At 59.1% G+C, this 57,671-nt stretch carries 45 protein-coding genes (2 of these 45 running past the window's edge); 24 read left to right on the top strand and 21 right to left on the bottom strand.

Annotated features, from left to right (window positions below):
* The 3 genes in view from KEHDKFFH_RS13175 to KEHDKFFH_RS13165 are tightly spaced (each overlapping or abutting the next) and all read right to left on the bottom strand, a layout consistent with a single transcriptional unit that may run on beyond the window.
* A protein-coding gene (locus KEHDKFFH_RS13175) for an ArnT family glycosyltransferase (RefSeq protein ID WP_104322349.1) crosses the window boundary here: on the bottom strand, window positions 1-520 show its start. It extends 1,028 nt beyond the left edge of the window; the window shows 520 of its 1,548 coding nt (coding positions 1-520); it begins with the start codon at window positions 518-520; the stop codon falls past the left edge of the window.
* Window positions 504-1,511: a glycosyltransferase family 2 protein gene (locus tag KEHDKFFH_RS13170; RefSeq protein ID WP_104322348.1), complete on the bottom strand. Its 1,008-nt coding sequence runs from the start codon at window positions 1,509-1,511 to the stop codon at window positions 504-506. The genes KEHDKFFH_RS13175 and KEHDKFFH_RS13170 overlap by 17 nt, the downstream gene beginning before the upstream one ends.
* The gene (locus KEHDKFFH_RS13165) at window positions 1,483-1,896 is read right to left on the bottom strand and encodes a GtrA family protein (RefSeq protein WP_104322347.1); all 414 of its coding nucleotides are present in this window, start codon (window positions 1,894-1,896) and stop codon (window positions 1,483-1,485) included. Before KEHDKFFH_RS13165 ends, KEHDKFFH_RS13170 begins: the two co-directional genes overlap by 29 nt.
* Before the next feature lie 218 nt (window positions 1,897-2,114).
* Here KEHDKFFH_RS13165 and KEHDKFFH_RS13160 point away from each other — a divergent pair, with 218 nt between their 5' ends.
* From KEHDKFFH_RS13160 to KEHDKFFH_RS13125, 8 genes are all read left to right on the top strand, one after another.
* Window positions 2,115-2,825: a thermostable hemolysin gene (locus tag KEHDKFFH_RS13160; RefSeq protein WP_192875786.1), complete on the top strand. Its 711-nt coding sequence runs from the start codon at window positions 2,115-2,117 to the stop codon at window positions 2,823-2,825.
* Window positions 2,809-5,016 carry an AMP-binding protein gene (locus KEHDKFFH_RS13155; protein ID WP_104322346.1) on the top strand — a complete coding sequence of 736 codons (2,208 nt, stop codon included), beginning with the start codon at window positions 2,809-2,811 and terminating at the stop codon, window positions 5,014-5,016. Before KEHDKFFH_RS13160 ends, KEHDKFFH_RS13155 begins: the two co-directional genes overlap by 17 nt.
* Window positions 5,003-5,785, top strand: coding sequence for an SDR family oxidoreductase (locus KEHDKFFH_RS13150; protein ID WP_104322345.1), 783 nt, complete (start codon window positions 5,003-5,005; stop codon window positions 5,783-5,785). The genes KEHDKFFH_RS13155 and KEHDKFFH_RS13150 overlap by 14 nt, the downstream gene beginning before the upstream one ends.
* Window positions 5,782-6,402 carry a tetratricopeptide repeat protein gene (locus tag KEHDKFFH_RS13145; RefSeq protein ID WP_104322344.1) on the top strand — a complete coding sequence of 207 codons (621 nt, stop codon included), beginning with the start codon at window positions 5,782-5,784 and terminating at the stop codon, window positions 6,400-6,402. The genes KEHDKFFH_RS13150 and KEHDKFFH_RS13145 overlap by 4 nt, the downstream gene beginning before the upstream one ends.
* A gap of 86 nt (window positions 6,403-6,488) precedes the next feature.
* Window positions 6,489-8,012, top strand: a complete 1,524-nt coding sequence (locus KEHDKFFH_RS13140; RefSeq protein ID WP_104322343.1) for a sensor domain-containing diguanylate cyclase — start codon at window positions 6,489-6,491, stop codon at window positions 8,010-8,012.
* 81 nt (window positions 8,013-8,093) lie between these two features.
* On the top strand, window positions 8,094-8,960 hold the full coding sequence (locus tag KEHDKFFH_RS13135; RefSeq protein ID WP_104322342.1) for an MBL fold metallo-hydrolase: 867 nt from the start codon (window positions 8,094-8,096) through the stop codon (window positions 8,958-8,960).
* Window positions 8,961-8,968: 8 nt separating this feature from the next.
* Entirely contained in the window at window positions 8,969-10,702 is a 1,734-nt protein-coding gene (locus KEHDKFFH_RS13130; RefSeq protein WP_104322341.1) for a SulP family inorganic anion transporter, read from the top strand.
* Window positions 10,703-10,783: 81 nt separating this feature from the next.
* Window positions 10,784-11,443: an energy-coupling factor ABC transporter permease gene (locus KEHDKFFH_RS13125; protein ID WP_104322340.1), complete on the top strand. Its 660-nt coding sequence runs from the start codon at window positions 10,784-10,786 to the stop codon at window positions 11,441-11,443.
* Window positions 11,444-11,464: 21 nt separating this feature from the next.
* On the opposite strand, the gene KEHDKFFH_RS13120 is transcribed toward KEHDKFFH_RS13125, so the two are convergent.
* The 3 genes from KEHDKFFH_RS13120 to KEHDKFFH_RS13110 form a co-directional block, all read right to left on the bottom strand.
* A complete protein-coding gene (locus KEHDKFFH_RS13120; RefSeq protein WP_104322339.1) occupies window positions 11,465-13,588 on the bottom strand; it encodes a GGDEF and EAL domain-containing protein in 2,124 nt (707 codons plus the stop codon).
* 260 nt (window positions 13,589-13,848) lie between these two features.
* A complete protein-coding gene (locus KEHDKFFH_RS13115) occupies window positions 13,849-14,379 on the bottom strand; it encodes a response regulator transcription factor (RefSeq protein WP_064229218.1) in 531 nt (176 codons plus the stop codon).
* Window positions 14,376-15,647, bottom strand: coding sequence for a sensor histidine kinase (locus KEHDKFFH_RS13110; protein ID WP_104322367.1), 1,272 nt, complete (start codon window positions 15,645-15,647; stop codon window positions 14,376-14,378). Before KEHDKFFH_RS13110 ends, KEHDKFFH_RS13115 begins: the two co-directional genes overlap by 4 nt.
* 234 nt (window positions 15,648-15,881) lie before the next feature.
* Here KEHDKFFH_RS13110 and KEHDKFFH_RS13105 point away from each other — a divergent pair, with 234 nt between their 5' ends.
* The 7 genes from KEHDKFFH_RS13105 to KEHDKFFH_RS13075 all read left to right on the top strand — a co-directional run bounded on the left by KEHDKFFH_RS13105 (window position 15,882) and on the right by KEHDKFFH_RS13075 (window position 27,069).
* On the top strand, window positions 15,882-17,795 hold the full coding sequence (locus KEHDKFFH_RS13105) for a TonB-dependent receptor domain-containing protein (protein WP_241956500.1): 1,914 nt from the start codon (window positions 15,882-15,884) through the stop codon (window positions 17,793-17,795).
* 258 nt (window positions 17,796-18,053) lie between these two features.
* A complete protein-coding gene (locus tag KEHDKFFH_RS13100) occupies window positions 18,054-19,502 on the top strand; it encodes a YfcC family protein (RefSeq protein WP_104322338.1) in 1,449 nt (482 codons plus the stop codon).
* Between the two features lie 24 nt (window positions 19,503-19,526).
* Entirely contained in the window at window positions 19,527-20,756 is a 1,230-nt protein-coding gene (locus KEHDKFFH_RS13095) for an arginine deiminase (RefSeq protein WP_104322337.1), read from the top strand.
* Between the two features lie 18 nt (window positions 20,757-20,774).
* Window positions 20,775-21,776: an ornithine carbamoyltransferase gene (locus KEHDKFFH_RS13090; protein WP_104322336.1), complete on the top strand. Its 1,002-nt coding sequence runs from the start codon at window positions 20,775-20,777 to the stop codon at window positions 21,774-21,776.
* Between the two features lies 1 nt (window position 21,777).
* Complete coding sequence (gene arcC, locus KEHDKFFH_RS13085; RefSeq protein WP_104322335.1) at window positions 21,778-22,686, top strand: carbamate kinase; 909 nt, start codon at window positions 21,778-21,780, stop codon at window positions 22,684-22,686.
* Between the two features lie 82 nt (window positions 22,687-22,768).
* A complete protein-coding gene (locus KEHDKFFH_RS13080; RefSeq protein WP_104322334.1) occupies window positions 22,769-23,842 on the top strand; it encodes an efflux RND transporter periplasmic adaptor subunit in 1,074 nt (357 codons plus the stop codon).
* Window positions 23,839-27,069, top strand: a complete 3,231-nt coding sequence (locus KEHDKFFH_RS13075) for an efflux RND transporter permease subunit (RefSeq protein ID WP_104322333.1) — start codon at window positions 23,839-23,841, stop codon at window positions 27,067-27,069. Before KEHDKFFH_RS13080 ends, KEHDKFFH_RS13075 begins: the two co-directional genes overlap by 4 nt.
* 9 nt (window positions 27,070-27,078) lie before the next feature.
* On the opposite strand, the gene KEHDKFFH_RS13070 is transcribed toward KEHDKFFH_RS13075, so the two are convergent.
* Together KEHDKFFH_RS13070 and KEHDKFFH_RS13065 are read right to left on the bottom strand one after the other, a co-directional pair.
* Complete coding sequence (locus tag KEHDKFFH_RS13070) at window positions 27,079-28,134, bottom strand: GGDEF domain-containing protein (protein ID WP_104322332.1); 1,056 nt, start codon at window positions 28,132-28,134, stop codon at window positions 27,079-27,081.
* Window positions 28,135-28,277: 143 nt separating this feature from the next.
* Window positions 28,278-28,727, bottom strand: coding sequence for a potassium channel family protein (locus KEHDKFFH_RS13065; protein ID WP_104322331.1), 450 nt, complete (start codon window positions 28,725-28,727; stop codon window positions 28,278-28,280).
* 153 nt (window positions 28,728-28,880) lie between these two features.
* Here KEHDKFFH_RS13065 and KEHDKFFH_RS13060 point away from each other — a divergent pair, with 153 nt between their 5' ends.
* Genes KEHDKFFH_RS13060 through KEHDKFFH_RS13040 form a run of 5 tightly spaced genes read left to right on the top strand, consistent with a single transcriptional unit; the run spans window position 28,881 to window position 37,383 of the window.
* Window positions 28,881-30,119, top strand: a complete 1,239-nt coding sequence (locus KEHDKFFH_RS13060; RefSeq protein ID WP_104322330.1) for an efflux RND transporter periplasmic adaptor subunit — start codon at window positions 28,881-28,883, stop codon at window positions 30,117-30,119.
* On the top strand, window positions 30,116-33,283 hold the full coding sequence (locus KEHDKFFH_RS13055) for an efflux RND transporter permease subunit (protein WP_104322329.1): 3,168 nt from the start codon (window positions 30,116-30,118) through the stop codon (window positions 33,281-33,283). Before KEHDKFFH_RS13060 ends, KEHDKFFH_RS13055 begins: the two co-directional genes overlap by 4 nt.
* A 59-nt stretch (window positions 33,284-33,342) precedes the next feature.
* Window positions 33,343-34,026 carry an ABC transporter ATP-binding protein gene (locus KEHDKFFH_RS13050; protein WP_104322328.1) on the top strand — a complete coding sequence of 228 codons (684 nt, stop codon included), beginning with the start codon at window positions 33,343-33,345 and terminating at the stop codon, window positions 34,024-34,026.
* A gap of 7 nt (window positions 34,027-34,033) precedes the next feature.
* The gene (locus KEHDKFFH_RS13045; RefSeq protein ID WP_104322327.1) at window positions 34,034-36,304 is read left to right on the top strand and encodes an FtsX-like permease family protein; all 2,271 of its coding nucleotides are present in this window, start codon (window positions 34,034-34,036) and stop codon (window positions 36,302-36,304) included.
* A complete protein-coding gene (locus KEHDKFFH_RS13040) occupies window positions 36,301-37,383 on the top strand; it encodes a lipocalin-like domain-containing protein (RefSeq protein ID WP_104322326.1) in 1,083 nt (360 codons plus the stop codon). The genes KEHDKFFH_RS13045 and KEHDKFFH_RS13040 overlap by 4 nt, the downstream gene beginning before the upstream one ends.
* An 11-nt stretch (window positions 37,384-37,394) precedes the next feature.
* Here the strand turns inward: KEHDKFFH_RS13040 and KEHDKFFH_RS13035 are convergent, their stop codons facing one another.
* From KEHDKFFH_RS13035 to KEHDKFFH_RS13000, 8 genes are all read right to left on the bottom strand, one after another.
* Window positions 37,395-38,603 carry an ammonium transporter gene (locus tag KEHDKFFH_RS13035; RefSeq protein WP_104322325.1) on the bottom strand — a complete coding sequence of 403 codons (1,209 nt, stop codon included), beginning with the start codon at window positions 38,601-38,603 and terminating at the stop codon, window positions 37,395-37,397.
* 223 nt (window positions 38,604-38,826) lie between these two features.
* Window positions 38,827-39,744 carry a flagellar motor protein MotB gene (locus tag KEHDKFFH_RS13030; protein ID WP_104322324.1) on the bottom strand — a complete coding sequence of 306 codons (918 nt, stop codon included), beginning with the start codon at window positions 39,742-39,744 and terminating at the stop codon, window positions 38,827-38,829.
* Between the two features lie 2 nt (window positions 39,745-39,746).
* Window positions 39,747-40,517 (bottom strand): flagellar motor protein PomA, encoded by a 771-nt coding sequence (pomA, locus tag KEHDKFFH_RS13025; RefSeq protein ID WP_104322323.1) that lies wholly within the window; start codon window positions 40,515-40,517, stop codon window positions 39,747-39,749.
* Window positions 40,518-40,585: 68 nt separating this feature from the next.
* Complete coding sequence (locus KEHDKFFH_RS13020; protein ID WP_104322322.1) at window positions 40,586-41,005, bottom strand: YkvA family protein; 420 nt, start codon at window positions 41,003-41,005, stop codon at window positions 40,586-40,588.
* A gap of 74 nt (window positions 41,006-41,079) precedes the next feature.
* Window positions 41,080-41,346: a TIGR03643 family protein gene (locus KEHDKFFH_RS13015; protein WP_104322321.1), complete on the bottom strand. Its 267-nt coding sequence runs from the start codon at window positions 41,344-41,346 to the stop codon at window positions 41,080-41,082.
* Window positions 41,347-41,357: 11 nt separating this feature from the next.
* Window positions 41,358-43,019 carry a phytoene desaturase family protein gene (locus KEHDKFFH_RS13010; RefSeq protein WP_104322320.1) on the bottom strand — a complete coding sequence of 554 codons (1,662 nt, stop codon included), beginning with the start codon at window positions 43,017-43,019 and terminating at the stop codon, window positions 41,358-41,360.
* Window positions 43,010-43,516: a DUF6231 family protein gene (locus tag KEHDKFFH_RS13005; RefSeq protein ID WP_104322319.1), complete on the bottom strand. Its 507-nt coding sequence runs from the start codon at window positions 43,514-43,516 to the stop codon at window positions 43,010-43,012. Before KEHDKFFH_RS13005 ends, KEHDKFFH_RS13010 begins: the two co-directional genes overlap by 10 nt.
* A gap of 16 nt (window positions 43,517-43,532) precedes the next feature.
* Entirely contained in the window at window positions 43,533-44,855 is a 1,323-nt protein-coding gene (locus KEHDKFFH_RS13000; protein ID WP_104322318.1) for a DASH family cryptochrome, read from the bottom strand.
* A gap of 176 nt (window positions 44,856-45,031) precedes the next feature.
* Between KEHDKFFH_RS13000 and KEHDKFFH_RS12995 the strand changes: the two genes are divergently transcribed.
* From KEHDKFFH_RS12995 to KEHDKFFH_RS12985, 3 genes are all read left to right on the top strand, one after another.
* On the top strand, window positions 45,032-46,144 hold the full coding sequence (locus KEHDKFFH_RS12995; RefSeq protein WP_104322317.1) for an S-(hydroxymethyl)glutathione dehydrogenase/class III alcohol dehydrogenase: 1,113 nt from the start codon (window positions 45,032-45,034) through the stop codon (window positions 46,142-46,144).
* A 201-nt stretch (window positions 46,145-46,345) separates the two neighbouring features.
* A complete protein-coding gene (locus tag KEHDKFFH_RS12990; RefSeq protein WP_104322316.1) occupies window positions 46,346-48,034 on the top strand; it encodes an arylsulfatase in 1,689 nt (562 codons plus the stop codon).
* A 33-nt stretch (window positions 48,035-48,067) separates the two neighbouring features.
* Complete coding sequence (locus tag KEHDKFFH_RS12985; protein WP_104322315.1) at window positions 48,068-49,093, top strand: porin; 1,026 nt, start codon at window positions 48,068-48,070, stop codon at window positions 49,091-49,093.
* Window positions 49,094-49,140: 47 nt separating this feature from the next.
* Here the strand turns inward: KEHDKFFH_RS12985 and KEHDKFFH_RS12980 are convergent, their stop codons facing one another.
* Entirely contained in the window at window positions 49,141-50,106 is a 966-nt protein-coding gene (locus tag KEHDKFFH_RS12980; RefSeq protein WP_158253199.1) for a helix-turn-helix domain-containing protein, read from the bottom strand.
* A 202-nt stretch (window positions 50,107-50,308) separates the two neighbouring features.
* Between KEHDKFFH_RS12980 and KEHDKFFH_RS12975 the strand changes: the two genes are divergently transcribed.
* On the top strand, window positions 50,309-52,387 hold the full coding sequence (locus tag KEHDKFFH_RS12975) for a tetratricopeptide repeat protein (RefSeq protein WP_158253198.1): 2,079 nt from the start codon (window positions 50,309-50,311) through the stop codon (window positions 52,385-52,387).
* 20 nt (window positions 52,388-52,407) lie between these two features.
* Here the strand turns inward: KEHDKFFH_RS12975 and KEHDKFFH_RS12970 are convergent, their stop codons facing one another.
* From KEHDKFFH_RS12970 to KEHDKFFH_RS12955, 4 genes are all read right to left on the bottom strand, one after another.
* Complete coding sequence (locus tag KEHDKFFH_RS12970) at window positions 52,408-53,007, bottom strand: antibiotic biosynthesis monooxygenase (protein ID WP_104322312.1); 600 nt, start codon at window positions 53,005-53,007, stop codon at window positions 52,408-52,410.
* 72 nt (window positions 53,008-53,079) lie between these two features.
* A complete protein-coding gene (locus tag KEHDKFFH_RS12965; protein WP_241956499.1) occupies window positions 53,080-54,396 on the bottom strand; it encodes a DUF1329 domain-containing protein in 1,317 nt (438 codons plus the stop codon).
* 27 nt (window positions 54,397-54,423) lie between these two features.
* Window positions 54,424-56,340: a DUF1302 family protein gene (locus tag KEHDKFFH_RS12960; RefSeq protein ID WP_104322310.1), complete on the bottom strand. Its 1,917-nt coding sequence runs from the start codon at window positions 56,338-56,340 to the stop codon at window positions 54,424-54,426.
* A 39-nt stretch (window positions 56,341-56,379) separates the two neighbouring features.
* On the bottom strand, window positions 56,380-57,671 hold the 3' portion of the coding sequence (locus KEHDKFFH_RS12955) for an efflux RND transporter permease subunit (RefSeq protein WP_104322309.1). Its footprint extends 1,174 nt past the window's final position; 1,292 of the gene's 2,466 nt are visible here — the last part of the coding sequence; the start codon falls outside the window, past its right edge — the gene reads right to left on this strand; its stop codon occupies window positions 56,380-56,382.

Raw genomic sequence — 57,671 nt, 5'->3', positions numbered from 1 at the left:
TAAAGAAGAGCCAGCCCCACACCATCGGGCCGCCCTGAAGACGAATCACAAGACTGGTCAGCACCAGCGTCGAACCCAGGGCAAGAAACGAATCGGTCATCACCGTTCCCGCCGTCAGAAAGCCCAGGGCCGTTGTGGCATAGATCAGGGCCGCCCAGAGACCGGCCGACGTGGCCGCTTCGCTGTTGCGTTCAGGGTGCAGGTAACGACGCAGAGTGAAGACCAGATAAACGATGACTGCATTTGCCAGCCAGGAGGGCAGTCTGCCCGCGAACTCAGACACACCCAGCAATTTGAACGACAGTGCCTGCGCCCAGAAAGACAGTGGAGGCTTGCCCCAGAACGGTACTCCGTAGTCGAACCAGGGGGTTATCCAGTCGCCGGTCTCCGCCATAATCCGGGCAATCTCTGCATAGCGTGGTTCCGTGGTGTCTGCCAGAGGCAGTATCGCCGCCAGTCCAAGCCGGGCCGCCAGCACTGCAAACAATAGCCACAGCAGAGTGTTAATGTTTCTGGTCATTTCCGGCTACTCGCAATTGGGTTAGAAGCGGCTGGGCAATATCGTCGCTGTCTTCGGCAACAATAAAGACCGGGCGCTGTTTGGTCTCCATGTAGATGCGGCCGACATACTCCCCCAACAGGCCAACACACAGCAGCTGAACCCCGGAGAGGAACGTGATCACGGCAATCATGGAGGCGTAACCCGGGGTGGATATGCCGAAAACCAGTGCCCGGATAACTTCCCAGGTGCCGAAAAAGCCCCCAGCGCCGGCCGCAAGCAGGCCGAGAATCAGGGCAATCCGCAGGGGGCGGGTGGAAAAAGAGGTGATCCCTTCCATCGCTAGGTGCAGGAGTTTCAGGTAGTTCCACTTGGTTTTGCCTGCCAGGCGTGGGTCACGATCAAATTCGAGAGTCACAGTTGGCATACCAACCCACGCGAACATGCCTTTCAGGTAGCGGTTGCGCTCGGGTAACCGGTTGAGGGCATCCACGGTGCGCCGGCTCATCAGTCGGAAGTCTCCGGTATCGACCGGTATCGATGCGTCACTTATGTGGTTGATCAGGCGATAGAAAATGCTCGCAGTGGTACGTTTCAGCCAGCTTTCACCAGCCCTGGACCGTCGTTTCATCAGCACGACGTCTGCACCCTTTTGCCATGCCTGAACCATCCTCGGGATCAACTCCGGCGGATCCTGGAGATCGGCGTCCATCAGCACCACGGCATCGCCACGTGCGCTCTCGAGGCCCGCGGTAACGGCAGCTTCCTTACCAAAGTTCCGGGAGAGCTGAACCACCCTGATTCCGGAGTAACGGTCCCTGGCCCGAAGCAGCTGGGCAACAGAGTTGTCCCGGCTGCCATCGTCCACGAACAGCAGCTCAACCTGGCCCGGCAGTTGGCGGCACACGAAATCCAGCCGTTTCAACAGTGTCGGAATAACATCGGCTTCGTTATGAACCGGAATAATGATGCTCAGCACCGGGTTACTGAACGTTGATTGTCTGTTCTTCATGGAAAACAAACCTCTGTGCAAAGAGATAATTGGCAAAGGCAATCAGGGCGGTCGTGATTATTTGTGAGGGAGCGACGCTGAGGCCCGCAATCAGGAGTAGCGAAAAACCCGCGAGATTGAGAACCCAGCCCAATGCAGCCCCGGTGAGATATCGCGGCAAGGCAACTCTGTGGGGCAGATCGGAACAAAAAGCGTAGCGATGTTGGCCAAAATAATTTGCCAGCAATCCAACCGCAGCGCCTGTGGCGGTTGCGAAAACGGCGTTCAGTCCCCAACCGATCAAGACCAGCATGGTCAGCCAATGGAAAAGGGTGGCAACGCCACCGGCCAGCAGGAAACGTGGCAATCTGCCCCAGCGGGTTGACCGAAATAACGGGAATCTCATACAGCCTCACTTCAGAACCCGGGCGTTATCGAAAGAATCCGAATGATGGTCGGCACCTTACCGGGCCATTCTTAAGCAAGCCTTAACCGCGCCCTCTGAAAAACCTTAAGCCCGCCTTAAGGTTTCTCCTCGCCCTCCTTAAGCCTGGTTTAAGGCTTTGCTCTTAATCTGGCAGTCGTGATCAAAGCGCCCACGGGGAGCGAAACTGGAGAGCCCATATGACAGACCCGCTGATGATGTCCACATGTTGTCCCCCGGATTCCGGGGAGGTGGTTCCGGTCATCCGTTGTGCCGGTCGCTGGTTTAATGAGATCCGTCCTGACACGGCAATGGCCGAGACGGTTGCGGGTTTTATTCGCCGCCGCTTCCTGCACGCCTATGGCGCCGAGCCTTCTCTGCGCATACCGGCGCTCCTGGCCCTGACCACGGCTCAGGGCAGCCTTCTGGCAGCGGTAGGCGTCCGCAACGCCGCGCTGGAAAGACTGTTTCTGGAGGACTACCTGTCGGTACCGGTGGAATCGGTGATGCCGGTTGCGGGTGTCGAACGTCACCGAATTGCTGAGATTGCCCATCTGGCCGGCGTCGAGGCCGGCGTCAGCCGCTTTCTGTTTGCCTCGCTGTCGGTGTGGCTGGATGGGGCCGGCTACGACTGGGTCGTCTGCACCGGCACGGATCAGCTGCGCAACAGTTTTCATCGCCTGGGTATTGCCACCGAGGTTCTGGCCACGGCTGACCCTTCCCGGTTGCCCGATGGCGGTGCCGGCTGGGGGCGCTACTACGATCATCATCCGGTGGTGATGGCCATTCGTGTCGCCGACGGCATGGCTGCCCTCCGAAGCGCGGGTCTGCTCAGGCTGGTTCAGTCCGTTGAGGCGGAGGCCCCTCAGGGAGAAACGATGGCAGGAGGTTCCTATGGCCACATTGCCTGAACTCCTGGCGCACCGCGCGAGCAGCCATCCTTCCCGTACGGCTCTCCAGGGGCCGGAGTCGGCTTTCAGTTATGGCCAGATGATGCAGGCGGCAAGCGCCCTGGCTGACCAGCTGACCCGACTGGGTGTCCGCCGGGTCGGTTTGTGCGGAGACAATACCGTTGCCTGGATTCTCGCGGATCTGGCCTGTTTGCTGGCCGGTGTGGTGTGTGTGCCTGTGCCGGTGTTTTTCTCGCGGTCCCAGACGGAACACCTGACTGAGCGGGCAGGCCTGGATTGTCTGTTGTCTGCGGCCGCAACCGACGGCGGTGAGCACATTGGCCATGGCGTCTGGTTGAAGCATCTGCCGGTGTCTGTTGCCGGAGCCTGGATGCCGGAGCAGACCGCGAAAATCACCTTCACCTCTGGCAGTACCGGCACCCCCAAGGGCGTTTGCCTGTCGGTGGCGCAGATGACAGCCACTACGCTGGCATTGAAGGAGCGGCTGGCAGGTATCGAGCTTGAACGGCACCTTTGTATCCTGCCGCTGGCCACACTACTTGAGAATATCGCCGGGGTTTATCTTCCGTTGCTGATGGGCAGCACGGTGGTCGTCGCGCCCCTGCATGACCTTGGGATGACCGGCAGTAGTGGACTGGATATCGGGCAGCTGGTGCAGGGCATCAACGAGCACCGGCCCCAATCCCTGATTCTGGTGCCGGAACTGGCCATGGCCCTGGTAGCTGCGGCCGAACAACATCATTTGAATAGCGATTCCTTTCGGTTCCTGGCGGTTGGTGGCGGACGGGTTTCATCTGATTTGCTGGCCCGGGGCCGTGTTGCCGGCCTGCCACTGTACGAGGGTTATGGCCTTTCGGAGTGCAGTTCGGTGGTCGCACTGAACGTACCCAACAGCGAACGCGAGGGGTCGGTGGGCAAACCGCTTTCCCATATTCGGGTCCGGGTGGATGAACGTGGCCACATTCTGGTGGGTGGCAACACCCACCTGGGCTATCTGGGCGATGAACCTGCTGGCGATGAGTGGCTGGATACCGGTGATCTGGGTGCCAGGGAGCCAGAGGGTTTCCTGTCGGTGAGCGGTCGTGCCAAGAACCTGCTGATTACCAGCTTTGGTCGCAATATCAGCCCGGAGTGGCTGGAGAGTGAGCTGATTCAGGCGCTCGGTGCGCGTCAGGCGGTGGTGTTTGGCGATGGCGATCCCCGCCCCTCGGCCCTGCTGGTAGTCCAGGACGGCCGCTCGCCCGAAGCGCTGCGCACACAACTGGACTCGCTGAATGACACCTTGCCGGACTATGCCCGGCTGTCCGGGGTTTATATCCGCCGGCAGCCTCTGAGCCAGGCTGAAGGTCATGTAACTGCAAACGGACGGCCTGTACGCCAGCAGATTCAGGCCGACCTGCCGACGCTGCTTGCAGGCGCATTTCCGGTTTTCATGAATCTTTCCGACTCAAAATCCGATTTCTCAAACACGCCAGGAGGATCTTTCATGGCATTTTTCGATCGACTGCAGTCCGAGACTGCGCAAGCCCGAGCCCACGTGACGGGCGCACCCGTGATTGAGGCTATCCGCGAAGGCCGTTTCGACCTGACCGGCTACACCTGGTTTCTGACCCAGGCCTATCATCACGTGAAGCACACCGTACCGTTGATGATGGCCTGCGGTGGCCGCCTGCCTGAGCGTCTGGAATTCGTGCGCAAGGCGCTGGTGGAATACATTGACGAGGAATACGGCCACCATGAATGGATCCTCAACGACCTCGCGGCCTGTGGGGAAGATAAGGATGCCATCCGTCATGGCACCCCCGATACCTCCATCGAACTGATGGTCGCTTACCTTTATGACCGCATTAACCGCGGTAACCCGGCGGCGTTCTTCGGTATGGTTCAGGTGCTTGAAGGCACGTCGATTGAGCTGGCCACGCCGCTCGGTGAGGCGATCCAGAAACAGCTCGGACTGCCGGATGAGGCCTTCAGCTATCTGTACTCCCATGGTGCCCTGGATCAGGAGCATTTCGAATTTTTCCGCAACCTGATGAACGAGATCACCGATCCCGATGACCAGCAGGCGATCATCGAAGCCGCGCGCATGGTCTATCGGCTCTATGGCGATATGCTGCACAGCATTCCTGTCGTTCCTGTTTCCGTTTCTGGGCCAACGAACCGCAAGGGGCAGCGCCATGAGGCTGCATGATCGGGCGTTTCTTCTGCTGGGTGGCACCGGCGGTATTGGCAAGGCGCTGGTTGAACCCCTGGTGAGAGCCGGCGCCCGGGTGATTGTCGCCTCCCGGCATCCGGAAAAGCTTGAGCACCGTGAAGGTGTCTCGCTCGTTCACCTGGATCTGGCGGCGTCCGACCTCGACCAACAGCTGGTTCGTCTCAGTGACGCCTATCCAGGCATCGATGGGGTGATCCACTGCGCCGGCCAGAATCGCTTTGCCAGCCTGGAGAATATGGCAGTCAGCGAACTGGACGCCCAGATCGCCGTCAATCTCCGGTCAGCGATGATCGTGGCCAGGCACTTTACACCCAGGTTTGAAAAAGCCGGCCAGGGTGCCCTGGTATTCGTGGGGTCCACCTTTGGCAGCATCGGTTTCCCCGGTTACACCGCCTATTGCGCCAGCAAGTTCGGGCTGCGTGGCTTCACCGAAGCGCTTCGACGGGAACTGGCCGATACCCCGGTCCAGGTCATCTATGTGGCGCCCCGGGCTACCGCCACGGACATGAATCCAGAGGCAGTAAACGAACTTAACCGGGCCCTCGGCAATACCATGGACGCGCCTGAAGCCGTGGCTTCGCAGATTCTTGCCGCCATGGAAAATGACGATCGCCGGCGCTTCCTGGGCTGGCCGGAAAAGCTGTTTGTGGTGATCAACGGCATCCTGCCCAGACTTGTCGATAAGGCCATGCTGAAGCAATTGCCGGTCATCCGGCGGTTTTTGAATTCGGGAGTGTTGTCATGAAACGATTGCTATTGGTGATCCTGTGTCTGGCGGCCCAGCCACTCTGGGCGGCGGCTCTTGAGACCGAACTGGCCGATATCCAGCATCGCTGGGCGGAGATCCAGTATCAGGTACCGGAGGACGAGAAGGAGAAAGCCTTTGAAAGACTGGCCAGCGAGGCAGAACAGTTCGTCGCCCACTATCCGGACCGGGCAGAGCCATTGATCTGGCAAGGTATTGTGCTCAGCACTTACGCCGGCGCCAAGGGCGGCCTTGGGGCATTGGGGCTGGTCAAGGATGCCCGTAAATCACTGGAGGCGGCATTGGCTATTGATCCCGGTGCACTGGATGGCTCGGCCTACACATCGCTGGGTAGCCTCTATTATCAGGTGCCCGGCTGGCCTTTGGGCTTCGGGGACGACGACAAGGCCCGACAGTATCTGCAGAAAGCGTTAGCCATCAATCCCGATGGCATGGATGCCAATTTCTTCTTTGGTGATTTTCTGCTGGACCAGGGCGAGCCGGAACGGGCCCGAAGCTATCTGCAAAAAGTTCTGGAAGCGCCCGGCAGGGCCGGACGGGACGTCGCCGATGCCGGTCGGCGGGAAGAAGCCAGAAGTCGGCTGGACGCACTCTGAACCATCGCTTGCGGAAGGATGCTTGCTTCCTGTCAGCGTGGGCTACACTCTCTTATGAGCAGGGGTGATTCGTCCGTTGGGAGGACATGGTGTCCAAGGCGTCAAGGTCCGGTAACGGGCAGCAAACCGGTTTGTCTGCCCGTTTTTTCCAGAAACTGACCTCAGGGGTTCCTGGAGTCCTCTTCGTTTATTGGGTGAGTTCGGAACGAGATTCCCACCGCTGTCCCTTCATTAGCGAACATGTGCAGTCGCTTTTTGGCATTGAACCCTCGGATCTGAGCGATAACGCGGATCCGATTTTTGCAATGATCCATCCTGAGGATGTTGATGCCGTCATGGAAAGTATTCGCGCCTCGGCGGATACTTTGAAGACCTGGAGCTATCGGGCCCGGCTGATGTTGAAGCATGGCGGTTACGAGTGGTTTGAGGTTAACGCGGAGCCCGAGCGCCAGCCCGATGGCAGCACTCTCTGGTTCGGCCAATTCCATAACATTCAACACTACAAGGACCTGGAGCAGAGCCTGCGCGAGAGTGAGGCGGAGTTTTCCTTCCAGGCCGGTTTCCAGCGGCTGATTGCCCGCCTGTCCACCGAATTCATCAACCTTGGTTTTGGCACCATTGATCAGTGCATTGATGAACTGCTGCGATCCATTGGACTGTTTTTCAAGGTAGACCGGGCCTACCTGTACTGTTTTACCGAAGACTATTCCGTGATGACCAATACCCATGAGTGGTGCAGGGATGGTGTGCCCGCCCTGATCGACACCCAGCAGCAGGTGTCGATCGAGAATTTTCACTGGTGGCAGGAACAGATTGAGGGGATGGTCAGTGGCAGCCGGGTGGTGTTTATTGAAGATGTCGACCGGCTGCCCCGGGAAGCTGCACCCGAGCGGGCGCTGCTTCAGGAACAGGGAGTGTCCTCCATGTTCTGCGTGCCTATTCGGGTACGCGGACGGGTGACGGGCTTTTTTGGCGTCGACTCCCTTCGCCGAAGAACCTGGCGTCTGGATCAGGCCGATCTGTTGATTATCGTCTCCGGTCTGTTGTCGGGTGCCCTGGAGCGCAATCGTCTGGAAGAAGAGCTGCTGAACCAGTCGATTCGTGATCCCCTGACCGGCCTGCACAATCGCCGTTACCTGATGCCAAGGCTGGATGAAATGCTGGGTCGGAGCAACCGTCGGGGAGAGCGTTTCGCCCTGGCGATCTTCGACATTGATCACTTCAAAAAGATCAACGACTCCATCGGACACCTCGGCGGTGACTATATCCTGCAACGGTTTGCCGACATTCTGGTGAGCCAGACCCGTTCCATGGATGTGGTGGCCCGCTTCGGAGGGGAAGAATTCATTGTTGTCTTCAGCGCTGTGGAGCACGGCGATGTGCGGCAGCTTGTGCAGCGAATTCTCGAAGCCGTGCATGAGGAGAGCTTTATTTTTGATGACGAGGAGATACCCGTGACGGTCAGTGCGGGTGTGGCCGGAATAGAAGAGTTTGTTGACCGCCCTGCAACGCCGGATGCCCTGATCGCAGGGGCGGATTACCGACTTTATCTGGCCAAGCAGGCAGGGCGGGACTGTCTTGTTGATGTATCAGGAACATTGCGCATATAAAAAAAGATCATTTCACCTCATATTACCAAATAGTATATCCTTAGATTAAAAGTGATATTTGGATCATCCAGAGGTGACGTCATGAGCAACCCGATCGTTCAGCATTTTTTTGATGAACCCACCAATACATTCAGTTATGTGGTGCGTGACCCGGACAGCCAGGCCTGCGCCATTCTCGATTCGGTCCTGGATTTTGACTACGCCGCAGGACGCACCGATGTGCGCTCGGCTGATGAGATTATTGAGTACATCCGCAGCAACGACCTGAAGGTCGAGTGGATTCTGGAAACCCACGTACACGCGGATCACCTGTCTGCGGCGCCCTATCTGCATGAGAAGCTCGGCGGCAAAACCGGTATCGGTGCGCACATTCGCGACGTTCAGGAAATATTTGGCAAGGCGTTTAATGCCGGCACCGAGTTCCAGCGTGATGGCAGTCAATTCGATCAGCTGTTCCGGGAAGGCGACACCTTCGCCATTGGCGGCCTTGAGGGGCGTGTTCTGCATACGCCTGGCCATACGCCTGCCTGTCTCACCTATGTGATCGGTGATGCAGCCTTTGTCGGTGACACTCTGTTTATGCCGGACTTCGGCACGGCCCGCTGTGATTTCCCGGGCGGTGATGCCCGCACCCTTTACCAGTCTATCCAGAAGGTTCTGAGTCTGCCGGCCGAAACCCGTATTTTCCTGTGTCACGACTATAAGGCGCCCGGCCGTGATGAGTACCAGCATATGACCACGGTGGCGGAGCAGCGGGAAGCAAACATTCATGTCCATGAAGGCGTTTCCGAAGAAGAGTTTGTGAAAATGCGGACCGAACGGGATGCCACCCTGGATATGCCCCGGCTGATTCTGCCTTCGGTACAGGTGAACATGCGCGCAGGCCATATGCCGCCGGCCGAAGACAATGGTCAGGTGTACCTGAAAGTGCCGGTTAATCTGTTCTGAGATTCCCGATGAATCTTAAACGCTATCTGCCAATCCTCCAGTGGGCGCCGAAATACGGCCGGGATCAGGCCACCAGTGACCTGGTGGCCGCGATCATCGTTACCGTCATGCTCATTCCCCAGTCACTGGCCTACGCCCTGCTGGCCGGGTTGCCCGCCCAGGTGGGTTTGTACGCCAGTATCCTGCCGCTGGTGATCTACGCCGTCTTCGGCACCAGCCGGACCTTGTCCGTTGGGCCTGTGGCCGTGGCCTCGCTGATGACCGCGGCGGCCCTGGCACCGCTGGCGGAGGCCGGTACCCCGGAATACGTGGCCGGTGCCGTTCTGCTGGCGGTTATGTCCGGGTTGATGCTGACCCTGATGGGAGTGCTCAAACTCGGATTTCTGGCCAACTTTCTCAGCCATCCGGTGATTTCCGGCTTTATCACGGCCTCCGGCATTGTGATCGCCGCCAGTCAGCTGAAGCATATTTTCGGAATCCAGGCCTCTGGCCATAACCTGTTGGAAATCGGTCAGTCATTGTTCCAGTCGATTGGTGATACCAACCTGGCCACCCTGTCTGTTGGCGCCGGAGCGTTGTTATTTCTGGTGCTGGCCCGCAAGCGCCTGAAACCACTTCTTATGGCGATGGGGCTGGCCCCGAGAATGGCGGACATTCTGACCAAAACAGCGCCGATTCTGGCGGTTCTGGTGACCACTCTGGTGGCCTGGCTCTTCCAGCTTGATGGCCAGGGTGTGCGTCTGGTAGGGGATGTACCCCGGGGGCTCCCGGAGTTCACGATGCCCAGCCTGGACATGGGCTTGTGGCAGCAACTGGCGGTCAGCGCGTTGCTGATCAGCGTTGTGGGCTTTGTGGAGTCGGTGTCCGTGGGCCAGACTCTGGCAGCAAAACGGCGCCAGCGCATTGATCCGGACCAGGAGCTGATTGGGCTGGGTACCGCCAACCTGGGCGCCGGTTTTTCCGGAGGTATGCCGGTCACCGGTGGCTTCTCCCGTTCTGTGGTCAACTTTGATGCCGGGGCCGAAACCCCGGCGGCAGGCGCCTATGCCGCGGTCGGTATCGCCATGGCAACGTTGTTCCTGACACCGGCCATTGCGTATCTGCCCCAGGCAACTCTCGCAGCGACCATCATCGTGGCGGTGGCTACCCTGATTGATTTTCCGGCCCTCGGGCGCACCTGGCGCTATTCCCGCACTGACTTTGGCGCCATGCTTGCCACCATTGTGCTGACCCTGGTGCACAGCGTCGAGGCCGGCATTATCGCCGGGGTTGCGCTGTCCATCGGGCTGTTCCTGTATCGAACCAGCCGCCCCCACAGCGCGGTGGTTGGCCGGGTGCCCGGTACCGAGCATTTCCGCAACGTGCTTCGCCACGATGTTGAACTGTGCCCGAAGGTGACCTTCCTGCGGGTGGACGAGAGCCTGTACTTTGCCAATGCCCGGTTCCTCGAGGAAACAGTGATGGACCTGATGATCCGGGAACCGGAACTGAAAGACCTGGTGCTGGTGTGCCCGGCGGTGAACCTGGTGGACGCCTCTGCCCTGGAGAGTCTGGAGGCGATCAACGAACGTATGAAAGATGCAGGAGTCAGGTTGCATCTGGCGGAAGTGAAAGGGCCGGTGATGGACAAGCTGCAAGGGACAGAACTGCTTTCCCACCTGGGTGGCGAGGTTTTCCTGAGTACTTATGAGGCCTGGCAGCGCCTGACCGACCTTGGCAAACTCGAAAAACAGGTCGCCTGATCTATCTGGGCTCGCTTGCACCGGGGGTGGGGCGAGCCATTAAGATGTCATTCCCGACCCCGTTGCTGCGGTACGTTCACTATGGGCATGACTGAAAACCTGCTATCCACCAGCCAGTGGATCATCACGCTTCTGCTCTTTCTGGTGATTCTTGTGCGGGCGCTGCACTCGATTGACTGGCAGGCGTTTCGCAAGGATAACGCACTCCAGCACTCGTTTTTCGGTGCTGCCGTGGTGCTTGGTTTTGTCTGGCAGTTACGGGCGGGTATTTCTCCCGGCCTGGCCATCCACATTTTCGGCATCACCGTGATAACGCTGATGTTGGGATGGGCGCTGGCGGTGCTGGCTGGCCTGATGGCACTGGTGATCACGGTCATCACCGGCCGCGAGCCTCTAATCATGTTTGCCGCCAACGGGCTGATCACGGTGATGGTGCCTGCCATAGTCAGCCACGGCATCATGCTCTGGGAGCGCCGACGGGATTTCCGGAACTTCTTCGCCTATATCTTCTTCTGCGGGTTCTTCGGGGCGGGTATTTCTGTGGCTGCGGCCGGTGTGGTCATGTGCCTGATGCTATGGACCAGCGGTGTCTACACGTTCGACCAACTGGTGCATGAATACATCCGCTACCTGCCCTTGTTCATGATTCCGGAGGGGTTTGTGAACGGCACCTTTGTAACCGGCCTGATGGTGTTCCATCCAGACCGGCTGACCACGCTGGACCAGAGACGCTACCGATAGCGCCGATCCGGCTTAGATGCCCTAACCGGGGGCAACGGCAGGCTTGAGAAGGTCACCGGTCTTTCCGGACTGTGCCTTTGCCTGCCAGTGCCGTGCCCAATCCAGTACTTCACCTGCTGGCATCGGGCGGGCGATGCCGTAACCCTGCACGAAGTTGCAGCCCATCTGCCGAAGTGCCCGGGCATGCTCCATGGTTTCCACGCCTTCGGCCAGAACCGGGTGGGCAAACCGCTGGGCGAGGAAGATCACGCTCTCCACGATGGCGTGATCGCTGGCATCCTCAAGCATGTTGCGAACAAAACTCTGATCGATCTTGATGATGTCCACCGGCAGAGTACGCAGGTAGGTCAGCGATGAAAAACCGGTACCAAAATCGTCCAGCGCCACCTGCAGACCAAGGCCCTGACACCGCGCCAGAACATTGCTCGCTCGCTGGGTATCCTCCAGGGCCGTTGATTCCAGAACCTCCAGGGTAATTTGTCCTGGCGCAACGTCCGGATGGCTGTGCAGGTAGCTTTCCAGGTAATCGGCAAAGCTGCGGTCCATCAGGTGCGGTGCGCTGATGTTGATGCTGACTGCCAGATCCTCTCCCGCTTCCTTCCAGGCGTTCATCTGGTAAATCGCTTCTTTCAGTACCCACTGGCCCAGTGGTACCTCCAGGTGACTGTTCTCGACGATGGGAAGGAACTCGGCGGGCGAAACCAGGCCTTTGTCCGGATGATTCCAACGGATCAGAGCCTCAAAGCCAAGGAGTGCGCAATCGTTCGTCCGGATCTGGGGCTGGAAAAACAGTTCGAACTCGTCGTTTTCCAGAGCCCGGGAGATTTCCATCAACTGGTTGCGCCGGTTCCGGCGATGCTCGTCCAGCCCGGGGTCAAAAAAGTGGTACTGGTTACGGCCTTTTTCTTTCGCAGAATACATGGCCTGGTCGGCATGGCGAATCAGCCCTTCGGCGTCTGATCCGTCTTCCGGGTAACGGGTAATGCCCAGACTTGCGGTGAGGGTGACGCTCTGGTCCGCTACGGCCAGCGGATCCCCAATGGTGGCCAGAATCCGCTGGTAGACCGCTTCGTGGTTGTCGTCCCCCTGCAGCAGGAGAACGAATTCGTCGCCACCGATCCGTGCCACAGTATCCCCGCTGCGCAGTGCCCGGGTGAGCCGTTCCGCCAGGGTTTTCAGGGTCTGGTCACCGGCCGAGTGGCCCCATTTGTCATTGATCGCCTTGAAACCATCCAGGTCCAGATAGCACACGGACACGCTGCGATGTTGCCGGTCAGCGTGAGCTCGGGCGGTCCGCAGTCGTTCTTCCAGCAACTGGCGGTTGGGCAGGCCGGTCAGGTCGTCGTAGTTGGCAGCCCGGTCCAGTTCTCTGGCGTGGTTTTTCAGGGCAGTGATATCGGAGAACGCCGCCACATGGTAGAACTGTCCGGGTTCCTCCAGGTGCACGCGGCTGATGGAAAGCAGTTCCACGTACTCTTCACCGTTTTTCCGGCGGTTCCAGATTTCGCCCCGCCAGTGGTCGGTTTTCTCGATCGTTCGCCACATGGAGCGATAGTATTCCCCGGAGTGACGGCCAGAGCTGAGGATGGCCGGGTTCAGGCCGAGCACTTCCTGGCGGCTGTAACCGGTAATCCGGGAAAATGAGGGATTAACATCCAGGATCCGGTTGGACCGGTCGGTAATCAGAATGGCTTCGTGGCTGCGATCAAACACGCTCGCAGCGATGCGCAGGCCCCGTTCGCTATTCTTCCTGTCAGAGATGTTGTTCTGAATGGCGATAAAACCGGGTGCAACACCCTGGTCGGCGCCGATTGGCACGCAGTAGGTATGCACCCAGTAAGGCTCACCGGCTTTGGTGTAATGAAGGATGTCTTCTTCAATGACCTCGGCCTTGTGCAGCTTCTGATGAATGCGTTTGATGGTTTCGGGGTCTGTGTCCGGCCCGTACAGCACTTCTTTTGGCAAGCGCCCGCGCACGTCTTCGAGCCGGTAACCGGTATGTTCTTCGAAGCTGGGGTTCACCCATTCAATGCGGCCGGCATCGTCCAGCATCACCAGGAAATTGGGCGTAACCGCCGCAACCATGGCCAGGCGATAGGGATCAATGTCTGAGTAGGGTGTAATCGTCGCGGGGGATTTGGGCATGAGAGTCAGTAATTTGAGTTCCGGTGTGTAAATTTACGAACTCCCATCCCTGTGAAGCTGTCGCGATTATATCAGTCAGCCCCGGGTTCATTACCCTCCGTAATTGTCGTGACGACAAGCAACCTGCCAGGCTTTATCCGAATTCTGCAATCGAGATCAATGGCGGGGCATGCTACCGGAATGCCCCTGTAAATCCATGGGTAATTGGTCGAACTGAATTGATGGATATCATTTTTTTGCCAGATACCCATACGGGCAGGTTAGCGCCAGCGGGAGTGTTTCTGGAGTTTCCGTTGCAGCGTACGGCGGTGCATGTTCAGGGCCCGGGCGGTGGCTGAGACGTTGCCCTCGTTTTCGTTGAGAACTCGCTGGATGTGTTCCCACTCCATCTCCTCTACCGACGGTGGTTCTGCCCGGAGGTCCGGCGGGGCGTCAATGGGTTCGAACCCGGCCAGCAGTTGGTTGACGGTTACCGGCTTGCACAGGTAGTTCACCGCCCCCCGGCGCATGGCCTCTACCGCCGTGGCGATACTGCCGTAACCGGTGAGCACCAGAATTTCCAGATCCGGATGCATGTCGAGCAACTCCGGTAGCAATTGCAGGCCGCTCTCACCGGCCAGGTTCAGATCCAGCACGCACCGGTGAAATGTTCCATTCAGCAGGGCGTTTTTTGCCTCCTGATGCCCGTGGGCAAGCTGGGCTTCAATACCCTGGCGGCCAAGTGAACGCTGAAGTACTTGCAGAAAGGCGTCATCGTCATCAATCAATAGCCACGCCTGTTGTTTGCTCACGCCTGGTCTCCCGATAGGCTGTTGGTCGCTGCCGCTATCGGCAGTTCAATGATGATGGTGGTGCCTTCCGCGCTGCCCCGGGCTTTCAGTGTGCCGCCAAGACGCTGAATGGTGGCGTTGGAGAGGAAAAGGCCAACTCCGAGCCCGTTCTCCGAGCTGACCACCCTGTCTCCGAGCGTACCTTCAGGGGTAGATTCCAGACCATCGCCATGGTCCTCGACAACCAATTCCATCCAGCCGTCGACACTCTCCCTGGCGGCAACGGCGACCCAGGAAGGGCTGGCTGTCACCGCGTTTGCCAACACATTGAGGACGGCCTGATCGAGGGTGGCGTCCACGGCAACGGGGCAGTCCGGTACCGGCTGTCGCCATTGAATGGCGGCGCCCGGCCATAGCAGGGTGGCTGATTCCCGGAGGCGTGCGACCCAGTCCCGGGCGCTCAGGGTTTCCAGTTGTGCGGTTTTGGCCTGTACAGCCGCCGTAGACAGTTGTTGCAGGTGGCCACTGCAAAGACCCAGCTGACTCTCCATCAGCGCAAGATCGTCTGCCATGGGCTCACCCCCCGGTACTGCGGATTTCATTTCCTCCACCAGCAGCGTCATGGTGTTCAGCGGTGTGCCCAAGCGATGGGCGACGGCAGCGGCGGAAAGCCCCAGGGCGATGATCTGCTCATCCCGAAGCCGAGTCTCCCGTATCTGCGCAAGCTGGGCCTGTTGCTGGCGCAGACGTCGGGCCAGCGCGCCGACAACCAGTAGCAGGATGGCGGCGGTGGTGGCGAAGGTGACCCACATGCCGACAAGGTGCAGCTGGGCGAGGTTGGCGCTGTGATGTTCATGGGTTACCGGGGTATGCCAGATCACCAGGGAGGTATAGACCGCCACCCCGGCAACGGTGACGGCAATACTCTGGCTCAGCGGTACCAGCACAATGGCAACGGCGATAGGCAGCAGCAACAGGGAGACCAGAGGATTGGTATAGCCGCCCGTCAGGTAAAGCCAGGCTCCGATCAGCAGCAGATCGACAATCAGCACCAGGCTGACGACCCGGGTCGAGCGAGGCGGGCGTCGGGTAAACCAGAGCCAGGCCAAGGTTGCCAGCACGCCATAGGCGAGGGGCAGGATAACCGCTTCGGCGCGATGGGCCAGAGTCACCATGGTTTCTGCAACGGCGATCGAAATCAGCTGCAGCGCAACAATAGTCAAACGCATGGCCAGCAGATAGCGGGCAGTCTGTTGAAATCCGGTCTGTGAGTGGGTCAGCCATTCCATACCGGGCATTCTAGCGGTTTTTTCCATCCGTATACGCAGTAATACCTCCGAGGGGATGCGGCATTTGGTCTCAGGCGCAAGCGCCGGTTGATCTTTATGATTGGCGCCAACTATCAGAGCTGGTCAGGATAAGGTTGTATGGCGACGGTAATTGGAACGCGTTTCATCGGATTGTGTGCTGCGGGATTGGTTTCACTGCCCGCCGGGGTCTTGGCACAGGAGAGTTCTGCCGATTTGCCTGTAATTCGGGTTACCGAAGGGCAAAGCATTGAAGAGGCGTCGAGTACGTTGGCTTCAGAGCCGGTTGAACGTTTGTCTGCTAATCCTTCCGTTTCGCTTTCCCGAATGGGCGGTCGCGGCCTGGAGCCGATCATTCGGGGCCAGAGCCAGGAGCGGGTGGATGTGCTTCTGGACGGTATTCGCGTTGAAGGGGCCTGCCCGAATCGCATGGATCCGCCCACCAGCCGTCTGAGTTCGGCACTGGCGCCCTTGCTGGAGGTGCGGACCAGCAACCAGACCCTGCGCTGGGGCCCGATTACCGGTGGCCAGATTATTGCCACCACCGCAGCACCCATATTTGATGACTCTGTCACCACTGGACATCTGACTGTAGGCGGCGCTGATAACGGCAATGGCAAGTTGATCAATGGCAGTGCGGCAGTGGGCAGCGACAGTGCCTGGCTTCGGCTCTCAGGTGGCTACGACGAGGCGGATGACTACGAGGACGGTGACGGCAACGAAGTGCGCAGCGCCTACAAGAACTCCGAGGCTCGTCTGGATGCGGCCTGGAAGGCGGACAATGGTTTCTATATCAAGGGGCTGGTGAGCCGGCAGGAAGAACGGGATGTGAAATACGCCGGCTCCGGCATGGATGCACCGAAAACCGATACCGATATCCTGCGCCTGGAACTGGGCTCGCCCGTGGCCAACGGCAACTGGAACCTGCTGGCCTGGCAGGCCGATGTTGATCACATCATGGATAACTTCAGTCTCCGTGAGTCCATGATGAAAATGCTGACCGATTCCGAGACCGAAACCCGGGGTCTGCGCCTGACCCTGGACCAAAGTCCCGATGCCCGAACCGACTGGGCCATTGGTGCGGATGTCGAGACCAATAACTGGCACGCCGAACGGTTCGGCGGAGCCAATCTCGATATGCTTACCTCGGTACTCTGGCCCGACGTGGATCGCGATCGTTTCGGCCTTTTCGCCGAGCGTTTCTATCGGATCATGCCCGAGTTAAAACTTGGCGGTGGCGTGCGCTACGACCGCGTGGAAATGTCGGCATCGGCAGCCGACAAGGTGTATGGCAGTGGCATGATGGTCATGTCGTCCGCAGACGCCTACCAGGCGATCTATGGCACAACGAATACTGACGTTACCGATGACAACTTCAGTGGCTTTGTCAGCAGCGACTGGCGATTCTCCCCGATCCAGTCACTGGTGGTTACCGCCAGCCATAGCGTCCGCAGCCCGGGCGTGACTGAGCGCTACATTGCCAGCTGGAACAACATGGACCCGTCACGGCGTTGGGTGGGCAACCCTGCCCTGGACCCTGAGACCCACCGCAAGCTGGAACTGGCGATGCCCGGCCAGAGCAACGCCTGGCACTGGCGCCCGGCCGTGTGGGTAGATCAGGTGGATGATTTTGTTCTGCGCACCCGGAATGCCGATCAGGTCAGTGTCTACCGCAATATTGATGCACGGTTGATGGGCGTTGAGGCGCAGCTTGGATGGAGCAACGGCACCTGGAGCACCAATAGCAGTCTGGCGTCTGTAAGGGGCGAGAACCGCGACGAGAACAAGCCGCTGCCGCAGATTCCGCCGGTGCAGTTTATTCAGACCCTTGGCTGGCAGCGCATGGGCCATGCTCTTGAGCTGGAGTGGGTGCTGGCCCGTCGCCAGGACCGCGTGGATCTGGAATCCGGGCAGGATCCCGGCCCTTCACCGGGCTACGGTGTGCTGAACCTGTCGGGAAGCCACCCCCTCGCAGACTATCTGAGTGTCAGCTGGGCAGTGGATAACCTGTTTGACAACACCTGGGCGCCCCACGTCAGCCGGGCCAATACTGATCCATTTAACCCCGAAGCCGTAAGAGTTAATGAGCCTGGCCGGACCCTGCGTGCCGCACTGACAGCCAGGTGGTAAGACCTTGCATGGCGGTTACCCGCTTCTCATAGCCGGCGGGTGACATTCTTGCCCCGGGTGGAACCAACTCCTCCACCCGGGGCCTTTTTATGGCTGATCAAAACTTGCTCTATCTCAACTTGCGATCCCACTTCATGAACTATGCTCTAGCCATGCAGATCTGAGCCAGTGGTGCGCAACCGCTGAGGAAGTGTTCAGCCCCTGAGGTTCCCGGAAAGAACCTGTCTGCACAATGCGATTCAGGAAAGGAGACGCATCGTGACTGAAGACGAAAAATTGCCAGAAAACCCCGAAACCGAGCTCGCTTCCCGGTTCCCCACCGCTTATACCATCCTTTTCGGCCTGATTATTCTGGTGGCCGCGCTGACCTGGATTATCCCGGCCGGGCAGTATGAGCGCGCCATGAATGAGGAGGTCGGGCGAGAAGTCGCGGTTCCGGGCACTTACCAGACCGTCGATCCGAATCCGCAGGGGTTCGTTGATGTCCTGCTGGCACCGACGGCCGGTTTCTACGATCCCGACAGTTACGTTGCCAATGCCATTGATGTCGCCATGTTCATATTGTTCCTGGGCGGTTTTCTCGGTGTGATGAACGCCACTGGTGCCATAGATACCGGCATCCGTAGCGCGATGCGGCATCTGAAAGGCCACGAAATCTGGATGATTCCCATCTTGATGACGTTGTTTGCCCTGGGCGGAACGACCTACGGGATGGCGGAGGAAACCCTGGCATTTTACGCCATTCTGATCCCGGTAATACTCGCTGCCGGATACGATGCGGTAACGGGTGTCGCCATCATCCTGGTTGGCGCCGGGATTGGTGTGCTGGGTTCCACCATCAACCCGTTCGCCACTGTGATTGCGGCGAATGCGGCGGGTATCCCGTTTACGGATGGCATTGTACTGCGTTTTATTCTGCTGATCGGCGGTCTGCTGATCTGTATCGGCTACGTGATGCGATATGCCCATCGGGTTAAAGCGGATCCCTCCCGCTCGGTGGTGGCAAAACAATGGCCCGCGCACAAAAAGCTGTTTCTGCAGGACGATGATGGCGAGATCCACAGCGCCAGCCTGACAACCACGCAGATGATTGCCCTGGTCATCTTCGCCCTGACGTTTGCCGTGATGATCTGGGGCGTGTCATCCCAGGGCTGGTGGATGGCCCGGATGGGCTCCCTGTTCTTTGGTGCAGCCATTGTGATCGGCATTATTGCCCGTCTTGGTGAAAAGAAGCTTACCGGCAGTTTTGTCGATGGCGCCCGGGACCTGCTCGGCGTTGCCCTGGTGGTCGGCCTTGCCCGCGGCATCGTGGTGATCATGGAGCAGGGCATGATTGCCGATACCATCCTCCACAGCGCCGAAACCTCTCTGGGTGGTCTGCCGGAACTGGCGTTCATCAACCTGATGTTCTGGATCGAGGTTGGCATGAGTTTCTTCGTGCCCTCGTCCTCCGGGCTTGCCGTCCTCTCCATGCCGATCCTGGCCCCGCTGGCGGACTTTGCCAACGTCGGGCGAGACCTGGTGGTGACTGCTTACCAGTCTGCCAATGGCCTGGTAAATCTGATCAACCCCACCTTTGCGGTCGTGGTTGGCGGGCTTGCCATCGGACGGGTGTCCTACGATCGCTGGCTCGCGTTTATCTGGCCTTTGCTGCTTATTCTGACCGTGTTTATCACCGTGATCATAAGCCTGGGCACCCTGTTGTGAGCATTCGACAAAAGGAGCTTTGTCATGTCTGAACAAACACTTGGAGTGCACTCTGAGACCGGGACCCTGCGCCAGGTCATCATCTGCCGGCCTGGGCTGGCTCATCGGCGGTTGACCCCGTCCAACTGCGATGCCCTGTTGTTCGATGATGTGTTCTGGGTCAAGCAGGCCCAGAAGGATCATGACGTGTTCGCCGCTGTCATGCGTGGCCGCGGTGTCGAGGTTCTCGATGTCAACGAGCTGCTGGCGGAAACGCTGGCGATTCTGGAAGGCCGCGCCTGGATTCTCGATCACCGGATCAACTGGAATCACATCGGCGTGGGCATGGTGTCGGATCTGCGGGCCTGGATGGACGAGCTGCCCGAAAAGGCACTGGCCGAATTCCTGATCGGTGGCCTGGAGGTGGGGGACCTGCCCTTCGACCCGGTCGGTCTGTTCGGCAACCACCTGGGACGTTTCGGGTTCGTATTGCCCCCACTGCCCAATTTCCTGTTCACCCGGGATAACAGCGCCTGGGTCTATGGCGGGGTTACTCTGAATCCCATGTATTGGGCCGCCCGTAAGCCGGAAACCCTTCTGATGGCCGCTATCTACAGGTTCCACCCGAAATTTGCCGGCAAGGTGAACGTGCACTGGGGCGACCCACTGGAAGATCATGGCTTGGCCACTCTGGAGGGTGGGGATGTCATGCCGCTGGGGAACAGAACGGTGCTGGTGGGCATGGGCGAACGATCATCGCCCCAGGCCATCGGCCAGCTGTCAAAAGCCCTGTTTGATGGCGGCATGGTAGATCGGGTGATTGCCTGCCAGTTGCCGAAGTCCCGTTCCGACATGCATCTGGATACCGTGTTTACCTTCTGTGGCGGCAATGTGGTCACTGCCTTCAAAGAGGTGGCCGATGCCGTGGTCTGCTACGACCTGCGTCCCGGTAAGGGGGCCAAAACGCTGTCCTTCAATCAGGACTCCCGGCATCTGTTCGAGGTGGTTGCGGAAATTCTCGGCTACCCGGCCCTGGAAGTTGTGCCAACCGGTGGCGACACGCCGGAAGAACGAGAGCGGGAACAGTGGAACGACGGCAACAATGTGCTGGCATTGAGCCCTGGAGTGGTTGTCGGCTATGACCGCAACGATGATACCAACGCCGCCCTGGCGGCCGCCGGCATCGAAGTTCTGACGATACCCGGTGCCGAGCTGGGCCGGGGTCGGGGCGGCGGTCGCTGCATGAGTTGCCCGACTATCCGGGATGCCGTTTGACAGCCAAGGAGAAACGTTATGGCATTCAATCTCAAGAACCGGCACTTCCTGACGCTTCGGGATTTCACGCCGAGGGAAATCGGTTTTCTGCTGAAGCTGTCCGCGGATCTGAAAACCGCCAAGTACGCCGGCACGGAAGTGCCGAAACTCGAGGGCAAGGACATTGCACTGATCTTCGAGAAAAACTCCACCCGTACCCGGGTCGGGTTCGAAGTTGCTGCCTTTGATCAGGGGGCACGGGTTACCTACCTGGGGCCGACCGGAACCCATATCGGCCACAAGGAATCGGTGAAGGATACGGCGCGGGTTCTTGGCAGGGTCTACGATGCCATCGAGTACCGGGGGTTCGGACAATCCGTTGTTGAGGAGCTGGCGCAGTATGCAGGCGTGCCGGTCTACAACGGGCTCACTAACGAATTCCATCCCACCCAGATACTGGCGGACTTCCTGACCATGCAGGAGCATGTGGAAAAGCCGCTGCGGGAGGTGGCCTATGTCTTTATCGGCGATGCCGCCAACAACATGGGCGACAGTCTGCTGATTGGCGGCGCCAAGATGGGCATGGACGTGCGCTTGTGTGCGCCGAAGGCCTGCTGGCCAAATCAGGCGGTTCAGGACGAGGCAAGGGCGCTGGCGGCTGAAACCGGTGCCCGGATCACCATCACTGACGACGTTGATGCCGCCGTTGCTGGTGTCGATTTCGTCTATACCGATGTCTGGGTCTCGATGGGCGAGCCCAAGGAAAAATGGGCGGAACGCATCAAACTGCTGATGCCTTACCAGGTCAACGCAGCGCTGATGGCGAAAACCGGCAATCCGAGGGCGCGTTTCATGCACTGTCTGCCCGCCTTTCACAACACCGAGACGGTGGTGGGGAAGGAGATTCAGGAGACCTATGGCCTTGATGCCATGGAAGTGACTGACGAGGTTTTTGAAAGCCCGGCCTCCATTGTTTTTGACCAGGCCGAGAACCGCATGCACACCATCAAGGCCGTCCTCGTGGCGACCCTGGGAGGCTGACATGCTGGTGGTGGCAGCTTTGGGGGGTAACGCCCTTCTGAAACGCGGCGAGCCGCTGACGGCCGAGATCCAGCGCAAAAACGTGAAAACCGCGGCGCTTTCGCTGGCAGGCATTGTCCGTGCCGGCCACGATCTGGTCGTCACTCATGGCAACGGTCCACAGGTGGGGTTACTGGCCTTGCAGGGCGCCTCCTACAAGCCGGATGAGGCCTATCCGCTGGATGTCCTGGGCGCGGAAACCGAGGGCATGATCGGATATATGATCGAGCAGGAACTGGAAAATGCCCTCAGCCATGACCGGCCGGTCGCGACGCTGCTGACCCAAGTCGTAGTCGACCCCAGGGACCCTGCGTTCGAAAAACCGACCAAGTTTGTCGGACCCGTCTATGACCGCGAGGAGGCGGAGCGACGGGCAGCGGTTGCTGGCTGGAGCATTGCGCCGGACGGTGACAAATGGCGCCGGGTAGTGCCCTCCCCGAGACCGCTGGAAATACCGGACATGCGCGTACTGAAGTTATTGCTCGACCAGGGCGTAGTCGTGGTGTGTGCCGGCGGTGGTGGAATACCGGTGCTGCGTCGGGAAGACGGCAGCATGGTGGGCATTGAAGCGGTTATCGACAAGGACGCCGCCAGCGCATTGCTGGCCGGGCAACTGGGCGCTGACGCGCTGCTCCTGCTTACCGATGTGGATGCTGTCTACCGGGATTTCGGTACCGACCAGTCTACGCCACTTTCCGAACTGACAGTGGCCGAAGCGAGGGCACTGGATATGCCGGCCGGGTCTATGGGCCCAAAACTGCACGCCGCCTGCGATTTTGCCCAGGCTGGCGGGATCAGCGGCATCGGCCGGTTGCAGGATGCGGTGGCCATCCTTGACGGCTCGGCGGGCACTCGCGTGTCGGCCGGCTAGCTGCTCCTGCCGTGTTTTCCGGGTGCAAACTTTGATAATCTCTGGTTATTAATAAATAACCAGAATGTCTCGGAGGTGCCCCATGGGGCGAATGGCTGCCGCAGGATTGATTGTAACTCTGGGCCTGCTGGCCACGGCGGCACACGGGCAGCAGGCATCATTTTCCCCGCCAGTGACGACGGCAGTTGCCGAGCGCAGCGAGCTGCACGAAACCGTCCACCTCGATGGCGTTATTGAAGCCGTGCAGCAGAGTACGGTCTCTGCCCAGACCAGTGGCACTGTCCAGAGCCTGCCCTACGACGTGGATGATTCCGTTGCCGCTGGTGACCTGATTGTCCAGCTGGAGGACAGTGAGCAGCGATCCCGTTTGCGTCAGGCCCAGGCCGGGTTGGAAGAGGCTGAAGCGGCATTGGCGGATGCAAGCCAGCGCTTTGAACGTATTGAAGCGGTGCACGAACGGGGTCTTGTGTCCCGGCAGGAGTTCGACCAGGCCCGCAACAACCTCGCCGCCGCCCGGGCCCGGGTCGAGCGCGCCGGGGCAGCGGTTTCCGAGGCGCAGGAGCAACTCTCCTATACCCGCGTGCAGGCTCCCTATGGCGGCATCCTCACCGAGCGCCATGTCGAGGTTGGCGAATCCGTCAGTCCCGGTCAGCCGTTGCTCAGTGGATTATCCCTGGAACAGCTTCGTGTTGTGGTGGACCTTCCCCAGAAATACGCCGAACTGGCCCGCACGGAGCGTCAGGCGCAGGTTACCCTGGCCGATGGCCGGGTGCTGAAAACCGGTGAGATGACCTTCTACCCCTATGCAAATCCGCAAACCCACACGTTTCGTCTGCGGATGCGCCTGAGTGAACCCAACGGCTCCCTGTTTCCCGGCATGCTGGTGAAAGTCAGCGTGCCGGTTGCCAGCCGGGAGGCTCTGTGGGTGCCGGCCAGCAGCCTGATTCAGCGCAGCGAGCTGAGGGCCGTGTTCGTGCTGAATGAGCAGGATCAGCCCCGGCTGCGCCAGGTGCGCACGGGGGTGCGGGATAACGGCAGGCTGGAGATCCTGGCCGGCCTCGGTGAAGGCGAGCGTGTGGTCACGAACCCCTCCGAACTGGTGGGCAGCGAACGTTTGAATCTGTCTGAAGACACGGTCGAGGAGTCGAATCCGTGAGCCGTGATTTACCGCCCGTTGGTCCATCCGGGGCCATTGCCCGGGTTTTTCAGAACAACCACCTCACCCCGTTGCTGGCCATCCTGGCGATCATTCTGGGTGTGCTGGCCGTGGTGGTTACACCCAAAGAGGAAGAGCCCCAGATTGATGTCACCATGGCCGATATCATGGTGGCGTTTCCCGGCGCCAGCACCCGTGAGGTGGAAAGCGCAATAGCAACGCCAGCCGAACAGGTGATGAGCGAGATCCAGGGCGTGGAACACGTCTACTCGGTGTCTCGCCAGGGTCAGGCGGTGATCACGGTGCAGTTCGAGGTGGGCATTCCGCGGCAGGAAGCCCTGGTGCGGCTCTACAACCAGGTCTATTCCAACCAGGACTGGCTGCCGCCCAATCTGGGCGCGACCCGGCCGGTGATCAAGCCCAGGGGCATCGATGATGTTCCGGTGATGACCCTGACCCTCTACGATCCGGTCAACGGGCATACCGGTGAGGAACTGACCCGCCTGGCGCACATGCTGGAAGTTGCCCTGAAGCGGGTTCCCGGCACCCGGGATGTCTATACCACCGGCGGCATTCCGGACCGCGTCGATATTCGTTTCGATCCGGCGTTGCTGGCCGGCTTCAACCTGACCATCGACGATATCCGTAACGCGCTGGCCGCGGCCAATACCAGCAGCCAGGAGGCCCGGATTACCCGGGACAACCTGTCGATACCGGTCCAGGCCGGAACGCTTCTGGAAACGGTGGAGGATGTCCGACGCCTGGTGGTGGGCATGCATAACGGCGCTGCCGTGTACCTGGAGGACGTGGCGGACGTCAGCCGGGGTGGCACCGTGGCAGACCAGAGTGTGATGACCGGATTCGGACCGGCCCATGAAAGCGGCAAGGCCGGCCGGCCCGGGCAGGTTTACCCGGCCGTCACCCTGGCAATCGCCAAGAAGCCGGGCGAGAACGCCATCAATATCACCACGGCTATCGAAGAACGCCTGGCGCAGTTGCGCAACCGGGCCTTGCCGGAATCCGTGGAAGTGCTGGTCACCCGGGACTATGGTGTAACCGCCTCCCAGAAAGCCCGCAAACTGATCACCGATCTGATCTCCGCCACCCTGTGCGTTGTGCTGCTGGTACTGGCGGCCATGGGCTGGCGTCAGGCCCTGATTGTGGGTATTGCCGTTCTGATTACTCTGCTGCTGACCCTGGTGTTTTCCTGGGCCTGGGGTTTCACCCTGAACCGCGTCTCCCTGTTTGCGCTGATCTTCTCCATCGGCATTCTGGTGGACGATGGCATCGTGATCACCGAGAACATAAACCGGCGGATCCAGAACTCCCGGCGGGCGGTGAAGGACATTATTCCCGTTGCCGTGGACGAGGTGGGCACGCCCACCATCATGGCCAGTCTCACCATCATGGCGGCGCTGATTCCGATGGCGTTTGTCAGTGGCCTGATGGGCCCCTACATGAGCCCGATTCCGATCAACGCCTCGGCCGGTATGGTGCTGTCACAGATTGTCGCCTTTGTGGTGGCGCCCTGGCTGGCCTTCAGGCTTCTCAAGCACAAGAAGGGGGAGCAGGCCGCCGAAGCAGAGGAGGCTTCCAGCTCCGCCGACGGCGTCAGCCCATTGTCCCTGCGAATTTTCCGGACGGTGCTGGGTCCCTTCCTGGGCGATCATCCCTGGCGGCGCCGTCTGCTGGCACTGGGCGTGGTGGGGTTGACCCTGGCGGCCACCTCGCTGCCGGTATTCCAGGCGGTGATCCTGAAGATGCTGCCCTTTGACAACAAGTCCGAGCTGCAGGTGGTGGTGGATATGCCCGAACGCACGCCCATGGAGCAGACCCAGCGGGTGTTGATGGAAATGGGCAGCCACCTGGAAACGGTGGAGGAAGTGGCCAACTGGCAGACCTATGCCGGTACCGCCTCGCCGATCAATTTTAACGGTCTGGTACGGCAATATTACCTGCGTGGCGACCCCTATCACGGCGATATTCAGGTAAACCTTGTACATGAGGAGAACCGGAACCGGCAGTCCCACGATATTGCCCAGTCTCTCCGGGATCCGCTGACCGAGATCGGTGAGCGGTATGGTGCCAGCGTGAAGATTGTCGAGGTGCCGCCCGGGCCGCCGGTGCTTTCACCGGTCGTGGCGGAGATCTATGCGGTGGATGAGGCCCGCCGGGCTGAACTGGCCCGGCAGGTGGCCGAGGGCATGACCCAGGTTGATGGCCTGGTGGATATCGATACCACACTGGAGTCGCCCACACGGCAATGGGAAGTGGTGGTGGACAGGGAACGGGCGGCACGGCTGGGCGTGTCCCAGGCCCAGGTGGTTTCTGCCCTTCAGACGGCCCTGGGCGGAACCAATGTCAGCTTCCTGCATGACGATCATGCCAAGTACCCCGTTCCGATCCGGGTGATTCTCAGTGAGGGCGACAAGGCCCAGCCATCGGTACTGTTATCCCTGAGCGTGCGCAGTCGCGATGGCACGCTGGTTCCATTGGCCAGCATTGCCGAGGTTCGTGACGCCGACTGGATGGGCGCGATCTATCACAAGGATCTTTTGCCGGTGACCTACGTTACCGCGGACATGGCGGGCGAGATTGATTCACCGCTTTACGGCATGTTTGCCATGGTTGAGCGTCTGAACCAACAGGAGGGGGCACCGGAGCAGTATTTCATTGATCAGCCTCCATTGCCGGAAAAAGGCACCCTGAAATGGGACGGCGAGTGGCAGATCACCTACGAAACCTTCCGGGATATGGGTGCCGCCTACAGCGTGGGCGTGTTCATGATTTTTGTACTGCTGGTGGCCCAGTTCCGGTCCTATATTCTGCCGCTGGTGATCATGGCCCCCATCCCCCTCACGCTGATCGGTATCATGCCCGGTCATGCCCTGCTGGGGCGGGAATTTACCGCCACCAGCATGATCGGCATGATTGCCCTGGCCGGCATTATCGTACGCAATTCCATCCTGCTGGTGGTGTTTATCCGGCAGTTGATCGAGGAGGGTGTCGAGCTCGATGAAGCGGTGGTTCTGGCGGGCGCGGTACGGATCAAACCCATTGCCCTGACGGCCATTTCGGCGATGGTGGGTGCTTACTTTATTCTGAACGATCCGATTTTTAACGGCCTGGCGATATCGCTGGTATTTGGCCTGGCCATGTCCACCTTGCTGACCGTAGTGGTCGTGCCTCTGCTTTACTACACGCTGGCGCGTTGCAAGTGGGTGTGAACGAGTTTGTTACGCTTCGCAGGGGGTAAGACCGTTGTCAGAACTGATGATCCGGTTACGGCCCGAATCCTTGGCGTGATAGAGGTACTGGTCCGCCCGGCCGATCAGGCTGCGCAGGTCTGCGCCGTCCGGACCAAACTGGGCAATGCCGCCGCTGACGGTGAGCTCGATGGGTTGGTCCTGATAAGGAACGGGGTTTGATTCAATGGCATGACGGATCTTGTCTGCCACCCGATGGGCCTGGTCTGCCGTGGTGTTGGTGAGCAGAATGGCGAATTCCTCACCACCCAGCCGGGTGGCCAGATCGGTGGCTCTCAGCGAAGCGCGAAGGGTGCTGGCTACATGCCGGAGCGCAAGGTCGCCGGCCTCGTGACCATGCTGATCATTGACCTGTTTGAAGTGGTCGAGATCCAGCACCAGCATGGAAAGCGGGGTCCCGTTGCGGAGGCTGCGTTTGCGCTCCTGTTCGAATACATCGCTCAGGCGTGCCCGGTTGGCGAGGCCGGTCAGTGCATCGGTCTGGGCCATTTTCAGCAGGCGTGATTCGGATTGCTCCCGGGTGATCTCGTAAATATGGGAGAAGGCGAGAATGGTCAGTGACATCAGTCCCATATTGGCAATAGGCAGAGGCTGCATCATCTCTGGAGCATCATGGTATCTGAAGAAGAAAATTACGGCCGCCGTACCCATGAAAACAGCGGACACCAGAAGGCCCAACCTTCGACCCATCAGAAGATGAGAAAGGATGGGGATCAACAGAACCCAGGCAAACACGGTGGTTGTGGCCCGGGGTGATGTGAGGGCGAACATCATGGTGATGCAAAAGGGCAGGATGAACGCCAGAATCCAGCGCTCAAGGTGTTTGGTATTGCCGATTGCCCAGAAAATGAAAACCGAGTAGCACGCCATGCCAAGCTCGGCAAAGGCCAGGGGATAATTCTCTCGCTGGACATTGAGCGTAAAAAACAGCACACCGCTGATGGCAGTAAGGATCAGCAGCGTCTTCAGCACGGCTTTGCGGTACGGACGGGCAAGGTGCTTCTGTGATTCCCTGTAGCTTTCCATGGGTCTGATCTGGCTATCCGGAGCGCTGAATCGATATGTACAAAGTTAATGCACATTCCTGGCGATCCCGGTATTAGATCAGAACTCACGCAAAGCAGTCGCCGATCTTCGACTAAAGTCTAGGGGCGAGGATGTTCCCCGGCCTAGCGGGTTGGCCAGTAACGCTGCATTTCCACGAACAGGAATGAGGCGCTCCAGGTGATCATGACGAGGCCGGTAAGTGCTTCGATGCCAGTCAAAAAGCGAAGTACTCCCTCGGCTTCGATATCGCCGTATCCAAGCGTCGTGAAGGTTGTAAAAGAGAAGTAAACGCAGTCGAGAATACTACCGCTGAAATTGCCGACCAGTTGTCCCCAGCCCTCGCCGTGGTGCATGAAATAAAACACACTGGCAAAAATCCAGACCTCCAGAGTATGGGCGGCGAGAATGCCGAACACGGCAGCGATCAGGCGGAAGCGGTGGCTCTGGCGCATTTTAACCAGCAGTCCGCTCAACTTGATTAGTACCTCATAGTGGATCAGGACAACGAGTGCGACGATCAGGCCATTGATGAGCGTTGCACTGAGGAGATTGACATGATGTTCTATTGCCAAGATTTATGTTCTCCGTCGCCATGATTTGAAGCTACGCTGCGTAAAATTGACGCAGTGCGAGGGCTTGTCCGATCCGAAATCGAGCCTTGATTGTATAGTAGTCTGAACCTGACAGCCCGACGGGCTTTATTTACCTTAGCTGGCCTGCAAGTAATGTCCAAAAGACTGATTCCCCTATTGATCGTCGCCGTCGGTATCGCCGGTTTCATGATTCTCAAGATGACCCGCCCGGAGCCTGCAGAAGTCAGTGCTACTGAGCGAAGTTGGCGGGTTCAGGTTCAGGAAGTCGAGCCGGGTACCCACACACCGGTCCTGCCCCTGTATGGCGAAGTGCTGGCGCCGGAGCAACTTACCGTGACTGCAACCCTGGCCGGCCGTATCGGTGCCCGGCCGGTGACGGAAGGGCAGCGGGTCAACAAGGGTGAGCTTCTGGTGGCACTGGACGATGCCGATATTCAGCCATCGTTGGCCCAGGCCGAGGCCCAGGTAAAAGATCTGGAAGCCCAGATTCGATCGGAACAGGTCCGTTACCGGAATGATCAGTCGGCGCTGGCCAGCGAACAGGCCATTCTCGAAAACGCCCGGCGGCAGCTTGAACGCACCCGGTCGTTGGTGAATCGTAACCTGGCTTCCCGCGAGGCGCTGGAAGCGGCTACGGACACTGCAGCCAGGGCAGAGCTGACGGTCAATACCCGGCAGCGGGCGATCGAAGAGCATCCGGCGCGGCTTCAGAGCCTCGAGGCGAAGCTGGCGCAGGCAGAGGCGAATCTGGTCAGCACCCGGCGTGATGCTGAACGGGCCCGCATGACCGCGTCCTTCGATGGCATTGTTACCGATATCCAGGTGGCTGCAGGTGATCAGGTCAGCCGTAATGAACCCCTGCTGTCGCTGTACCCCGTTGATGGTCTCGAACTCAGGGCCCGGGTGCCGGAGATGTTCCGGGCCGAGCTTCTGGATGCCCTGGCGCGCGGGGAAACACTGACCGCGACCAGTGCTGGTGATCAGCACCGGTTCCGGCTGGCGCGCTTTGCCGGGACCAGTGATCCGTCCGGAACCGAAGCCATTCTCGAACTGCAGGGAGACCCCAAGGGGATTCGGCCGGGCGGTTTGATGCCGGTAACCCTTGAGCGGGCGGCGCGGAGTAATACCGTGTCGATTCCGTTCAGCGCCCTCTACGGTGCCGACAGCGTTTATCTGTTGTCATCCGATGGCCGGATGGAGCGAGCCCGGATCGAGCGTATTGGCGAAGCCCGGGGCAGCAACGGCGAGCGCCGCCTGCTGGTATCCGGTGAAGCCCTGGTGTCCGGCGCGCAACTGATCACCACGCACCTGCCCAATGCCGTTACCGGCCTCAAGGTGGATATGGCGGATTCCGGAGCGGCGACGCAATGAGGCGGAAAAAGGGCGTCATCGGTTTTTTCGTTCATCACCGGGTTGCTGCCAACCTGGTGATGCTGGTCATGCTGCTCGGTGGCGTGCTGGCCCTGACCCGTATGAACATCCAGTTCTTCCCCACCTTCGCCCTGGATGTGGTTAGTGTCCGGGTGGTCTGGAGCGGTGCCTCCGCGGAAGATGTGGAACAGGGGATCACGAATCCGCTGGAACAACGCCTGCGCAGTGTGGATGGACTGAAAAAAATGACCTCCACCTCGGCCCAGAGTGTGTCTTCCATCACTCTGGAATTCGAGGAAGGTACCAATCCGATCCAGGCCCTGGACGACGTGCGACAGCAGGTCGACGAATTCACCAACTTCCCCGCCGAGGCCGAAGAGCCCCAGGTAACCCGGATTGAACGTTACGAGCCGGTAGCCCGGTTGCTGGTGTTTGGCGATGTTGATCGAAGCGAGCTGAGGCAACTGGCCTACCGGTTTGAGGATGAACTGCTCCAGCGCGGTATCGACCGGGTGTCGATTCGCGGCCTGCCGGAGCAGCAGATCAGTATTGATGTGCCGGTAGAACGGCTGGAGACACTGGGGCTGTCACTGGACCAGATTGCCGAGCGAGTGGCTGCGATCTCCCGGGATCTGCCTGCAGGCATGATGGCGCAGCAGGATGCCACCCGGGAGCTCCGGGCCGTGGAACAACGGCGCAGCCCTCAGGAGTTCGAGAACATTCCGGTGCTTAGTGGTGAGAGGATCCAGCTGAACCTGGGCGATGTCGCGATCATCCGTCAGGAGGCCCGCGAGAGCCAGGTAACGCTGGAAAAGGACGGCAAGCCGGCGGTTGAGCTGCAACTGCAGCGATCGGAGAATGGCAATTCGCTGGCGGCGGCGAAAGTACTGGAGAACTGGCTGGCGGATACCCGGCCGGTATTGCCACCGACGGTAAAGCTGGAAGTGTACGATGAGACCTGGCAGCTGCTGGATGACCGTATCTCTCTGCTGGTGAACAACGGTCTGGGCGGCCTGGTACTGGTGGTGTGCCTGCTTTACCTGTTTCTCCCGGGCAGGGTTGCCATGTGGGTGGCCGTCGGCATTCCAACGGCGTTTCTGGCCGCCATGGCGGTGCTCTGGCTGATCGGTGGCTCCATCAACATGATCTCCCTGTTTGCCCTGATCATGGCGCTGGGGGTGATCGTCGACGATGCCATTGTGGTGGGCGAGGACGCCGACGCCCACGCGCGAATGGGTGAGGAATCCATCTACGCCTCAGAGGGGGCGGCCAAGCGCATGGTCTGGCCCGTGCTGGCCTCTTCATTGACCACCGTTGCCGCGTTCATGCCCCTGCTGGTGGTGGGCGGTGTCATTGGCAATATTCTGGGTGATATTCCGCTGGTGATGATCTGCGTTCTGGTCGCTTCCCTGCTTGAGTGTTTCATCGTGCTTCCGGCGCATCTGAGGCATGCCTTCGTACCCCGGCGCAAAAAGCAAGCAGGGGAGGCAGAACCTGAGCCGAAAACGCCGGGCCCCGTGGAGCGCTTCCGGCGAGGCTTCGAGCAGCGTTTCGACCGTTTCCGGGAAGGCCGGTTTCGCCGGTTTTCCCGTTACAGCCTGCAACACAGGGGCGCGACAGTGGCGAGCGCCGTGGCTCTGGCTATCGTAACGGTTGGTCTGCTGGCCGGTGGCCGGCTCGGGTTCAACTTTTTCCCGACACCGGAGCCTTCGGTGTTCTACGCCAATGCCAGCTTTGTGGCCGGTACCGATCGGGGCACGGTGGATGATTTCCTGAGCCAGATGCAGCAAACCCTCAATGAAACGGAAGAGGCTCTGGGCGGCGATTTTATCCTCCATGCCGTCACCACCCGGGGCGCAACCCAGGGGGCGGAAGGCAGTTCGCGCAGTGGCGACGAGCTGGGTTCGATGATGATTGAACTAGTGCCGTCCGACCGTCGTTCGGTTCGTAATCCCGAATTTATTACCGAATGGCGCAGCCGGCTGGAGACGCCGGCCGGGCTGGACAACCTGACCATTTCCGAACGCCAGGCCGGGCCGCCGGGCCGGGATGTGAATGTGCGGCTGACCGGCGAGAACGCCGAAGATCTGAAGCGTGCGGCGGAGGAACTGGGCCAGGCGCTTTCGACGCTTCCGGGCGTGCTTGATGTTGAAGACGATATGCCCTGGGGCAGGGAACAGCTGATTTATCAGGTCAGCGCCTACGGTGAGGCGTTGGGGCTGACCACCACGGATCTGGGGCGTCAGCTCAGGGCGGCCTTTGATGGCCGCATTGCCCAGATCTATCAGGATGGCCGTGACGAAGTGGAAGTTCGCGTGCAGCTGCCCCAGGATCAGCGGGAGCAGCTGTCGACCCTGTCACGCATCACAATCCGGATTCCGGACGGTCGTTTTGTACCCCTGACCCAGGTCATGAACCTGGATCATCGTCAGGGCTTCCAGGCGCTGCGCCATGCCGAGGGTCGGCTGGCGGTGGAGGTGACCTCCGGACTGAATACCCGGGTCAGCACCACGGACCAGATTCTGACCAGTCTTGAGGCAGAGGCACTGCCGGACATCGCCAGTCGCTACAATGTGCGTTACAGCTTTGAGGGCCGTGCGGCCGACCAGCGGGAAACACTGGGGGACATGCAAACCGGCCTGGTTATCGGTCTGGCGCTCATGTACGTGGTGCTGGCCTGGGTCTTTGCCTCCTGGAGCCTGCCGCTGATCGTCATGGCCATCATTCCGTTTGCCCTGGTGGGTGCGTTGCTTGGGCACTGGCTGATGGGGCTGCAGCTGACCATTCTGTCGCTCTTTGGTCTGTTCGGTCTGTCGGGGATTGTGGTCAATAACGCCATCATCCTCGTAGCTTTCTACAACCAGCAGCGGAAAAAAGGACTGGGTATCACCGATGCGCTCAATGAGGCGGCGGTACAGCGCGTTCGGGCGGTGATGCTGACCTCCCTGACGACTATCGGTGGTCTTCTGCCTCTGATGTTCGAGACCTCCCTGCAGGCCCAGTTCCTGATCCCCATGGCCACCTCCATTGCCTTTGGCCTTGGGCTGTCGACCCTTCTGGTTCTGCTGGTGATACCGGCTCTGCTGTCCTGGCTGGAACAGTTCCGGGAATGGCGTGCACGCCGGCATGGTGCCCACGCAGAACCTATCGGGGCAGCTGACTGACAAGCAGGCTTCGATTGGCCGGTCAGAGGCATCGTCTCAAATAGTCAGACAGGAAAACTATGGTGGATTCTTTGCTTTCGGCCCGGGGCCTCAACAAGCAGTTTCAAAGTGGCGATGAGCCGGTGCCGGTGCTTGTGGATCTGTCGCTGCATCTTGAAGCCGGTGAGTCACTGGCGCTGACCGGCCGCTCGGGTTCCGGTAAAAGCACCCTGCTGAACATCCTGTGTGGCCTGGAAAAACCAGATGCAGGCGTGGTCCAGGTTCTCGGCGAGACGTTCGATACCCGGTCAACGGAAGCCGGCAGCAAGGCTGACGCGCGCTGGGGCGATCTACGCCGGCAGCAGATCGGTGTGGTGTTCCAGGAAGCCAACCTGATGCCGGCCCTGTCATTGCTGGACAATGTCCGTTTTCGGGCCCGGCTTGCGGGCCAATCCGAGGATGGCTGTCAGGACTGGCTCGAGCGACTGGGCATCGGCGAACTTGCTGACCGTTTCCCGGATCAGGTGTCCGGCGGACAGCGCCAGCGCGCAGCACTGGCCATGGTGTTTGCCATGAAGCCAGCCCTGATCCTTGCCGATGAACCCACAGGCAGCCTCGACCGGCATACCGCCGAGGCGGTGATCGGGCAGCTCTTCGAGTTGCAGACCCGACATGGTTGCGGTCTGATTCTTGCCACCCACGATCCGGAACTGGCCAGCCGCTGCAGCCAGCACCTGGATCTTGCCCATCTGCCGGAAACCTGAGCCCGCCATGACCCTGTCGGCCGCTCTGTTCAGCCACTACCGTCGTCACCCGCTTCAGCTGCTGGCATTGGCCGCCATGATCGTGCTTGCCACCATGCTCTGGACTGGCGTTCATCATCTCACCAGCCAGGCCCGGGCCAGTCTCGATCAGAGCGAATCGGCGGTAGCCGAGCGCCAGCAGGTAGTCCGCAGAGATGGTAACCCCCTGACTGTGGACCACTTCGTCGAGCTGCGACGAGCGGGGCTGTGTGTCATGCCGTGGCTGGAGGTTTCCTCGCCGGAGGGCGGGCGCGTGGTGGGTGTCGACCCTCTGGCAGCAGGCTGTTTTCAGGCTCCTGGGGGGCAAGAGGCACCCTGGGGTGGGGAGCTGGATGGCCGGCCCTTTGTCGACATCAGTGAAGCGGCTGAACTGGCCCGGGATCAGGGCAGCGAGCTGTCGTTGCTGGTATCCGAAGATCACACCAGCGGCGATCTGCCATCCGGCTATCAGCTGGTGCCTTTCAGCGTTGGCCCGGACACCGGTGAGCTGGGTGACAGCTTCCTGCTGAACCTGGATGCCCTGGGGGTTCTGGTTCTCCTGATTACCGCCTTGCTCGTGCGCAGTGTTTATCTGCTTGGGTTGGCCCAGCGCCGGGACAGCTTTGCCCTGTTGCATCGGTTTGGCGTTCCTCAAGGTCGTGTGAATCGCCTGCTGTTTGTCGAGATCCTGCTGCTGGCCCTGGTTTGTGTTGTGCCCGGAATATGGCTTGGCCGCTGGCTGGCCACTGGTCTGGGCAGCGGCTTCGGGCAGGCGCTCGAGGGGCTGTTCGATCAGCCGTTGTATGCAGGCCAGGGCGGGAGCTGGCTGGTGCCGCTTGTCACCATGATGGCCGTAGTTCTGGTGGCTTGCCTGGCGGATTTCCTCCGTCCACTGGCCCGTGGATTTGCGGGAGGCAACCGACGATCCGGCGGTTTGGTGTTGTTGGTGCTTCTGACTGGCCTTGCCTTGTCGGTTTGGGTTACGGATCTGCTCTGGCTTTTTATCGCTGTGGCCATGGTATTCGTGGCTGCCGGCATGCTCGCGCCAAGGTTGATTGCCTGGCTTGCAGACTGGCGGGCCGGCCACGACAGGGATCTGCAGGCACGTTGGCGCCACCGGGAGCTTTCAGTGCTGGCTCGTCGCCTGGCACTGCCATTGGTAGCTCTACAGTTCGCCATGGCGATGGTGCTGGCGGTGCAGGCACTGGTGACCACTTTTGAAAGCACCTTCGACCGATGGCTGGCGCAAAGACTGGAAGCGGATTATTACATCGAGGTCCCTGAAACAGCGGATCCAACCCTGGCGGTCGACTGGCTCGCTGAACAGCCGGAGCTTGCAGTGTCTGGCCTGTGGCACCGGGTCATTCGGGGCCGGGCAACCCTGCCGGGCGGCGAAGATGAGGGGGATGCCAGGGTTGACGTCTTTGCCATCGGCCCGGTTGGTCCGCTGGTGACCGGTTGGCAGTTGTTTGAGTCGGCGCCGCAGCCCTGGCAGAGCCTGCAACAGGGCCAGGGCGTGATGGTGAATGAACAGCTGGCGCGCCGGCAAGATGTAGAGGTCGGCCAGTCCCTGAAGGTAACCCTCGGAAGCCAGTCGTTCGAATTCCTTGTACTGGCCATCTACCCGGATTATGGCCGCCCCGCCGGCGAGATCCTGATTCATCCGTCGGTGCTCCCGGCGGACTTCGCCACCGGTTTCCAAAGCCTGTCGGTCTCGCCTGGCGATCTCTCCATCGAGGACGTAACCAATGGATTAAGGCGGGTGTGGCAAGTGGAGGAGCTGACAGTTCGGGACAACCGGGCCATTGAAGAGCTCGCCTCCGCCATCTTTGACCAGACCTTTCTGCTGACCCGGGCCATGACCACCCTGACCCTGATACTGGCGGCCATCGCCCTGCTGATGATGGGCTGGGTGTTTTTCTCGACCCGGGCCTGGTATTTCCGGCTGCTTGTGGTGTGGGGGCTGTCACGCCGGCTGGCTTCGGCCCAGCTGGTCCGGCTGTCCGTGTCGTTGACGGGCGCGATTGCCCTGCTGGCCCTGCCGCTTGGCGTCTGGTTGACCTGGGTGCTGGTGCATCGGATCAATCCCATCGCGTTTGGCTGGTCCCTGCCGATGGCTGTGTACCCGCGATTCTGGCTGGAGCTTGGTGTCCTGAGCCTGCTGATCGGCCTCAGCATTGCCTTACTGATGAGCCGTCAGCTGAAATCACCGTCAGTCGCGCCAGTGAATGCCAATGTGATGGCGGGAGGTGAGCGATGAAGCGGTGGTTCACAATCTTGTTCCTGGTGGTTCTGGCCGGGTGTTCGGAGCCACAGCAAGAGGCAGGGTTTGCCGGACTGGCCGGTGTCGCAGAAAACGAATCCGGCGTGCCTTTTTTGCAGCCCGGCCCGGGAGACCGACTGACATTTCCTGATGATTTCGGCCCCCACCCGCAGCATCGGATTGAATGGTGGTACCTGACCGCCAATTTGAAGACGGACGATGGCGCGCCCCTGGGCCTGCAGTGGACCCAGTTCCGCCAGGCAATCACGCCGAGACTGGCGGACGCTGAGTCCCCGGACCCAAAGAACTGGCCCCTGGAGGCGGCCTGGATGGCCCATGCTGCTGTGAGTTTTGATACCCGACATTACTTTGCGGAGAAGCTGGCCCGGGGCGACGTTGGCTATGCCGGAGCCCGGGCACAGCCGGTCGCTGTCTGGCTGGACGACTGGCAGCTTGAGGCTGTCTCCGGGAATGAATCCTGGCGGTTGCAGGTGGCCGCGGACGGTTGGTCCTACGACTTATCCATCTCGGTCAATGGCGAGCCTGTTGCCCATGGCGATAACGGCTTCAGCGCCAAGTCCGCTGATGGCGAGGGTTCCATGTATTTCAGTCTGGTGGGCCTTCAGATAGAGGGCACCGTCACCCTTGGCGACCAGACGTTGGAAGTTACAGGAAAGGGCTGGTTCGACCGCGAGTGGAGCAGCCAGTTTCTCAAGTCCGGACAGCAGGGCTGGGACTGGTTCGCCCTGCACCTGGACTCGGGGGACAAACTGATGGCCTTCCGGCTGCGGGAGGACGATGGTGCCTTTCGGGCAGGTACCTGGATTCCCGACAAGGGTGAGCCGGTAGCGCTTCAGTCCGACCAGCTCCGCCTTCGCCCAACCAAACCTGATGCCGAGGGTTTTCCACGCCAATGGCGTCTGGAGGTGCCGGATTTGGGAGTGAATCTGGAGGTTTCGGCACCTCCGGGAGACTATCTGAATAGCGGGCTCTACCCTTATTGGGAGAGCCCGGTCACCGTCGCCGGCAGCCACTCGGGTGAGGGCTACATGGAACTGACTGGCTACGGCGACTGAACGGCAAGTGCTTATTCGACCGCGTTTGCACCAATCCGGTGAATGCTCAGATCCGCACCGTTGAACTCTTCTTCTTCGGTGAGGCGTAGCCCCGAGATGGCGTTGATGGCTCCGTAAACAATCAGGCCGCCGACAAAGGCCACCACAACGCCGGCTATTGAACCGACGATTTGCGACATCAGGCTGACGCCGCCCAGGCCACCGAGCGCTTCCTGACCAAAGATGCCACAGGCAATCGCGCCCCAGACACCACAGACACCGTGCAGGGGCCAGACACCGAGCACATCGTCCAGTCGCTCGATTTTTGCCTGGGCCCATTCGAACAGGTACACGAAGATGGCACCGGCCACACCGCCGGTCACCAGTGCTCCCACCGGATGCATCAGGTCTGAGCCGGCACACACAGCCACCAGTCCGGCCAGCGGACCGTTGTGGATAAAGCCCGGGTCTTTTCGGCCCAGCAGCATGGATACCAGGATACCGCCGACCATCGCCATCAGGCTGTTGACAGCAACCAGGCCGCTGATGCCGTCGAGAGTCTGCGCCGACATCACGTTGAAGCCAAACCAGCCGACGGTCAGGATCCAGGCGCCCAGGGCCAGGAAGGGAATGTTGGAGGGGGCAAAGGCCACCACCTTGCCGTTACGGTAGCGCCCGTTTCGGGCACCCAGAACAAGTACGGCCGCCAGGGCGATCCAGCCACCCACGGCATGCACCACAACAGAGCCGGCAAAGTCGTGGAAGGATGCACCAAACTGGTTCTCCAGCCAGCCCTGGAAACCATAGTTGCCATTCCAGATCAGCCCCTCAAAGAAGGGATAGATAAAGGCAACGATCAGGCCCGAGGCAATCAGCATCGGATAGAACTTCGCCCGCTCAGCGATTCCGCCGGAGACAATCGCGGGAATGGCTGCGGCAAAGGTCATCAGGAAGAAAAACTTCACCAGATCATAGCCATTGGCAGCAGTCAGCTCGGCGGCACCGCTCATGAAATGGCTACCGTAGGCAATGTAGTAGCCGATGAAGAAATAGGCCACGGCGGATATGCCGAAGTCGGTCATGATCTTGACCAGGGCATTCACCTGATTCTTGTGGCGAACGGTACCCACTTCCAGGAAGGCAAAGCCGGCATGCATGGCCAGCACCATAATGGCGCCAATAAGGATGAACAGCGTGTTGGCGCTTTCGGTCAGGGTGTGTACTGCACTCGTGATGTCCACGGGTTTTCGCTCCTGATGTTGTGTGTCCGGCCTCTATCGGGCCGTTTTACGTTGGGTTGTGCATTGTTGAGGTGCAGTTGAAGCAAGAGCTGTTCCAAAACGAGGCAATTCAAGAGCGGTAAGGCGGTTGAGGGATATCGAAGGGGAGGGGGAAGGGGATTCAAGAGGGAAAGCGCACTATCCTTGTGCGTTTTAGCGTAAGGCGCACCAAATTAGAGAGCCTTTACCAGTTGATGTCGTTCGATGTCGAGCTGTCGGATTCAATACCCAGGATTGATTCTTCATCGGCAGATTCGGACTGGATCAACTCCCGAAGACGAACCTCCTGTTCCTGCATAGGGCCGGAGAGGTCGATGATGATTTCAACGCGCCGATTCCTGGCGCGGTTCTCGGCAGAAGTGTTTTCGACTCTGGGCTCGGTATCCGCCAGGCCTGTGACGGACAGGCGGGTCGGCTCAACCTGGTCCCGGGCCACCAGAACGTTGGCCACAGCGGCGGCACGGGCAGCAGACAGATCCCAGTTGCTGTAGAAACGATCGGTGCGGATGGGTACGTTGTCGGTGTGGCCCTCAATGGTCAGATCACCGGGAATGCCTTCAATGACCTCCGCCATGTCCAGCAGCAGCCCTTCAAACTCCCAGGTCAGCTGGGCCGAACCAGAGGGGAAAGAACCTTTTTCTTCCACCCGGATCACTATTCGCCGCTGATCTTTACTTACATTGATGCGGCCATCGGCAATGGCAGGCTCCAGAACCTTCAGGATCTCGTCCATGGTTTCCTGCATCTCTTCCTCTACGGCGGCTTCAACGGCCATGTCGGTGGGGCTTTTCAGGGTCTGAAGTTCCGGGTCTTCCTCTGTGGTGGTCTGTTTCACCTCGTTGACCACGGTAGGCTCCGGCGGTGCAGGCGAAAACTTGTCGAAAATGGGGCTGGTGCCCTTGGGAATTTCCAGGGCGGGCACGTCCCGCTGAACACCGAAGGCTTTGGAAAGTTCACCGGCGATCTGCTTGAACTTCTGGGCGTCGATCTCCGAAAAGGACAGCAGCAGAACGAAGAAGCACATCAGCAGGGACATAAGGTCAGCGAAGGTAACAACCCACGCCGGAATCCCCGGTTTTTCCTCTTCTGGCAGCTCGTCCATGGTTACGCGCCTTCTGCTTCGGCTACTTTTTCACGTTCCTTGGGTGGCAGGTAGCTTGAGAGCATCTGCTCGATGATGCGTGGGTTGGTTCCTTCCTGAATGGCGACCAGGGCATCAATGTACAGCGACTGCATGCGCGCTTCCTCGGTCATTCTCAGAGAAAGCTTGTCGGCAATCGGAGTGGCAATCATGGTGGCGATCATGGCGCCGTAAAGTGTGGTTAGCAGGGCGACCGCCATGGCAGGACCGATGGATTTCGGGTCTTCCATGTTCGACAGCATCTGCACCAGGCCTATCAGGGTACCGATCATGCCCATGGCCGGCGCTACATCCGCCATGGCCGTGAAGACCTTGGCACCGGACCGGTTGTGGTCCAGGGTCATCAGCCGCTCTTTGTTCAGGAGTTCCTTGATAGTCTTGCCGTCCTGTCCATCCACCAGCATCTGAATACCCTGGCCCAGAAACGGGCTGCTTACTTCACGGTCTTCCAGTCCAAGAACGCCTTCCTTCCGGGCAATGTTGGCGATCTCGACCAGTTCTTCGATGCTGGCCTGGGTTTCCGGCAACTTGAATTTGAAGGCTCTGGCGGCGGCTTTGAAGGCTCCGAAAAACTGCGCAAAGCTGAATTTCGCCAGAACGACCAGTGAGGTGCCGCCAACGACGATCAAAAGGGATGGTGGATTGATAAAAACAGAAGGAGAGACGCCAAGAATAACTGCCGAAGCAATGAGCAAAATTGCGCCAACAAGACCGATAAGAGTGGCGAAATCCACGGTATCTCCAGATTAGTTTTGGGCTGGGCTGATGAGGGGTGAGAGATTACCGTCAGTTCAGAATTTAATCAATTCGTCTGAGGTGTTCTTTCCCGTTCTTCCTGCTGTTCTTTCCAGGCGGCATAGCGATGAAGATCAGACTCCACCAGCTTCAGACAGAGGGCGACAACGCCAGCATCGTCTATAAAACCGAAGCCCAGAATCAGATCCGGGATTACGTCCAGAGGGTTCATGACGTAAAGCAGGGCACCTGCTACCGCGGCGATGGTTTTCCAGGGTACGCTCCGGTAGTTGCCGTACCAGTAGTCCCGGATCATCGAAAACATCAGCTTGATGTCGGTGCTGAAACGGGACAGCTTGCCGCTGCCTCTCACTTTTTCTTCAATACTGCGCTGGCGGTCCAGCAGGGTTTCCAGATCCGCCCGATGAACCTTGCTGGCCTCGGCGTCCAGCTGTTTGCGGGCGTTTTTCTGGTTGAAAAGTGCCATCGAGTGGGTTCCTTGCTTGCTACCTGAGTGACTATGATCGCGCAGCCGTGCCGGCAATGCCAATGACCAAGTACTTATCGATGCTTGTACTGGGTCGGGCAATAGCCACGGCTCACCCCTTCAGGGCGCAACTGGCCATGTTTGGTGTTGCGCCCAGTTACCCGTTTGCGCCAGAGCCGGAAACTGCCGGGTTTGAGCTCACGGCGCATCAGGCGGATGACGTCTTTTTCCCGAAGGCCATAGAGGGTTTCGATGGCCTCGAAGGGCGTGCGGTCCTCCCAGGCCATTTCGATGATACGGGAGAGATCTGCTTCTACCAGGTTGCTTCCAGGCTCGGTCATCGTCTGTGTTGTTACCCCACAAAAATGCGTTTCGCCAACCCGGCGCCGCGCCAACCCTGAATGGCAAGGGTGCTGACCAGGCCACCAATCATGGCACCCACCACGCCGCAGGTAAGGATGTCATGGCCCGTGAGGTACAGCCCGGGAATGTCGGTTTTCGGTTTCAGCCAGTCCTGTTCGAAACGCTCGGGGTTGTGGTCCAGACCGTACAGCTCACCCCGGCCGTAACGGCAGAACCAGGCGGTGGAAAGGGGCGTGGAGGTCTCCACGTAATCCACTTTGCCCCGTAGCTGCGGCAGCTTCTGGTACATCACTTCCAGCAACTGGTCGGTGATTTTCTGCTTCAGGGCCTCATAGTCTTCGCCCCGCTTGCCCCAGATGGTGTCTTGCCAGGGCTCGAACATCTCCCAGGTGGTCGGTGCAACGATCTCGATGGTTGAGGTGCCCGGCCAGCGGTTCTGGTAATCCGGATCCTTGGCCGCCGGGAAGGAGATATAAACCACCGGAAACTCGGTGTTTTCCGGGTCATCCAGGAACTGTTGCACGTTGTCGTCGTGATCGGCGCTGGGATAGATCCAGAAATTGGTGCGGGGCAGGCCGAGTTCTTCCGGTGTGCCTTTCAGGCCGATGTAGAGCCCGATATGGGGCATGGAGGGAATGATGTGCCGGCATTTGCTCTTGTAGCCAACCTTTTCAGCCGCATCGGCTGGCAGCAGTTTTTCGAAGGTGTTGATCACCCCAGCGTTGCTGATGACCATCGGTGCCCGGATTTCCTCACCATCGGCCATGCGCACGCCGGTTGCCTTGCCTTTCTCCACCAGGATGTCGGTGACGTCGGCGTAGGTGAATACCTCACCGCCGGGCTGCTGAATGACCGGGATAATGGTTTTCGCGATCTCCGAGGCACCGCCGACAGGATAGAAACCGCCGTAGAGGTAGTGTTTGGCGATCAAGGCATGAACCATGAAACTCGATTGCCTGGGCGTGACGCCACAATCGCCCCACTGGCCGGTGATAGCCCCGATCAGCTCCTGGTTGTCGGTCAATTCGCTCAGAACTTCCCAGGTGGTCTTGTTGAAACAGTCCGGCAGGGCTATATCAAGCCCTTTGTTAATGACCGGGCTGAGGATGCCGGGCGTGAGTTTGGAGAGCGTGTACCACTGCATGCCATCTGCGACTTTTCCCAGCAGTTTCACATACTGGTCGATGGCTTCCTGTTCGTCCGGGAAGGCGCTCAGCAACGAGAGCCGCAGCCCCTCCTTGCCGGCCCGCAGATTCACGACCTTGTTACCCAGGAAGAACCGGTCGTAGTTCTCGTCCATGGGGGCCCACTCCAGCTTGCCGTCGGTGATGTAATCGAACAGTCTGCGCCCCAGGGTGTGGGGAGAGCCCATGTCGCCGATGTAATGGACGCCCACGTCCCACTCGTAGCCGTTGCGGGCATAGCTGTGGGTATAGCCGCCGGCGGTGTAATGCTGTTCAAGCACCAGGACTTTCTTGCCGGCTTTCGCCAGGCACGCGGCTGTTGTCAGCCCGCCAATGCCAGAGCCGATCACAATGGTGTCGTAGGGGCCCTTGAGGCGATTGGCCCGGTAACGGGTGCCGATCCTGATCGTGCTCGGTTTGAGTTTCTGAGAGGACGGACTGTTCACTGCCGCGCTTTCTACCACCATGCTTTGCCCCACATTTCCGGATTGGCCCAGTTCTCTGGATTGTTCCAGGCCCGTTTGTGGTTGTAAGTATCCAGATTGTAGGTATATAGCGTGAGTGCGCCGTTATCATTTTCCAGCTCGGCGTGGCGGCGGAAGCCAAGGCCGATGAAATCGGTAAAGGCCCAGTCCGGGGTCTCGCCTACGACTACGGCAATCTGATGGGTGCCGTAATTCCTGAGCTGCCCCAACAGCAGGGCGCCCTCATCATGGGGCAGGTGTTCGAGGGTGTCGGTAATCAGTGCCAGGTCTACGACCCTTTCGAGCACCAGGCTGGCGTTCGGATCGGACGTGTCCAGGGTGTGCACGTCCACACCTTCCTGGTGTTTCTGCCAGATTCGCGACATTTCGGTTGCCAGGCTGCCGCAGCTCAGCAAGGTTGCCGGTGAGCTGGTATCGATGATGCGGGCCAGGGTTTCACGTGCTGTACCTGTGCTGCTGTTGTCCGTCATATCCGTCATGGCTAATCGCCTTTTACTACAGGGGCCAGTCTGCCGCATCCACTGTGTGTAAACCTACGGGCTGTTCCGCGTGTCCGCCCCAGCGGTCAATGAAGGTGCCGGTGGGGTCGTACTGTTGCGCCTGTTTTTCCAGATTGAATTGCCGCAGTCCTCTCGGGTCTGCCCCTACGCCAGCCAGGTACTGCCAGTTGCCGTAGTTGCTCCCCACATCATAGTCGATCAACTGCTCCTCGAACCATGCCGCCCCGTAGCGCCAGTCCAACCCAAGTTCATTGATAAAGCAACTTGCCACCAGTTGCCGCGCCCGATTGCTCATGTAACCGGTTTCCCGCAGCTGATTCATCGCCGCATTCACAATCGGATACTCGGTGTTGCCCTGGCACCAGGCCTTGAAACGGTGGCCGTAGAATGTGCCGTGTCGGCGCTTGCGCTGGACGCCATCCCGGCGGAACAGGTTGGCGCCGTGTTTCAGGGCGTACCAGTAGAAGTATTCCCGCCAGAGCAGTTCGAACCAGAGCCAGTAGGTGGACTCGTTTTTGGTCTCACTGGCCTCGTATTCGATGATGGTTTCGGCCACCTCCCGAACCGAGAGGCATCCGTTGGCCAGCCAGGGCGAGAACTTGGAGGAGGCATCCCAGCTATCCAGAGCGTTGCGGGTCTCTTTGTAGCGGTCGATGCTGTGATTGTCGTAGAGAAATTCCTTCAGCCGACCCAGTCCTGCCGCTTCACCGCCCATGAACTGCAATGGGTGCACGGGCTCTGGTATGGGCGGGCAGCCGCCCCGGTTGTCTTCCGGAAAGCCGGGCGGCGGGGGCAAGGCCGTCAGCGTGCGAATCCTCAACCGTTCGGAGCAGCGTTCACCGGTTTTCTCAACCTGCTTGCGGAACTGGGAAAAGGTATCCGGCAAATCCTCGAGGGCCATCGGCAGGGAGCCCTCGGTGAACATGCTCAGGGTCTCGAATTGCTGGAACAGGGTCTTGGGCAGTTTGTCCTTGATGGCTCGCCACTGGCCGGCTTCCTGAGTGCCCGGCAGGCGGGAGCGAACGATGCGCTCAATGCTGTGAGCGTGGGCAAGTTCCGGGATGACCGTTTCCGGCTCGCCATAGGCAATATGGAGTCTCTGCCCCAACGGCCGAAGGCTTCGTTCAAGGGCCATCAGGCTTTGCCAGAGAAAACGCCAGCGGTGGTCGCCCATGGCCTTGCTCTGCAGCGGCCCGGGCGCGAACCATCGCGGATCCACCACGTAAACGCAGAGCAGCATGTCGGACTTTGAAGCGGCCAGCAGCGCTGCGTTGTCGTGCAGGCGAAGGTCCCGTGTAAACCAGTAAAGCGTGTGCAACGTAAGAGCTCCTCAACCTTTTGATTCTGCCCTGTAGATACGCTCCAGATCCAGAAAAGATTTCGGAGCCTCTGAATCGCAACATGGTCATTGCCAAGTCGGCTAGAATGAGTCAAACAGTCACGGCTGAGAGGTCGTAACCAAATACCTGCGCCATAGCAATCAAGGAGCCGAAAGTGATTAAATCCCGTGCCGCGGTGGCCTTTGAAGCCAACAAACCGCTAGAAATTGTCGAAGTTGACGTTGCACCGCCCCAGGAGGGCGAGGTTCTGGTGCGCATCGTTGCCACCGGTGTCTGTCACACTGATGCGTACACCCTCTCGGGTGCGGATCCGGAGGGACTGTTCCCGACCATTCTGGGCCACGAAGGTGGCGGCATTGTCGAAGCCGTTGGGCCCGGCGTAAAAAACCTGGAAGTAGGGGATCATGTCATTCCCCTGTATACGGCTGAGTGCGGCGAGTGCAAATTCTGTACATCCGGTAAAACCAACCTGTGTGGCGCTGTTCGTGCAACCCAGGGTAAGGGCGTGATGCCGGATGGTACCTCCCGCTTCTCCTACAAAGGCCAGCCGCTGTATCACTACATGGGTTGCTCCACCTTTTCCGAATACACCGTACTGCCGGAAATCTCCCTGGCCAAGATCCCCAAGGAAGCGCCCCTGGACAAGGTTTGCCTGCTCGGCTGCGGCGTGACCACAGGTATCGGTGCGGTGCTGAACACCGCCAAGGTTGAGGAAGGCGCAACCGTGGCCATCTTCGGTCTCGGCGGTATCGGCCTGGCGGCGATCATCGGCGCCAAAATGGCCAAGGCCGGCCGGATCATCGGGGTCGACATCAACCCGGGTAAATTCGACATCGCCAAGCAACTGGGTGCCACCGACGTTGTCAATCCCAGCGACTACGACAAGCCGATTCAGGAAGTCATTGTCGACATGACCGATGGCGGTGCCGACTACACCTTCGAGTGCGTGGGCAATGTGAAGCTGATGCGCGCGGCGCTCGAGGCCTGTCACAAGGGCTGGGGCGAATCCACCATCATCGGTGTAGCCGGTGCCGGCGAGGAAATCAGCACCCGCCCGTTCCAGCTGGTGACCGGTCGCGTCTGGCGTGGCTCAGCCTTCGGCGGTGTAAAAGGCCGCACCGAACTGCCGGGCTACGTGGAGAAAGCCGAGAAGGGCGAGATCCCCCTGGATGTGTTCATTACCCATGAAATGCCGCTGGAAGACATCAACAAGGCGTTTGACCTGATGCATGAGGGTAAGAGTATTCGGACGGTTATTCATTTCTGATATGTAGCGGTTCCCCGGTCATCTCCATGACCGGGGAACCGCAAGATAAGGCCTTTCCCAAAACCGATAACGTTCCTTCCTCAGTTTGTTGCGCAAATATGACAATGCCTGCGCATACGGGATAACCCCTACTTCCTGGCTCTCAGCAGAATGGCTGTCACCACACATGTGGCACAACAACGAACTGACTGAGGGCATAGTATGTACAAAAACAATGCACTGCTTCGTCGGTTGGGTATGGCTCTGGGGCTGGTGGCAGCCTCCACACTGGCTTCCGCAAGCCAGACCGAACAACCCAACTTTCTTCTCATCGTGGCCGATGACCTCGGCTATTCGGACATCGGCGCGTTTGGCGGGGAAATTGAAACGCCGACTCTCGATGCACTGGCGGATGAAGGGATCCGCATGACCAATTTCCATACCGCGCCGACCTGTTCTCCCACCCGCTCCATGTTGTTGTCGGGCACTGACAACCATCAGGCCGGTATTGGTAATATGGCGGAATTGCTGACCGCGGAACAGAAAGGGAAACCGGGCTACGAAGGCTATCTCAATGATCTGGTGGCAACCCTGCCGGAAGTGCTCCGCGACAACGGATACAGCACCTCCATTGCCGGTAAGTGGCACCTGGGCCGAACCGAAGAACTGAGCCCGGCTGCCCGGGGTTTCGATCATTCCTGGGTACTGGTGCAGGGCGGTGCCAGCCACTTTGATGACGGCCGCGCCATCATCGGGGTCGACCCGAAAGCGATCTACCTTGAGGACGGCAAGCAGGTTCAAGTGCCCGAAGGCTTCTTCTCCTCGGACTTCTATGCCGACAAGGTGATCTCCTACATTGACGCTGCCGGCGACAAACCATTCTTCAGTTTTCTCGCTTTTACCGCGCCCCACTGGCCGCTGCAGGCACCTGACTCCTACATCAACAAGTACGAAGGCCGTTACAACGAGGGCTATGAAGCGATCCGTCAGCAGCGACTGGACAAGATTAAGGAAATGGGTCTCGTGGGCCATGAATTGGCTGCCAACGTGCCTTTTGACGAGCTGCCCAGCTGGGATGAACTGACGGAAGATCAGCGCAAGATTGAGGCGCGCAAGATGGAAGTCTACGCCGCCATGGTCGACAACATGGACGACAACATCGGTCGGGTTCTTGCCCACTTGGAGAGCATGGGTGAGCTCGACAACACCGTTGTACTGTTCATGTCAGACAATGGTGCCGATGGCAACAGCCCGGAGGTATTGCCTAAGAACAAGGAATGGATCGCCAACGAATACGATAACAGCTACGACAACATTGGCCGGCCGAATTCCTATATCTGGTATGGCGCGCAGTGGGGACAGGTGAGTGCCACGCCGTGGCCGATGTGGAAAGGCTATCCAACCCAGGGCGGCCTGGTCGTGCCTGCCATCCTAAATCTGCCGGGTGACGATGCTGAAGGAAAAGTCAGCTACGAGTTCTTCCACGTGATGGACGTGATGCCGACTTTCCTGGAACTGGCGGGCATTGAGCTGCCAACCAGTCCCTACAGCGGCCGCGACATCTTCGAGATCCAGGGCGTTTCCATGCTGCCAGGCCTGAATGGTAACGGCCCAAAGAACCGTGTGGTTGGCTGGGAGTTGTTCGGGCGTTCTGCAGTGCGCATGGGTGACTGGAAAATCCGGCTGCTGGAAGAACCCTATGGCCCAGGCCAGTGGCAACTGTTCGACCTGGCCAATGACCCGACCGAAACCACGGATCTGTCCGGCAAGAACCCTGAAAAGCTCAAAGAACTGCTGGCCGAGTGGGATAACTACATCCGGCGGAATGGCGTCTTCCCCGCCGATCCTGCGGACATGCGGAAAGTCGGTTACAGCTTCACCACCTGTCTGTATGGCAAGTGTGTCGAGTAATCCCAAACCAACTTTCCGAGCAGGAGATAACCGATGAAACTGATGAAAACTTTTCTCGCTGCTGCGGTTTCCGCAGCAGTCGCAACGCAGGCGATGGCGGCCGAGCTGGAAAAACCGGACTTCTATGGCTTCCTGAGTGCCGGGGCGCTGAAAGTTGAGGGTGAGGATGCTGAGGCCGATGCCTTCGAAATCGAGCTTGGGCTGCAGGGCAAAGTCGCTCTGCAAGAGAAACTCAACCTCAACTATGCCGTGGAAGTGGACCTGGCCGGCGCTGCCAACAGCGCGGATGATCCGTCGACCGGGCGTGATGGTGAAGCCGATATCCATGTAAAAGAGGCCAAGTTCTGGCTTCCTACCCGATACGGCATGTTCGTGGTGGCGCCCCGTGGTACCAGCGGCCAGTGGCGCGATATTTATGGCCCCATTAATCACTATGAATACAACGAATCCCACGCCGATCTGAACCCGGATGGCATTTTTGCCCAGCCGGACCGGACCTCAGGCACCTTTGCCTACCACACGCCCTGGTTCCTGAACACCAAGGCGGTCGTGGCGGCGATTACCCTGAACGACAGCAATGATGAGAATGTGGATGGTCGTTCGATACGGTTGGTGCACAGAAGCGGCGATCTCAGTGTCGCTATCGGGACCACGCTGCTGATGCAGAATCAGCTGCCGCCATTTGCCACCGATGACTATCTGATTACTGCGGCGGGAGCCAGCTACAAGATCGGCGGCCTCATGCTGGGGGCGACCTGGGAAAATAACCGCGATTCTCCCTATCCGCTAGACCCGGAAGGCAAGGCGGATTATGACGCCTACGGTATTTCAGCCTACTATCAGGCAGATAACGGCGCCGGCATTGCCTTGGGATTCAAGGAAAAGAATCATGATTATGATGCCGCGGATAATTCCGTATACACCCTGAAAGTCGAGCAGCGACTGACTCCCTCGGTGAAAGTGTGGGCCGAGACTGGCCAGTATGACAAACCGGCGGTGGTTCAGGGCGTGAAAGTCATCGACACGAATTATGCTGTCGGTTTTAACGTAACCTTCTGACTCTGCAAGCGTGTTGCCCGGCTCAGCCAGCCTGAGACCGGGCCTTTTTATTGGAAGATAACCCGGCTCTTTTGCCGTTGGCGAACGGTTTCGGACGGTAATTCGCCGAACGCGTCCTGATAGTGTCGGGTAAAGTGGCTCAGGTGCTGAAAGCCGAAAGCGTAGGCCGCATCACCGACGCTGATTTCAGCATTGGAAAGCAACAGATCGCGAACGCCTTTGAGCTTGTGGCACAGAATGTATTTGGCCGGTGTTGTGTTCAGGTAGGTGCGGAACCCGGACTCTATCGAGCGCCGGCTGCTGGCGGACACGTTTACCAGATCCGCCACCGAGATGGGCTGCCTTAGGTGGGCCTGTATCCATTCGGTCACCAGCCGCACCTTGGCTGGCAGGATTATCGGGTTGATCCGGGATGCCTGCAGGATACGGTTCGAAAAATGGGTCAGCAAAAGACTCTGCCACTGTTTCTGAAGGGCAGGATCCAGGTTTCCCTCGCAAATGTCGTGCTGTTGCGCAATGCATTCAATGCCCTGGCGGATCAGGCGGGCATCCTGCTCCTCCGGCCCCAGCACGGCAGAGGCGTTGCCGAGCACTTCCAAACAGGGAATGCCCAGATGATCCACCAGTGCCTGACGGGACAGGTTGATCACCACCGATCGGGTCGATTTTTCCCAGATCAGGTCCGCCTGCTGACCTGGCGCGATGAGCAGAAGTCCACCGGCTGTGACGTTGATTTTACTGACTTTGCAGTGAATGCAGCCTTCCAGCACCAGAATGGCATGAAAAGTGGTTTGAGGTTCGGACTGGATGTGCACCTTTTCCGACCAGCGGGCGCCAAACAGGGTGGAGCGGTCCAGAGGTTGCCAGGTCAGGATGTTCTTGCTTTGGCCGCCGGAGGAAATCGGGGAGACCTCACGGTCGTCGATCCTGGAGTTGATAAAATGCCGGGCCTCCTCGAAATCGGGCGATTGCACGCCAACGTTATTGAGAAAAGGGACGTTGTGTTGATTCATGGCAGTATCGTTGTTGTTGTCTGCTTCACCAGGAGCATCGTCCTGTACTTGTATAAAAATAAGCAATTGCCAGGCCATGCCAGGTAAAACCGGGCCGGGTCTTGCAGGTAAAATAGCGCGAACTTAGTCGCCGGCATTAAAAACGATGAAGGCTTTACGATCTGGTCAAATGTTTTGGAATTATGGCCCGGAATTCAATGATATGGTCAACTATTTTCTGAGTGCGGTTGCAAGCCTTGCGCTATTTCTGGCCAGCACGGAAGTCGCCTTTGCCGATGTCTCTGAATGCGCAGGCTGTCATGCTTCCGAGGTGCGTGAGTGGTCCGGTTCCCAGCACGCGGTAGCAATGGCCCCCGCCACCCCGGACACGGTGGAGGGGAACTTTTCCAATGGCCGATTTGCAGACAGCGATATCCAGGCAAACTTCCGGCGTGAAGGCGAAGGGTATGTTATCCGTTTGAGCGAAGGCGGAAACTCCCGGGAGTGGCCCGTCAGGTATACTTTTGGCGTTTACCCGCTTCAGCAGTATCTGGTGGATGTTGGTCACGGCCGTCTTCAGGCCTTCAATATTGCCTGGGATACGCGAGCCGAGTCTGAGGGTGGTCAGCGCTGGTTCCGACTGGATGAGTCGGATCAGAATCATCCCGGCGATGCCATGCATTGGACCGGCGTTTACCAGAATTGGAACAATCAATGCGCCGATTGTCATTCCACCGGGCTGAAACGCAACTACGATGCGGAATCAGACAGCTATGACACTCACTGGCAACAGATCTCCGTAGGGTGCGCGGCCTGTCATGAAAATGCGGAAGAACACGCGCATGCAGCCCTTGATGGGAAATCTCTGGCTCCGGGTGTCGAGCTTGCCGCGATGGGGGCTTGGCTGGTCAGTCAGGGAGCGAGGCCGCCCATGCATGAGGGGCCAGACTCCAGCCCGAATCAGGTGCCAAGCTGCGGACGTTGCCATTCTTTACGGACGAGCCTGACTGATCAGGGTGGTGGTCAGGTCCATGATCAATTCAGCCTGACCCGCCTTGATGAGCCGTTTTACTATTCCGATGGCCGGATTCGAGAAGAAGTGTTTGTTTTGGGCTCCTTCGAGCAGAGCAAGATGTTCGAGGCTGGCGTGGTCTGCAGTGATTGCCACAATCCCCACACCGGCAATCTCAAGGCGCAAGGTAATGCCGTCTGTACCCAGTGTCACAGCGCCGCTGATTTCGATACTCCCGAACATCACCGTCATGGACGGGGTAGTGAGGGGGCGCAGTGCGTAAACTGTCATATGCCCGAAAGCACGTTCATGAAAATTGATGCCCGACGTGAACACAGCTTTATGGTGCCACGCCCGGACATCTCGAATGCCAGCAGCAGCCCCGATGTATGCCTGGGCTGCCACACCGACAAAAACCGGGACTGGTCGATCACTGAAGTTGATGGCTGGTTCCCGGAACTCTATGAGCAGGAGACCTGGTATCACGTTCAGCAGCGTCCTTCCTCAGGCATGGTGGAGTACCTGCAAAACCCAGATGAACCAGCGCTGCGCCGGGCTACCTTGCTGGAGCAGCAAGGGCAATGGCTGGCGCAGGAACAGCCATCCCTGGTGGCGAATCTGTCGGCCAGCGATCAGGTGGTAATGCGGGAAAGCGCGTTCCGGATACTCCGGCATGGTTCGGCTGAGCATGCCCGGAGAGTCGGTGAGGCCGGACTGATCGACTCATCGCTGGCGGTACGGATTGCAGCTTTCGAGTCCCTGACATGGCTTGGCGTTGAACTGGATTCCGCTCCATGGGAGAAGGTTCGTGGGGAGTATGAACATTTCCTGGAGATGCAGTCTGACCTGCCCTCGGGACTTGTGCTGAAAGCCCGGTACCTGCTGGCCCGTGATTTCGTCTACAAGGCCGAAAGGACATTGGAAAAGGCTCTTAACAAGGACCCGGGCTATGCACCTGGCACCATTCTTCTTACCGACATCCTGAGATCCGGCGGTCGCAATCTGGAAGCGATCGATGCTATCAACCGCACTCTGGAGCAAACCCCGGACGAAGCCAGTCTCATTCACCTGCGCGGCTTGATCAACCTGAAGCTGAAAGACTACAGCAAGGCTTTGGAAGATCTGGAACGGGCCACAGCACTGGCGCCTGACCAGTGGCTGTTCGGTTATCGCTATGCGGTGGCTTTGTTTCAGCTCCAACAGCAGGACGAGGCCCGCAAGGTTACCGGGGCACTTCTGGAGCGATTTCCGGAGAATCCACAGCTACAGGCGTTGATGAAACACCTGTGACCGGCTAAGCCAGCAACGGATCAGCGGCTGTTTCCGTTTCGATCCGGGAACAGCCAGAACGTGAACCATTTTGTCATTCTCGGCATCAGCACATAACTCATCAGCAGCATGACCACGATGGTCACCGCCATGGTTCTGAGCAACAGGGGTATTTGCGCCAGAATTTCGCCGAACATTACGAAAACCAGGGTTACCGCCGGATAAAGCGCCAGCCAGCTGACAATGGTCATCTTCCATTTGGGCGGTGGTTTCACCGGATTCTGGCCCGGGAGGGTAAACCAGGTGACGATTCCCGAGGTGACCTCCCGCTCGCTGGGTTGAACCAGCAGGCTTTCAATCTGTTGCAGCAACTCGCCCCTCTGTTCCGATTCTTCCCAGGCCGTCAGCGTCTCCCGATCGCTGAATTTGAAGACAATGCGGTATTCGGGATCATCGGGAGAGGATGGTCGGAACATGGTGGCGCCCAGATAGCCCGGGAAGTTAGCTGCCCGTTGGGTCATCTGGCTGCTGAGTTGCTCAAATGCGTTTTCTTTGCCTTTACGCACTCTTCGTGACACAACGACCGTCAGTGGTTCGCTGCTGTGATCGAGTGGGTTCGATGTGTTTTCGCCTACTGACATGTTTTCTTCCCCGTTACAGAAAAAAGGGGCCCGCCGAAGCGGGCCCAAAAGAGGAGCAACAATGATGCCCGGTTAACTGCCCGTAGCGCGCAGGTACTGAACGTTGAACATGTTGGGCGGCGACATTTCGGGATCCACTTGGCCCTTGAACTGGCCGGTGGTGCAGTGGCTTGCCTGCACGTCGATCATGCTGAAGCTGTCGTCAATGGAAACCCCGGTGCCCTTGTTCTTGGCCAGGTGATGGTCAGGGTGGGCCTGGCCAATGGTGAAGGTTTTCCAGAGGCTACCTTTGCGGTCATAAGACACTGTACGGGGGATAGTAAAGGTCTGGGCGTCCATGAAGTGCACTCGCTTTGAAAGCGGATGACTCTCATCGACAGGCACCGACTCAACCTCGTATACCTTGCGCAGCTGCCAGGTGATGTCCGGGAAACAGCCGCCCTGCCCACTGAAAGCAACCACCTGATAGCCGTCGCTGTCGCTGTGGGTTTCGGTGTCGAGCTTGAGCTCATTGTGGTTATAGAACGGCATCAGCATGTAACGGGTGCCTTTGTAGGTCCAGTTCATGTCCGAGATTCGGCCGTTATAGCCCTCGAAATCCTCGATCATCAGATCCGAACCGAGGAAGGCGTCGGTGACCTGGCCGGTGGCGAGGCGACGAACCCGGCGCTGGAAGCCCAGGTACAGCCAGGAGTTATCCCGCTTCAAGTCGTCTGCGGCCCGGTGGATCAGCAACTGGGTGTCACGCACGTCGGCGGGATCCAGTACCTGCAGATAGATGGCCCTGAACAAGTCGGACGGGTTCGGCGTGATTTCCGGTGTTGGCTCCTGGTTCACCCGTCCCTTGTAGTTCAGGAAGTGAAAGTTGAACTTGATGGTGCGTTCAACATCGCCGGAGTTCATGTCACGGTATTTCCAGTAGAACGGCGAGATGGCGGCGCTGTCGCCCCAGTTATAGCCGTACTTGTAGTTCCAGGCCAGCTTCTCACCGGCGCGTGGATCGTCAGTGCTCGGTTCCTCCGGGAACGGGCGGCCCGCCTGCCAACCGTTGATTTCGCCCACCTGGGCACCCAGGGTGACCTGATCCATGCCGAGGCGGGTCGCCTCAACGTAGCTGGGGTGAAGATCGAACGACGTGGTTTCACCCACGACCATGGTGGTCCAGCCCTGCTCAATAAAGCCGTAGAAGGCCGGGTCGATGATGTCCTTGAACTGGGCAACGTTGGACTGGTCGATCACCATTCCGGGCTCAAGACCCTCGTGCTGAGGTGTCTCAGTTTTATAGGGATAGAAGGACTCGGTAATGACTGCCTCTTCTGCCAGAGCGGCAGTGGCCATCAGGCTGGCGGTACAGCCAGCGATCAGAGTGCATGTAAAGTGTTTCATCATTTGTTGTCTCATGGTGTTACCTCGTGATCAGAAGCTGTAACGAACGGTCAGCTGAACTTCGTCTTCTTCCTGGGCCATGCCGATCGGCCCGGACTTGAAGCGACCGAGTGGTTCATAGCCGCCAAGACCTGCGGACTCTCCGGGTTGGTGATTGACCACACCTGGTGTCTGGGTGAACGGATCCCAGGGGTTACAGGAACGGCAGTCGTCGAATTTGCGGGCACCGTCTCCGACCTTCACGTTAGCGCCGGCGGTCACCTTGAATCGGTCTGTCACGATCCAGTCGACACTCGGAGCCAGTGTTGTGGCCTGGGCACGGAAGTCATGGGCGGTAATCAGTTTCGGAATCAGACGGTTGTTCATGTAGAAGCCCTGAATCAGCAGGGTGCCAATCCAGTTATGCTCCCAGTCCGGAATGCCGGCCTCGCCGTACGTTCTCTGCTCACGTTCGTGATCGAGTATGTGCTGACCGAAGATCTGGCCGGAGAACAGGAACGACTGGTTTTCGTTCAGGAAGGGAATGTAGACGTTCTTGTCTGCGCCAATAACGTAACGCGCCACGTCCGACTCGGAGTAGAGTCTCTCGCGCAGGGTATTGGCAAATTCCTCGCCGGAGGTGTAAGCAGTCTCGAACCGGAACACGGTATCGATACCCTGGGAGTAATAGTCCAGGGAGCCACCCACCAGGTTGACCCGCGGGAAGTGGATATCGAATGCGATCAAAGAGGGATAAACGTCAGTGGTGCCGTCAAACGCATTCTGTGCCGGGATACCGCCACGAAGCGAGGGCAATTGGGATCGGTAGGTCAGGGCGTTCAGGGAGAAACCCAGATCGCCGTACACACCTTCCAGTTTCAGGCCCAGCTGGGTGTTGGACAGCTTCCAGCTAGGCATGTTGGCACGGCGGATACCGATCTGTCCCGGTCCGAAGTCGGTGGCCAGACCACCATCCGGTGTTGCGCCCGCGAAGTTGGCCACGGTGCCGCCGTTCTCCCAGAGGTTGTTCATGCCCCGGAAGAAACAGCCGGCATCCAGTATCACGTTGGGCTGGCCGCACTGACCGATGTCGTGGGGACGGAACTCATCGAAGTTCCAGACCACCTGGAAGTTGAGATCATCAAAGGCGAAGCCCTCAAAAACCTCGGTTGGGCCCATACGGTAGTCCGTTTTCAGGATCCACATGGGAATCCGGATGTCTTCCAGTTCGTCGTAGATGTTGTTGCGGGAGTAATCTACAGGGTTGATGACGTCCAGAACCCGGAACAGGTCGGTACGGCCCCAGATAACCTGTTGCTTGCCCAGCCGGGTACTGAGCACGTTGCCGCTGTCGAAATTCAGATCAAAATCAACATAGAGTTCCCGGATGAAATCCAGACGGTCATTGAACTCCTGGAAACGGAGCTCGTTTTCGTCCTTGTCCAGGTAGTCGTCGATACAACCGCGGCTGTCAACGTCACAGGGGCGGACGGGGACACCAAAGGCAACACCATTGTCCTGATCGTGCAGGTGCTCGCCGAGAACCACCATTCCGTCGTTCGGGTTCTCATTGATGTCGAAGCCGAAGAACGGCGTTGGTGCGATGCCGCCACCATGGGGAACCGTACCCTGGGCAATGTCCTGAAGCTGAACCGGGCCACCGGCTTCACTGCCGTACTCATCGTCGTTAAGGTCGTAGACCCCATCGTAGGTGCCGCGAAGCGTTCCGTTCACGGAGACATTACTGAAAATGCCCACGTCCCCGATCCGCTTTTCGCCTTCCAGCTGGAGAGTATTACGGAATTTGGACAGACCCACTCCGTCACGAGCGTAGGTTGCGTTCTCATAGAAGCCATTGATCCTGGTATCCTCCGCGGCAACAGTGCCGGGCAGCGCAGCCAGGGTGAGTGCAGTGGTGCTGGAGAATACAGCGCACCAAAGACTCAGGCCTTTTATTTTTGTTTGCATGGCAGATCCTCGTTTGGGTTGTGATGGAGCGTCCCGGGGTCAGGCCCGGGACGTTGCTCCGGCTACGTATCCCTCACCGTCCTGACGGTTGTCGGTCGGCGATGGAGTCGGTTCTGAACGTTGACGGTCGGCGTGGAGGATGCCGTCCTCGTCTGCGTAGACGTTGGTAATAAATCGGGGTTTGAATACCAGCACCCAGGAGGGCACCAGCAGCATGGCGGCAATGCCGTTGATGACGATCATCACGCACAGCAGCATGGCCGCATCGGACTGGAAGCGCAGGTCGGAGAAAATCACCCACATGATGATGCCGGCCATCAGGGTCAAAGCCGTGAAGCTGATCGCCATACCGGTGGTGGCAATGGCCCGGCGCACCGCCTCGCGTAGCTCGCCGCACTTGGCCATTTCCTCCCGTATGCGGTCCATCATGTAGATGGAGTAATCAATACCGACGCCGATACCCACGGCGATCACGGGTACGGTATTGATATCGATGCTCAGTCCGTAAAGGCCCATGTAGGCGTAGGTCAGGGTGGTGGCGAACAACATGGCCAGCAGCATCATCAGCCCGGCATGCCAGGACGTGTAGAACAGCATCACGAAGGCGAAGATCAGCAGGAAGACCAGGGGCAGAACGATTATGTTGGTGTCGAATGCCGACTCGTTCATGGCTGCGGCAACGCCGAGGGTTCCGCCTGCCAGGCGAATGGTCAGGCCTTCAACTCTGTCACCATTCTCTGCGATCCATTCCTTGGCCATGTGAATGGCCCGGCGGATGGTTTCTCCTTGGCGGTCCTTATAGAAGAACACCAGATTAGCGACACGGTCGTCCGTGTCATTGAACTCATCCAGGGCCCCGGGAATCGGGCTTGAGGCCATGTAGGTGAACATAAGGCCACCCACATAACGCTGGTCGTGGGGAATCTGGTACCAGCGTGGATCGTCGTTGTGCATCAGCCGATTTACCTGCTTGACCAGGTCTGGCAGGCCCTTGGATCCCCCAACACCGGGATCGGAGAGCATGTGCGCCTGGAAGTCAGACAGTGCTTTGAGGACTTCCGGGCGCTTGAGACCACCCTTCTCGTCGGTTTCGGCGATTACATACAGCTCCTCGGACCCGGGGAAGCGATCGTTCACCACACGGGATGAGATGTTGTAATCATGGTCCGGGTACAGGATGGGGGAGCCGGGCTCCGAGTCGCCGATCTGGACGTTGGAGGCAGCAAGCACACCTGCGCCCATCACAATGGCAGCCGCCGCCAATACAACTTTTGCCCGTCCCGGGCGAGTCACTGTTCTAGAGCAACTGCTCCCGATATAACGCAGGGCAG

The organism is Marinobacter maroccanus (genome assembly GCF_002933275.1).
GTDB lineage: Bacteria > Pseudomonadota > Gammaproteobacteria > Pseudomonadales > Oleiphilaceae > Marinobacter > Marinobacter maroccanus.
The sequence above is the reverse complement of the archived record's forward strand: the minus strand, read 5'-3'. Positions and strand labels throughout refer to the sequence as shown.

Bases quoted from the DNA above. Each gene is read 5' to 3' on its own strand.
- KEHDKFFH_RS13120 (WP_104322339.1), bottom strand. From the start codon at position 13,588: ATGCCCAAATCCCCCGCGACGATTACACCCTACTCAGACATTGATCCC.
- KEHDKFFH_RS13125 (WP_104322340.1), top strand. From the start codon at position 10,784: ATGGGCATGACTGAAAACCTGCTATCCACCAGCCAGTGGATCATCACG.
- KEHDKFFH_RS13155 (WP_104322346.1), top strand. From the start codon at position 2,809: ATGGCCACATTGCCTGAACTCCTGGCGCACCGCGCGAGCAGCCATCCT.
- arcC (WP_104322335.1), top strand. From the start codon at position 21,778: ATGCTGGTGGTGGCAGCTTTGGGGGGTAACGCCCTTCTGAAACGCGGC.
- KEHDKFFH_RS13060 (WP_104322330.1), top strand. From the start codon at position 28,881: ATGTCCAAAAGACTGATTCCCCTATTGATCGTCGCCGTCGGTATCGCC.
- KEHDKFFH_RS13160 (WP_192875786.1), top strand. From the start codon at position 2,115: ATGACAGACCCGCTGATGATGTCCACATGTTGTCCCCCGGATTCCGGG.
- KEHDKFFH_RS13130 (WP_104322341.1), top strand. From the start codon at position 8,969: ATGAATCTTAAACGCTATCTGCCAATCCTCCAGTGGGCGCCGAAATAC.
- KEHDKFFH_RS13030 (WP_104322324.1), bottom strand. From the start codon at position 39,744: ATGGACGAGCTGCCAGAAGAGGAAAAACCGGGGATTCCGGCGTGGGTT.
- KEHDKFFH_RS13040 (WP_104322326.1), top strand. From the start codon at position 36,301: ATGAAGCGGTGGTTCACAATCTTGTTCCTGGTGGTTCTGGCCGGGTGT.
- KEHDKFFH_RS12980 (WP_158253199.1), bottom strand. From the start codon at position 50,106: ATGAATCAACACAACGTCCCTTTTCTCAATAACGTTGGCGTGCAATCG.
- KEHDKFFH_RS13090 (WP_104322336.1), top strand. From the start codon at position 20,775: ATGGCATTCAATCTCAAGAACCGGCACTTCCTGACGCTTCGGGATTTC.
- KEHDKFFH_RS13145 (WP_104322344.1), top strand. From the start codon at position 5,782: ATGAAACGATTGCTATTGGTGATCCTGTGTCTGGCGGCCCAGCCACTC.
- KEHDKFFH_RS13020 (WP_104322322.1), bottom strand. From the start codon at position 41,005: ATGGCACTTTTCAACCAGAAAAACGCCCGCAAACAGCTGGACGCCGAG.
- KEHDKFFH_RS13070 (WP_104322332.1), bottom strand. From the start codon at position 28,134: ATGGAAAGCTACAGGGAATCACAGAAGCACCTTGCCCGTCCGTACCGC.
- KEHDKFFH_RS13055 (WP_104322329.1), top strand. From the start codon at position 30,116: ATGAGGCGGAAAAAGGGCGTCATCGGTTTTTTCGTTCATCACCGGGTT.
- KEHDKFFH_RS13170 (WP_104322348.1), bottom strand. From the start codon at position 1,511: ATGAAGAACAGACAATCAACGTTCAGTAACCCGGTGCTGAGCATCATT.
- KEHDKFFH_RS13165 (WP_104322347.1), bottom strand. From the start codon at position 1,896: ATGAGATTCCCGTTATTTCGGTCAACCCGCTGGGGCAGATTGCCACGT.
- KEHDKFFH_RS12985 (WP_104322315.1), top strand. From the start codon at position 48,068: ATGAAACTGATGAAAACTTTTCTCGCTGCTGCGGTTTCCGCAGCAGTC.
- KEHDKFFH_RS13010 (WP_104322320.1), bottom strand. From the start codon at position 43,019: ATGGTGGTAGAAAGCGCGGCAGTGAACAGTCCGTCCTCTCAGAAACTC.
- KEHDKFFH_RS13005 (WP_104322319.1), bottom strand. From the start codon at position 43,516: ATGACGGATATGACGGACAACAGCAGCACAGGTACAGCACGTGAAACC.
- KEHDKFFH_RS13015 (WP_104322321.1), bottom strand. From the start codon at position 41,346: ATGACCGAGCCTGGAAGCAACCTGGTAGAAGCAGATCTCTCCCGTATC.
- KEHDKFFH_RS13095 (WP_104322337.1), top strand. From the start codon at position 19,527: ATGTCTGAACAAACACTTGGAGTGCACTCTGAGACCGGGACCCTGCGC.
- KEHDKFFH_RS13150 (WP_104322345.1), top strand. From the start codon at position 5,003: ATGAGGCTGCATGATCGGGCGTTTCTTCTGCTGGGTGGCACCGGCGGT.
- KEHDKFFH_RS12990 (WP_104322316.1), top strand. From the start codon at position 46,346: ATGTACAAAAACAATGCACTGCTTCGTCGGTTGGGTATGGCTCTGGGG.
- KEHDKFFH_RS13045 (WP_104322327.1), top strand. From the start codon at position 34,034: ATGACCCTGTCGGCCGCTCTGTTCAGCCACTACCGTCGTCACCCGCTT.
- KEHDKFFH_RS13080 (WP_104322334.1), top strand. From the start codon at position 22,769: ATGGGGCGAATGGCTGCCGCAGGATTGATTGTAACTCTGGGCCTGCTG.
- KEHDKFFH_RS13140 (WP_104322343.1), top strand. From the start codon at position 6,489: ATGGTGTCCAAGGCGTCAAGGTCCGGTAACGGGCAGCAAACCGGTTTG.
- KEHDKFFH_RS13050 (WP_104322328.1), top strand. From the start codon at position 33,343: ATGGTGGATTCTTTGCTTTCGGCCCGGGGCCTCAACAAGCAGTTTCAA.
- KEHDKFFH_RS13135 (WP_104322342.1), top strand. From the start codon at position 8,094: ATGAGCAACCCGATCGTTCAGCATTTTTTTGATGAACCCACCAATACA.
- KEHDKFFH_RS12975 (WP_158253198.1), top strand. From the start codon at position 50,309: ATGGTCAACTATTTTCTGAGTGCGGTTGCAAGCCTTGCGCTATTTCTG.
- KEHDKFFH_RS12965 (WP_241956499.1), bottom strand. From the start codon at position 54,396: ATGATGAAACACTTTACATGCACTCTGATCGCTGGCTGTACCGCCAGC.
- KEHDKFFH_RS12970 (WP_104322312.1), bottom strand. From the start codon at position 53,007: ATGTCAGTAGGCGAAAACACATCGAACCCACTCGATCACAGCAGCGAA.
- KEHDKFFH_RS13110 (WP_104322367.1), bottom strand. From the start codon at position 15,647: ATGGAATGGCTGACCCACTCACAGACCGGATTTCAACAGACTGCCCGC.
- KEHDKFFH_RS12960 (WP_104322310.1), bottom strand. From the start codon at position 56,340: ATGCAAACAAAAATAAAAGGCCTGAGTCTTTGGTGCGCTGTATTCTCC.